The organism is Cupriavidus sp. GW821-FHT02F09, from assembly GCF_059421605.1.
The window spans coordinates 1-55,558 of the sequence record NZ_JBWKVH010000011.1; the positions used below are offsets into that span (position 1 = coordinate 1).

General features: G+C 66.3%; 53 protein-coding genes and 1 pseudogene (1 of these 54 cut by a window edge). 28 read left to right on the plus strand and 26 right to left on the minus strand.

Translation table 11 applies throughout. The features are described from left to right. From AC07XB_RS14660 to AC07XB_RS14675, 4 genes and pseudogenes are all read left to right on the plus strand, one after another. Window positions 1–180 (plus strand): annotated as a pseudogene (locus AC07XB_RS14660) (hydrolase); the annotation flags it as partial. A 266-nt stretch (window positions 181–446) separates the two neighbouring features. Further along, window positions 447–2,687, plus strand: a complete 2,241-nt coding sequence (gene katG, locus AC07XB_RS14665) for a catalase/peroxidase HPI (protein WP_492826852.1) — start codon at window positions 447–449, stop codon at window positions 2,685–2,687. Window positions 2,688–3,049: 362 nt separating this feature from the next. Beyond that, window positions 3,050–4,150, plus strand: a complete 1,101-nt coding sequence (locus tag AC07XB_RS14670) for a porin (protein ID WP_492826854.1) — start codon at window positions 3,050–3,052, stop codon at window positions 4,148–4,150. Window positions 4,151–4,235: 85 nt separating this feature from the next. Continuing rightward, window positions 4,236–4,742 carry a GlcG/HbpS family heme-binding protein gene (locus AC07XB_RS14675; protein ID WP_492826856.1) on the plus strand — a complete coding sequence of 169 codons (507 nt, stop codon included), beginning with the start codon at window positions 4,236–4,238 and terminating at the stop codon, window positions 4,740–4,742. Window positions 4,743–4,815: 73 nt separating this feature from the next. Here AC07XB_RS14675 and AC07XB_RS14680 read toward each other — a convergent pair whose 3' ends face one another. Next, entirely contained in the window at window positions 4,816–5,604 is a 789-nt protein-coding gene (locus AC07XB_RS14680; RefSeq protein ID WP_492826858.1) for an alpha/beta fold hydrolase, read from the minus strand. Window positions 5,605–5,873: 269 nt separating this feature from the next. On the opposite strand from AC07XB_RS14680, the gene AC07XB_RS14685 reads away from it, so the two are divergent. Genes AC07XB_RS14685 through AC07XB_RS14695 form a run of 3 tightly spaced genes read left to right on the plus strand, consistent with a single transcriptional unit; the run spans window position 5,874 to window position 8,805 of the window. Next, on the plus strand, window positions 5,874–6,920 hold the full coding sequence (locus AC07XB_RS14685; RefSeq protein ID WP_492372266.1) for a Bug family tripartite tricarboxylate transporter substrate binding protein: 1,047 nt from the start codon (window positions 5,874–5,876) through the stop codon (window positions 6,918–6,920). A 32-nt stretch (window positions 6,921–6,952) separates the two neighbouring features. Then, window positions 6,953–7,603, plus strand: a complete 651-nt coding sequence (locus AC07XB_RS14690) for a c-type cytochrome (RefSeq protein WP_492372265.1) — start codon at window positions 6,953–6,955, stop codon at window positions 7,601–7,603. A gap of 11 nt (window positions 7,604–7,614) precedes the next feature. Beyond that, entirely contained in the window at window positions 7,615–8,805 is a 1,191-nt protein-coding gene (locus AC07XB_RS14695; RefSeq protein WP_493688073.1) for an acetamidase/formamidase family protein, read from the plus strand. Window positions 8,806–8,862: 57 nt separating this feature from the next. On the opposite strand, the gene AC07XB_RS14700 is transcribed toward AC07XB_RS14695, so the two are convergent. From AC07XB_RS14700 to AC07XB_RS14715, 4 genes are all read right to left on the minus strand, one after another. Then, window positions 8,863–9,726 carry a helix-turn-helix transcriptional regulator gene (locus AC07XB_RS14700; RefSeq protein ID WP_492372263.1) on the minus strand — a complete coding sequence of 288 codons (864 nt, stop codon included), beginning with the start codon at window positions 9,724–9,726 and terminating at the stop codon, window positions 8,863–8,865. A 422-nt stretch (window positions 9,727–10,148) separates the two neighbouring features. Further along, entirely contained in the window at window positions 10,149–11,195 is a 1,047-nt protein-coding gene (locus tag AC07XB_RS14705) for an Ldh family oxidoreductase (protein ID WP_492826862.1), read from the minus strand. Further along, entirely contained in the window at window positions 11,192–12,085 is an 894-nt protein-coding gene (locus tag AC07XB_RS14710; protein ID WP_492826864.1) for an alpha/beta hydrolase, read from the minus strand. Before AC07XB_RS14710 ends, AC07XB_RS14705 begins: the two co-directional genes overlap by 4 nt. A gap of 120 nt (window positions 12,086–12,205) precedes the next feature. Next, window positions 12,206–12,601: a DUF6331 family protein gene (locus tag AC07XB_RS14715; RefSeq protein ID WP_492372261.1), complete on the minus strand. Its 396-nt coding sequence runs from the start codon at window positions 12,599–12,601 to the stop codon at window positions 12,206–12,208. 280 nt (window positions 12,602–12,881) lie between these two features. Between AC07XB_RS14715 and AC07XB_RS14720 the strand changes: the two genes are divergently transcribed. Then, complete coding sequence (locus AC07XB_RS14720; protein WP_492372260.1) at window positions 12,882–13,277, plus strand: DUF1801 domain-containing protein; 396 nt, start codon at window positions 12,882–12,884, stop codon at window positions 13,275–13,277. 91 nt (window positions 13,278–13,368) lie between these two features. On the opposite strand, the gene AC07XB_RS14725 is transcribed toward AC07XB_RS14720, so the two are convergent. Beyond that, window positions 13,369–13,746 carry a hypothetical protein gene (locus tag AC07XB_RS14725; RefSeq protein ID WP_492826866.1) on the minus strand — a complete coding sequence of 126 codons (378 nt, stop codon included), beginning with the start codon at window positions 13,744–13,746 and terminating at the stop codon, window positions 13,369–13,371. 347 nt (window positions 13,747–14,093) lie between these two features. Between AC07XB_RS14725 and AC07XB_RS14730 the strand changes: the two genes are divergently transcribed. Together AC07XB_RS14730 and AC07XB_RS14735 are read left to right on the plus strand one after the other, a co-directional pair. Then, complete coding sequence (locus tag AC07XB_RS14730) at window positions 14,094–14,525, plus strand: CopG family transcriptional regulator (protein ID WP_492372258.1); 432 nt, start codon at window positions 14,094–14,096, stop codon at window positions 14,523–14,525. A 52-nt stretch (window positions 14,526–14,577) separates the two neighbouring features. Continuing rightward, window positions 14,578–15,687 carry an extracellular catalytic domain type 1 short-chain-length polyhydroxyalkanoate depolymerase gene (locus AC07XB_RS14735; RefSeq protein WP_492827028.1) on the plus strand — a complete coding sequence of 370 codons (1,110 nt, stop codon included), beginning with the start codon at window positions 14,578–14,580 and terminating at the stop codon, window positions 15,685–15,687. Window positions 15,688–15,728: 41 nt separating this feature from the next. Here the strand turns inward: AC07XB_RS14735 and AC07XB_RS14740 are convergent, their stop codons facing one another. Continuing rightward, window positions 15,729–16,616, minus strand: a complete 888-nt coding sequence (locus AC07XB_RS14740) for a LysR family transcriptional regulator (RefSeq protein WP_183033095.1) — start codon at window positions 16,614–16,616, stop codon at window positions 15,729–15,731. A gap of 230 nt (window positions 16,617–16,846) precedes the next feature. Here AC07XB_RS14740 and AC07XB_RS14745 point away from each other — a divergent pair, with 230 nt between their 5' ends. The 3 genes from AC07XB_RS14745 to AC07XB_RS14755 all read left to right on the plus strand — a co-directional run bounded on the left by AC07XB_RS14745 (window position 16,847) and on the right by AC07XB_RS14755 (window position 19,733). After that, window positions 16,847–17,848, plus strand: coding sequence for an ornithine cyclodeaminase family protein (locus AC07XB_RS14745; RefSeq protein WP_492372257.1), 1,002 nt, complete (start codon window positions 16,847–16,849; stop codon window positions 17,846–17,848). After that, window positions 17,845–18,678, plus strand: coding sequence for a phosphate/phosphite/phosphonate ABC transporter substrate-binding protein (locus tag AC07XB_RS14750; protein WP_492372256.1), 834 nt, complete (start codon window positions 17,845–17,847; stop codon window positions 18,676–18,678). Before AC07XB_RS14745 ends, AC07XB_RS14750 begins: the two co-directional genes overlap by 4 nt. Window positions 18,679–18,776: 98 nt before the next feature. Further along, window positions 18,777–19,733 carry a Bug family tripartite tricarboxylate transporter substrate binding protein gene (locus tag AC07XB_RS14755; protein ID WP_492826869.1) on the plus strand — a complete coding sequence of 319 codons (957 nt, stop codon included), beginning with the start codon at window positions 18,777–18,779 and terminating at the stop codon, window positions 19,731–19,733. 105 nt (window positions 19,734–19,838) lie between these two features. Here AC07XB_RS14755 and AC07XB_RS14760 read toward each other — a convergent pair whose 3' ends face one another. After that, window positions 19,839–20,381 (minus strand): ureidoglycolate lyase, encoded by a 543-nt coding sequence (locus AC07XB_RS14760; protein ID WP_492826871.1) that lies wholly within the window; start codon window positions 20,379–20,381, stop codon window positions 19,839–19,841. Window positions 20,382–20,639: 258 nt separating this feature from the next. Between AC07XB_RS14760 and AC07XB_RS14765 the strand changes: the two genes are divergently transcribed. From AC07XB_RS14765 to AC07XB_RS14785, 5 genes are all read left to right on the plus strand, one after another. After that, on the plus strand, window positions 20,640–21,962 hold the full coding sequence (locus AC07XB_RS14765; protein WP_492372283.1) for an MFS transporter: 1,323 nt from the start codon (window positions 20,640–20,642) through the stop codon (window positions 21,960–21,962). A 131-nt stretch (window positions 21,963–22,093) separates the two neighbouring features. Further along, the gene (locus tag AC07XB_RS14770) at window positions 22,094–22,822 is read left to right on the plus strand and encodes a FadR/GntR family transcriptional regulator (RefSeq protein ID WP_174428415.1); all 729 of its coding nucleotides are present in this window, start codon (window positions 22,094–22,096) and stop codon (window positions 22,820–22,822) included. Between the two features lie 121 nt (window positions 22,823–22,943). Next, window positions 22,944–24,161 carry a methyl-accepting chemotaxis protein gene (locus AC07XB_RS14775; RefSeq protein ID WP_492826873.1) on the plus strand — a complete coding sequence of 406 codons (1,218 nt, stop codon included), beginning with the start codon at window positions 22,944–22,946 and terminating at the stop codon, window positions 24,159–24,161. A gap of 337 nt (window positions 24,162–24,498) precedes the next feature. Continuing rightward, a complete protein-coding gene (locus AC07XB_RS14780; RefSeq protein ID WP_492372252.1) occupies window positions 24,499–24,873 on the plus strand; it encodes an RcnB family protein in 375 nt (124 codons plus the stop codon). Window positions 24,874–25,233: 360 nt separating this feature from the next. Next, on the plus strand, window positions 25,234–25,554 hold the full coding sequence (locus tag AC07XB_RS14785) for a high-potential iron-sulfur protein (protein WP_492372251.1): 321 nt from the start codon (window positions 25,234–25,236) through the stop codon (window positions 25,552–25,554). A 105-nt stretch (window positions 25,555–25,659) separates the two neighbouring features. Here AC07XB_RS14785 and AC07XB_RS14790 read toward each other — a convergent pair whose 3' ends face one another. Together AC07XB_RS14790 and AC07XB_RS14795 are read right to left on the minus strand one after the other, a co-directional pair. Beyond that, entirely contained in the window at window positions 25,660–27,117 is a 1,458-nt protein-coding gene (locus AC07XB_RS14790) for a M81 family metallopeptidase (protein ID WP_492372250.1), read from the minus strand. 11 nt (window positions 27,118–27,128) lie between these two features. Then, a complete protein-coding gene (locus tag AC07XB_RS14795) occupies window positions 27,129–28,109 on the minus strand; it encodes a tripartite tricarboxylate transporter substrate binding protein (RefSeq protein WP_183033087.1) in 981 nt (326 codons plus the stop codon). 163 nt (window positions 28,110–28,272) lie between these two features. On the opposite strand from AC07XB_RS14795, the gene AC07XB_RS14800 reads away from it, so the two are divergent. Next, on the plus strand, window positions 28,273–29,190 hold the full coding sequence (locus AC07XB_RS14800; RefSeq protein ID WP_492372248.1) for a LysR family transcriptional regulator: 918 nt from the start codon (window positions 28,273–28,275) through the stop codon (window positions 29,188–29,190). 34 nt (window positions 29,191–29,224) lie between these two features. Here the strand turns inward: AC07XB_RS14800 and AC07XB_RS14805 are convergent, their stop codons facing one another. The 3 genes from AC07XB_RS14805 to AC07XB_RS14815 all read right to left on the minus strand — a co-directional run bounded on the left by AC07XB_RS14805 (window position 29,225) and on the right by AC07XB_RS14815 (window position 31,272). Then, window positions 29,225–29,713 carry a hypothetical protein gene (locus AC07XB_RS14805; RefSeq protein WP_492372247.1) on the minus strand — a complete coding sequence of 163 codons (489 nt, stop codon included), beginning with the start codon at window positions 29,711–29,713 and terminating at the stop codon, window positions 29,225–29,227. 49 nt (window positions 29,714–29,762) lie between these two features. Then, window positions 29,763–30,233, minus strand: a complete 471-nt coding sequence (locus AC07XB_RS14810) for a MarR family transcriptional regulator (RefSeq protein WP_492811215.1) — start codon at window positions 30,231–30,233, stop codon at window positions 29,763–29,765. A gap of 277 nt (window positions 30,234–30,510) precedes the next feature. Continuing rightward, entirely contained in the window at window positions 30,511–31,272 is a 762-nt protein-coding gene (locus AC07XB_RS14815) for a metallophosphoesterase (protein WP_492372245.1), read from the minus strand. Window positions 31,273–31,385: 113 nt separating this feature from the next. Between AC07XB_RS14815 and AC07XB_RS14820 the strand changes: the two genes are divergently transcribed. The 3 genes from AC07XB_RS14820 to AC07XB_RS14830 all read left to right on the plus strand — a co-directional run bounded on the left by AC07XB_RS14820 (window position 31,386) and on the right by AC07XB_RS14830 (window position 34,328). Continuing rightward, window positions 31,386–32,246, plus strand: a complete 861-nt coding sequence (locus AC07XB_RS14820; RefSeq protein ID WP_493688074.1) for a DUF6597 domain-containing transcriptional factor — start codon at window positions 31,386–31,388, stop codon at window positions 32,244–32,246. Between the two features lie 76 nt (window positions 32,247–32,322). Next, window positions 32,323–32,676, plus strand: coding sequence for a VOC family protein (locus AC07XB_RS14825; protein WP_492372244.1), 354 nt, complete (start codon window positions 32,323–32,325; stop codon window positions 32,674–32,676). A gap of 287 nt (window positions 32,677–32,963) precedes the next feature. Then, window positions 32,964–34,328, plus strand: a complete 1,365-nt coding sequence (locus AC07XB_RS14830) for an MFS transporter (RefSeq protein WP_492826876.1) — start codon at window positions 32,964–32,966, stop codon at window positions 34,326–34,328. Between the two features lie 62 nt (window positions 34,329–34,390). On the opposite strand, the gene AC07XB_RS14835 is transcribed toward AC07XB_RS14830, so the two are convergent. Continuing rightward, window positions 34,391–35,368 carry an aldo/keto reductase gene (locus AC07XB_RS14835; protein WP_492811221.1) on the minus strand — a complete coding sequence of 326 codons (978 nt, stop codon included), beginning with the start codon at window positions 35,366–35,368 and terminating at the stop codon, window positions 34,391–34,393. 98 nt (window positions 35,369–35,466) lie between these two features. Continuing rightward, complete coding sequence (locus AC07XB_RS14840; protein ID WP_492826878.1) at window positions 35,467–36,225, minus strand: SDR family oxidoreductase; 759 nt, start codon at window positions 36,223–36,225, stop codon at window positions 35,467–35,469. A gap of 137 nt (window positions 36,226–36,362) precedes the next feature. Here AC07XB_RS14840 and AC07XB_RS14845 point away from each other — a divergent pair, with 137 nt between their 5' ends. Then, window positions 36,363–37,130: an IclR family transcriptional regulator gene (locus tag AC07XB_RS14845; RefSeq protein ID WP_150986080.1), complete on the plus strand. Its 768-nt coding sequence runs from the start codon at window positions 36,363–36,365 to the stop codon at window positions 37,128–37,130. Window positions 37,131–37,166: 36 nt separating this feature from the next. Here AC07XB_RS14845 and AC07XB_RS14850 read toward each other — a convergent pair whose 3' ends face one another. The 6 genes from AC07XB_RS14850 to AC07XB_RS14875 form a co-directional block, all read right to left on the minus strand. Beyond that, window positions 37,167–38,651: a M20/M25/M40 family metallo-hydrolase gene (locus AC07XB_RS14850; RefSeq protein ID WP_492811223.1), complete on the minus strand. Its 1,485-nt coding sequence runs from the start codon at window positions 38,649–38,651 to the stop codon at window positions 37,167–37,169. Further along, window positions 38,648–39,706 (minus strand): S-methyl thiohydantoin desulfurase domain-containing protein, encoded by a 1,059-nt coding sequence (locus AC07XB_RS14855; protein ID WP_492811225.1) that lies wholly within the window; start codon window positions 39,704–39,706, stop codon window positions 38,648–38,650. Before AC07XB_RS14855 ends, AC07XB_RS14850 begins: the two co-directional genes overlap by 4 nt. A 63-nt stretch (window positions 39,707–39,769) precedes the next feature. Next, window positions 39,770–41,404, minus strand: coding sequence for an OPT/YSL family transporter (locus tag AC07XB_RS14860; protein WP_492811227.1), 1,635 nt, complete (start codon window positions 41,402–41,404; stop codon window positions 39,770–39,772). A 37-nt stretch (window positions 41,405–41,441) separates the two neighbouring features. Beyond that, the gene (locus AC07XB_RS14865; RefSeq protein ID WP_492811229.1) at window positions 41,442–42,533 is read right to left on the minus strand and encodes a porin; all 1,092 of its coding nucleotides are present in this window, start codon (window positions 42,531–42,533) and stop codon (window positions 41,442–41,444) included. Window positions 42,534–42,896: 363 nt separating this feature from the next. Beyond that, a complete protein-coding gene (locus AC07XB_RS14870; RefSeq protein ID WP_492372236.1) occupies window positions 42,897–43,751 on the minus strand; it encodes a dienelactone hydrolase family protein in 855 nt (284 codons plus the stop codon). Window positions 43,752–43,777: 26 nt separating this feature from the next. Then, window positions 43,778–44,236, minus strand: coding sequence for a tautomerase family protein (locus AC07XB_RS14875; RefSeq protein WP_492372235.1), 459 nt, complete (start codon window positions 44,234–44,236; stop codon window positions 43,778–43,780). Window positions 44,237–44,330: 94 nt separating this feature from the next. On the opposite strand from AC07XB_RS14875, the gene AC07XB_RS14880 reads away from it, so the two are divergent. Beyond that, window positions 44,331–45,320, plus strand: coding sequence for a GlxA family transcriptional regulator (locus AC07XB_RS14880; RefSeq protein WP_492372234.1), 990 nt, complete (start codon window positions 44,331–44,333; stop codon window positions 45,318–45,320). 23 nt (window positions 45,321–45,343) lie between these two features. On the opposite strand, the gene AC07XB_RS14885 is transcribed toward AC07XB_RS14880, so the two are convergent. Continuing rightward, window positions 45,344–45,790 (minus strand): DUF4279 domain-containing protein, encoded by a 447-nt coding sequence (locus AC07XB_RS14885; protein WP_492372233.1) that lies wholly within the window; start codon window positions 45,788–45,790, stop codon window positions 45,344–45,346. A 177-nt stretch (window positions 45,791–45,967) separates the two neighbouring features. Here AC07XB_RS14885 and AC07XB_RS14890 point away from each other — a divergent pair, with 177 nt between their 5' ends. Next, on the plus strand, window positions 45,968–47,263 hold the full coding sequence (locus tag AC07XB_RS14890; RefSeq protein ID WP_492826881.1) for an MFS transporter: 1,296 nt from the start codon (window positions 45,968–45,970) through the stop codon (window positions 47,261–47,263). A 9-nt stretch (window positions 47,264–47,272) separates the two neighbouring features. Here the strand turns inward: AC07XB_RS14890 and AC07XB_RS14895 are convergent, their stop codons facing one another. From AC07XB_RS14895 to AC07XB_RS14910, 4 genes are all read right to left on the minus strand, one after another. Further along, window positions 47,273–48,727 carry an efflux transporter outer membrane subunit gene (locus tag AC07XB_RS14895; RefSeq protein ID WP_492372231.1) on the minus strand — a complete coding sequence of 485 codons (1,455 nt, stop codon included), beginning with the start codon at window positions 48,725–48,727 and terminating at the stop codon, window positions 47,273–47,275. Continuing rightward, on the minus strand, window positions 48,720–50,720 hold the full coding sequence (locus tag AC07XB_RS14900) for a MacB family efflux pump subunit (protein ID WP_492372230.1): 2,001 nt from the start codon (window positions 50,718–50,720) through the stop codon (window positions 48,720–48,722). The genes AC07XB_RS14895 and AC07XB_RS14900 overlap by 8 nt, the downstream gene beginning before the upstream one ends. Then, complete coding sequence (macA, locus tag AC07XB_RS14905) at window positions 50,717–51,850, minus strand: macrolide transporter subunit MacA (protein ID WP_492372229.1); 1,134 nt, start codon at window positions 51,848–51,850, stop codon at window positions 50,717–50,719. Before macA ends, AC07XB_RS14900 begins: the two co-directional genes overlap by 4 nt. Before the next feature lie 274 nt (window positions 51,851–52,124). Then, window positions 52,125–53,057 carry a HAMP domain-containing protein gene (locus AC07XB_RS14910; RefSeq protein ID WP_492826884.1) on the minus strand — a complete coding sequence of 311 codons (933 nt, stop codon included), beginning with the start codon at window positions 53,055–53,057 and terminating at the stop codon, window positions 52,125–52,127. Between the two features lie 268 nt (window positions 53,058–53,325). Here AC07XB_RS14910 and AC07XB_RS14915 point away from each other — a divergent pair, with 268 nt between their 5' ends. The 3 genes from AC07XB_RS14915 to AC07XB_RS14925 all read left to right on the plus strand — a co-directional run. After that, a complete protein-coding gene (locus AC07XB_RS14915; RefSeq protein WP_492372227.1) occupies window positions 53,326–54,087 on the plus strand; it encodes a MipA/OmpV family protein in 762 nt (253 codons plus the stop codon). 72 nt (window positions 54,088–54,159) lie between these two features. Further along, window positions 54,160–54,900: a polysaccharide deacetylase family protein gene (locus tag AC07XB_RS14920; RefSeq protein ID WP_492372226.1), complete on the plus strand. Its 741-nt coding sequence runs from the start codon at window positions 54,160–54,162 to the stop codon at window positions 54,898–54,900. Then, on the plus strand, window positions 54,897–55,558 hold the 5' portion of the coding sequence (locus tag AC07XB_RS14925) for a glycosyltransferase family 4 protein (protein WP_492372225.1). 544 nt of this gene lie beyond the right edge of the window; only the first 662 of its 1,206 coding nucleotides appear in the window; it begins with the start codon at window positions 54,897–54,899; its stop codon lies beyond the right edge, outside the window. Before AC07XB_RS14920 ends, AC07XB_RS14925 begins: the two co-directional genes overlap by 4 nt.

The window sequence follows — 55,558 nt, forward strand, 5'->3', positions numbered from 1 at the left end:
CTGCTCGAATGGCAGCGCGACTGGGCGCACCGCGACAGCTATGACGCCGTGATGCAGCTGGTCAAGGAACACTCGGGTGCCTACGGCATGGGCGTGGACTACGCCTACACCATGGTGCACAAGGCCGCGCAGCGCACCGCCACGCCGCACGCGTCGATCGCCCCGGTTCCGGCCCGCTGAACCGCGCTGCCGTGTCGGCCCGTCAGGCTGCATCACGCCCATGATGCGCCGGCCAGGCGAGATGCCCCACTGGGCCAGGCGCTCGTCCTTGGCCCACTGGCTTCGGTCCCACACAGTGAGTGCATCGTCGATGCGCGCCCTGCCTATCCTTTAGTTTGATTGACAGCTTCTCGCCGTCGCAACGATCATCGGCTCGCACCGCATCCACCGGGCACACAAGTGCCCGGTGGCCATGGCCGCTGACTGATTCTGATAGGAGAGAGCGCATGTCCAATGAAGCAACGTGTCCGTTCAATCATGCCGCCGGCGGCGGTACGACAAATCGTGACTGGTGGCCGAAGCAGTTGCGGTTGGACTTGCTTGGCCAGCATTCCGACAAGTCCAGCCCAATGGATGGGAGCTTCAGATATGCCGAGGCTTTCAAGCGTCTCGACCTCGCAGCGGTAAAAAGGGACCTTGCTGCTCTGATGACCGACTCGCAGGATTGGTGGCCGGCGGACTTTGGCCACTATGGTCCACTCTTCATCCGCATGGCTTGGCATAGTGCGGGCACCTACCGTGTCGACGACGGCCGGGGAGGCGCCGGACGCGGTCAGCAGCGTTTCGCACCGCTCAATAGCTGGCCCGATAACGTCAGCCTGGACAAGGCACGTCGCCTGCTCTGGCCGATCAAGCAGAAGTACGGGAACAAGATTTCCTGGGCCGACCTGCTGATCCTCACCGGAAATGTCGCACTTGAGACCATGGGATTCAATACCTTCGGCTTCGCCGGAGGTCGTGAAGATACTTGGGAACCGGATAATGACGTCTACTGGGGCAACGAGAAAACCTGGCTGGGCGGCGATATCCGTTACGGCAAGGGCGCGGCCGGCAACGATGGGGATCCGCGTGGCGCAGGGGCCGGCCGCCCGGAAGACGGACGAAACCTGGAAAATCCACTGGCCGCGGTGCAGATGGGCCTTATTTACGTGAATCCGGAAGGCCCCGACGGCAATCCGGATCCAATTGCGGCAGCGCGCGATATCCGCGAGACCTTTCGCCGCATGGCCATGGACGACGAGGAAACCGTCGCGCTGATCGCCGGTGGCCATACTTTTGGCAAGACGCACGGCGCTGGACCGGCCGGCAACGTTGGCCCGGAGCCGGAGATTGCTGATCTGGAGCAGCAGGGGCTGGGCTGGAAGAGCAGTTTTGGCACCGGCATGGGGGCCGATGCCATTACCAGCGGTCTGGAAGTGACCTGGACCGCGACGCCGACGAAATGGGGCATGGGATTTTTCGAGAACCTGTTCCGCTACGATTGGGCGTTGACCAAGAGCCCGGCCGGCGCGCATCAATGGGTGGCAAAGGATGCCGGTGAGACGATCCCGCACGCGCATGATCCGTCGAAGAAGCTGCGGCCTACGATGCTGACCACTGACCTTTCGCTGCGCTTCGACCCGGCTTACGAGAAGATCTCGCGGCGCTTCCTGGAGAATCCCGACCAGTTTGCCGACGCCTTCGCCCGCGCCTGGTTCAAGCTGACCCATCGCGACATGGGGCCGCGCGCCCGTTACCTTGGCCCGGAAGTGCCTGCGCAAGCCTTGATCTGGCAAGACCCGATCCCCGTCGTCGACCATCCGTTGGTCAACGACCAGGATATCGTTTCGCTCAAGCAGACGATTCGCGCGTCGGGGTTGTCTGTAGCGGAGTTGGTGTCGACGGCCTGGGCATCGGCATCGACCTTCCGTGGCTCGGACAAGCGCGGCGGTGCCAATGGTGCGCGCATCCGCTTGGCACCGCAGGTTGAATGGCACGTCAACCAGCCTCAGCAATTGGCGAGGGTGCTGACGGTCCTGGATGGCATCCAGTCCGAGTTCAACCGCGCACAGTCTGGCGGCAAGAAGATCTCACTGGCGGATTTGATTGTGCTGGCCGGCGGAGCTGGTATCGAGCAGGCAGCAGAAAGGGCAGGCCATCGGGTGACCGTGCCGTTCTCGCCAGGTCGCATGGACGCGTCGCAGGAACAGACCGACGTGCAATCTTTCGAGGTGCTTGAGCCGGTTGCAGATGGCTTTCGCAATTGCCTCAAGGGAGAATACAGCGTTCCCGCGGAGGCGTTGCTGATCGACAAGGCCCAACTGCTGACGCTGACCGCACCGGAGATGACCGTTCTGATTGGCGGGCTTCGTGTGCTGAACGTTCATGCCGGAACAGAGGCTCACGGCGTTCTCACCGACCGACCGCAGACGTTGACCAATGACTTCTTTCGTAACTTGCTCGACATGCGTACTGAATGGAAGCCACTTTCGGCTTCCCGGGGAGTATTCGAGGGATACGACCGCAAGACCGGTGAACTGAAATGGACTGGCACGCGTGTCGATCTGATCTTCGGTTCGCACGCACAGCTCCGCGCGCTCTCTGAAGTCTACGCAAGCGAGGACGCCCAAGAGAAATTCATCCGAGACTTCGTCACGGCATGGGTCAAGGTGATGAATCTCGATCGGTTCGACCTGGCCTGCGCATAAGCCAACCATCACCGTCGGCTGCTTGTCGACGGATCCATCTTGGATGCCATTTCAAAAAGATGCTGGCGTCGTTGCGCGGCCTTGGCCGATCCACATGTATTGTCTGCAGCCGCGCGCCTAGCCAGAACCGCTTCGCTTCATTTTGAAGCAGCCTCTTACTGCGACAAAGCCCTCCATCGCCTTGCCGAATCCGCCAGTGCTTCTCGCGGACTTCCAGGCCTGCCCCCCCCGCACCTTGCTCGCGAGCCTGCGCTCCTGAACCACCCGGCCACGCATTCCGGACACCTTTCCAAGTGGCGGGATGATTGGGTTAGCGCCCTCCCGGCGCGAACCCATACCCTTGCTGCGCCGGTGCAAAGACCGTGCAAGAACCATATCGTCAAACAGGACGGAACAGCGAGGAGAAACGCATGAAAAGAATGGGAACACTCTTGGTAGTGGCGGTGGCAACGATGCCGGGCATAGCGGCGGCACAATCGGGGGTGACCATCTATGGCGTAGCCGATCTCTACACCGAGTATGTCAGGTCTGGGGCAGTTCATGTCGCGCGGGTCGAAGACGGCGGGCTGTATCAATCGAGGTGGGGTTTGCGGGGCAAGGAGGAACTGGCGCCGGGACTTTCCACGGTATTCACACTAGAGACTGGGCTTGCACTGGACAGTGGCACCGCCCAGCAGGGGGGACGCCTGTTCGGCCGCCAGGCCTGGGTCGGCCTGAGCAGCAACGACTGGGGCGCGCTGACGTTTGGCCGGCAGAACACGCCGATCTACTACATCGAGGGGCAGGCATCGGCCTTTGGCTTCTCCCCGTATGGCCCGCTCGGTCGCCTGCAGAACGGCGGCCCCGCGGGCAGCAGCCTGACCGCGCGCGCGGACAATTCCATTCGGTACGAGAGTCCCGAACTTGCCGGGCTGCAGGGCAGTGCGATCTATTCATTCGGCGCCGAGCGGACCAGCGCGCCACGCGATGCCGACCGGCTGGCGGGCTTGGCGCTGACTTATGCACGCGGACCGCTCTGGCTGGGCCTTGCCTACGAACGTACCTACAGCATCAACGCGGTAACGGATGCCGACCGCGACGAGCGCGCGATCGGCGCCACGTATGAATTCCCGTGGGTGAAGTTGTTCGCCAATGTCCGCCAAGCCACACGATGGGTGCCAGGCCAGGCGACGCTGAAGGACCGCGGTTTCCATGTCGGCACGACCATTCCCGTGGGCGGCGCCGGACTGGTGCTGGTGGCATATGGCATGCAGCAATCGGTCGGCACGCCGAATCGTGGCCAGCAGATGTCGATTGGCTATCAGTACTCGATGTCCAAGCGTACAACGCTCTATGCCAACGCCAGTAAGATCTGGAACACGAACGGGGCCAACTACACATTTTCAAACATCCCCAATGAGGTCACAGCAAGCAGCGTGTCCGACCCACGCGGGGTCATGATAGGCATGCGCCATCTCTTCTGATGTGCGCACGCCGGCGTACGCCACCCGGTCGCCGTCGTCGGCCAGAGGCCGACGCGTCGCGATCTCGTCATGCCTAGGAGAATCCATGAAGCGCTCTACCCTCGCAGTGGCCTTCGGGCTGCATCTGTTCTGCGCGTCGATCGCATCTGCGGCCGTCGTACAGGTGCAGACCCTTGGCGCGGACACCGCGGTGCGGCTTACCGATGCCGCCAAACGGTTTGCCGAGGACCGAAGACTTGCCGTTAGCATCGTCGTGGTCGACGTTTCCGGCCACTTTCTCAGCGGCGTGAGAATGGATGGCGCCCCGTTTGCGACTTTTGATGTCGCACGCGGCAAGGCCATCGCTTCGGCGGCCACGGGAGGCGTCTCCGGCGCCGAACTCGTGAAGCGCTATCAGGCCAATCCCATCGTCTTCGGCCAGATGAGTTCGCTGGTGTATGGCGGGCCCGTCTTTCCGTCGCAGGGTTCACTGGGCATCTACGTCGGTGGCCGGCTGGTCGGGGCCGTCGGCGTTAGCGGCGGGCCATCGGACATGGACGAGGAGATCGGGCGCCGCGGCGTGGTCGCGATCGGTGCGGCCGAGGCGCCCTGAGTAGCGTATGCGCTATGGTGGTGCCTGCTGGTGTACGACACCGGCAGGCACTCCGCATCGGCCATTCAGGACGTCAGCGTTCGCTGCGGGCCTGGACGTCCGTCAGGAAGCGCTCGATCCGCGTGATGAGGTCCACCGGTGTCTCGTCCATCGGATAGTGTCCCGCGTTGCGGATCACGTCGATGGCCAGATCGAGGAATACTCTGCCATACGTCTGCTCCATGACGTCAGCTGTCAGCGACGGGTCGTGCTCACCAACCAGCAGCAGTGTGGGAACACGGATGCCCGCAATCTCGGCAGAGAAATCAGTGTCGGCCCATGCCCGGAAGTAGGCGGCGAACGCGTTGGCATCGGCATGCAGCGTCGAGGCTTGAACCAGTTTTTCTACCCAGTGCCGGCTCAGGCGTTCGCCCGTGGAATTGTCCACGACAGCAATTCTTGCCGCGAGATCGTCGGCGGCACGTTCGAACAGCGTGCGTGCCGGCTCGTCGAACAGCACGCGCGTCGGCGGCACAGGCGTGACGCCGACCATGGCCTTGACGCGTGCAGGGGCCAGCATGGCGACAGCCTGCATGGCCTTTCCTCCCATAGAGTGTCCGATCAGCGAGAAACATTGCCATCCCAGTTCGTCACCGAGCGCCAGCACGTCGGCGGCGATCTCCTGCATGTCGAATCTGCCCTCGACCTCTCGCCGGGCACCATAGCCTCGATAGTCGATGAAGGCGTAGGTGAAGCGGTCACCGTCGAGCACGTCCACAAGGGGCCCCCATCCACGCGCATGGCCAAACCAGCCGTGCAAGGCGATGACATGGTGTGGGCCGTTGCCGATGGTGACCACGGTGCCGTTTTGCTGGTAATGCATTGATTTCCTCCGGTCGTCGATGTCCCGCCCGATATTGCATGACGAACCGCGGCGTGAGGGCGGCCCCTGTCAAGTTCTTGGACAATCCGGTAAGCAGACGCCGCGCGGCATCGGGCGATCGCTTGCCGGCGTGCCTATGCCGCAGAACGGAGGACGTATTGGTAAACGGCTCCCCAAATGGGCAAGCGTCTTGTTTCCAGATCCGTAGAGTGTGAGCCTGGGCTGGCCCTATCGCCCACGCCTCGCGATTCACCAGGAGACAAGAGTCAATGCAAAGCCGGAAGCTTCCATCATTCCTCAGCGCCCCTCAGCGGGTGGCCACATTTGCCGCCATCACTGCGGCCATCACCGCCGCACTGGCCGTGGCACTCGCAGGCCTGCGGCCCGCCGCCGCCAACGCAGCGCAAGCGGACACAAATACACAGGCCAACTGGAAGCCTTCGAAGCCTATCGTCTTTATCGTGCCGTTCCCGCCGGCAGGCATCAACGACGTACTGGCCAGGGCCGTGGCGCAACGCTTGTCGAAAGCGCTGGGACAACCAGTCGTGGTGGAGAACCGACCGGGCGCCAGCGGCAACATCGGCGCGGAAGCGCTCGTGCGCGCGGCGCCGGACGGCCATACGATCGGCATCCTGAACAGCATCCACGCGGTCAACGCCGCCTTCTACCGCAAGCTGCCCTACGACGTGACGCGCGACGTGGTGCCTGTGGCGCCACTGGGCGAGTCGCCGCTTGTGCTGGTTACGAATCCGCACACACCATACAAGTCCGTCACCGAACTGATTGCCTACGCCAAGGCGAATCCCGGCAAGGTCAACTACGGTGGCCCGACCAGCTATCCGCTCGAAATGATCAAGACGATGGCTGGTGTCGACATCACCAATATCCCTTACAAGGGCAGCGGCCCAACCATCAACGATATGATCGCCGGACACATCGACCTGGCGACGGGCCCGCTGCTGGAGTACATGCCCCATGTGAACGCCGGCAAACTGAGGCTGCTGGCCGTCGGTACCGCGAGCCGGCTCCAGGGCCTGCCCAACGTGCCCACGGTGGCTGAGAGCATTCCCGGGTACGACATTACCGTCTGGTATGGCTTGTTCGCCCCCAAGGGCACGCCGGCGCCGGTGACCGAGCGGCTGCGCAGCGAGGTCCGCGCCATCATGAACGATGCCGACATCCGCGCCAGGCTGGCCGGCCAGAGCATTGACACCGCCTTCAGCCAGACCGGCGTGATCGGCCTGACCAGCCGTCTGACCAGCGAAACGCGGCGCGCGCACCAGATCGTCACCAAAACCGGCGGCTACCTGAACTAGATCGGGCATTGTCTTGTTGTGAGGATTCCAACGTGAAACATCCCATGGAGCGCCGCCGGCTGTCTGCCCGCTTGCTCGCGTTGTGCACGCTGGCCGTGCCTGCGCTGGCGCAGCCCGCATCAGAGGCAGGCGAATCGCGGCCCGCGCGGCTGATCGTTGAGCAAGTCTGCGCGGCATGCCACGGCAACACAGGCCAGAGCGCGCAGAAGGAATACCCCAGCCTGGCGGGTCAGAACGAAGACTACCTGTTCAAGCAACTGCGGCAGTTCAAGGCCGGCGCCAGCGAGCCGGCACTGCGCCAGGACGCCACGATGGCTGCCGTGGTGCAAAGCATGAGTGAAATGGAGATGCGCGAAGTGGCTCGCTACTTTAGCCGCCAGGCACCCGCGCGCGGACAGGCCGCCCTGCCGCACTTGGTCGGGGCGGGCATGATCATCTACTGGAAGGGCAATCCGTCCAATCACCTGCCGGCCTGCGTGACATGCCATCGGCCAAATGGGGAAGGCATCGCGCCCGACTTTCCGCGCATTGCCGGCCAGCAGCCGGAATACGTGGCCAGGCAGCTCCAAGCGTGGAAATCCGGCACACGTGGCGGTCCGGGCAAGCTGATGAGCCTGCTTGTGCCGTTGATGACGGACGAAGAGATCCTCGCCGTTGCGCAGTACGTCGCGCAACTGCGCTGATGTGCTGCATCTTGCCGTCCAGCGCAGTGGTGCCGCGGACGGCACAATCGAAAGGAACCAAAACGATGATGATCGACAGGAGACATTGGCTGAAGGCTGCAGGTGCCCTCGGCCTGGGAGCCGCTTCGCTGCAGGCAGCGGCGCAGGTGACGTTGGGGCGGAACGCACCGGTTGCCGAAACGGGTGCGGTTCCACTCCCCGCAATCAAACCGGGCAAGATCCACCGGATCGAGTCGGCCACGCAGACCGTGCACGTCGGCATTCTCGACCCCAAGGCAACACCGGCCGCCAGCATCGAGTCCGGCGATCTCGTGATGTATCCCAATACCTGGGTGAACTGGGCCAACGGCGCCGCGTACGGCATGAGCTTCGAGGATCGCGAACCGGTGCGCAAGCGATTTCCGCAAGGGCCGTACTCGAACGTCGGGCCCGTGGAACTACGCGGGGCGATGCCCGGCGACGTGGTGGAGTGCCGGATGGTCAAGTTGCGTCCGATCGGCTGGGGATGGAACTCCGCACCCAAAGGTGTCGGTGCACTGCCCAACGACTTTCCAAAGCCGTACCTGCGCTATTTCAAATTTGACGAGAGCCGGCAGTACACCGAGTTCGCGCCGGGCATCCACATCAAGCTGGCGCCGTTCCAGGGCGTGATGGCGGTGCAGCCCGCCGGCGACGAACCGGTCAGCGCCATCCTCAGCGGTCGGTATGGCGGCAATCTCGTGTTGCGCGAGCTGGTTGAGGGTACGTCACTGTTCCTGCCGGTCCAGCGGCCGGGCGCGATGATCTGGACAGGCGATTCGCACGCCGCCCAAGGCGACGGCGTGGTCAATCAGACCGCCATTGAAACCGCGATGGAGGACATGCAGATCCAGTATTTCCTGCACAAGCAGCGGCCCTTGTCCCTGCCGATGGCAGAGACGCCCGGCCACTGGATCATTCTCGGCTTCGGCAACAATCTCGACGAGGCGCTGGTCGCCTGCCTGCGGCAGATGCTCAACTGGGTGAGCGCTGCGACCGGCATGGATCCTCAGGACGTGTACTCGCTCGCTAGCATTACCGCGGGATTCCGCATCACCCAGTACTCCAACCAGACGGCCAGCAACTACACGTCGATCCCGGCCAAGACCGTGCACGGCATGCTGCCCAAGGCAGTATTCGACGCGGCGATCCAGGACAAGTTGTCGCGCTCGCTGCGCGGTTGACACAGTTGACACAGTCGACACAGTTGACACAGTTGACGCCGGGCGGCGTTGGGCGTCTCAGTCGCCTTGCGCATCGCCCGGCATGCCGATGCGGCGAAACTCCGACGGGCTAAGCCCCAAGTGTTGGACGAAAAAGCGCGTGAAGTGTCCTTGCGCGCTGAATCCGAGCTGGTCTGCTACGTCCCCGATGCTGGCATGCCGTTGAGCCAGCAGTCGGGTGGCGATGCCGATTCGGATCCAGTCAAGGTATTGCTGCGGCGAAATGCCCATGCAGGCCTTGAACTGGTGGAAGAGCCGGCTGCGGGACATGCCCACCGCGCTGGCGACCGTCTCCACGTTGGGATTTTCCCCCGCATGGTTGCGTATGTACTCGGTCGCGCGCTTGATCCGGTAGTCCAGCGGTCTGGTGTTTGCCAGCACTTCGGTCATGGACCGCCGCTGAAGATGGCAGGCCGATACCCTGCGTGCCAGTTCCGCGACGGCGGCCTCGCAATCTACCGAGCCAATCGCCGAATCGTCAGCCAGGTCCCGGGCCAGGCGGGTACCCAACTCTGTCAATGATGCGACGGTATCCGCATCCATGCGCGCCAGCGTTTTGCTGAAGCGCAGGCCGCTGGCAGGATTGTCGACGCCGAGCGTGCGTCCGAGCCATTCCGGCTCCAGCAGCAAGGCGAGTAGCAGCGAGGGCGAGCCCTCCTTAGCGCTCTTCGCATGCGTCGACCAGGGATTGATCAGCAGCGCGCATCCGTCGGTCAGTGTCTGCGCGTGGCCGTCGATCTTGAATGTCGCATCCGTGCCGCCGAACTTGAAGATCAGATGGAACTCCGCATGGGCATGCGCGACGAGCGGCCCCGATATGCGATGAAGGGTGGCACGGCCGAAGCTGCCGTGAATGATGCGTAGCTGGCGGTCCTTTGCCATTCAGGGTGTCTCCTCATCAATGCCTTGGGGGATCGTGCGTGCTTACGCGCGGCGGGCGGTGGAGCAAGGCTTCGCCTTGCGCGAGCCCGGTGCTCGACCAGCACACGCCGACAAGCCATTCGATCATCCTGGTTATGCAAACGTTTGCAGTGGTTGGAATTATGTCATCTGTCAGGCAGTCGTCAAGGGGGGAGCAGTCTCTATCGATTTGGCCAAACGTGAAACAAGGGCTACACGGAGACGAAGGGAAGGGGGCCGTTGACGATCCAAGCGTCGAATACGCCCCGTGCATCGCTGGCTCCGACACGTCGGCAAGGCTCGACTAGTCAGCCTTTCTCGTTTGTACGCGTCAAGGCGCCGCGGGCCCGGTGGCCGGCAGGCCCGTATCCGTGTGCACGTTTGAATGTGACTTCCCGGTCATGCTACGCCCAGGGAGCGCGAATGCCCGCCTGGCTGGCAAGTTTTTCCAGCGCGGCAGCAGTTACACCCGCCAAGGCAATTCCGCTCACGCCCCGCTCCCGGGATTCGGCGTAGCCGCGTTCTCCCGGCAGCCGTGGAGGGCCTTCGAAAGACGCCGGCAGATTGTGGATGGCCTCCGTGAGCTCGCTCAACTGCGCTTGAAACATGGAGGGGTCCAGCACCTGAGCGATATCGATGACGAGCATCCACGCGTTCTGCGTGTGCCGATGAACCGCAGGGGAAGCAAGCAGCGCGGGTGCCAGGATCGGATGGTTGGTCAGCAGGCTGCAGGCGATCTCGGCCATCAGCGCGAGGCCCGAGCCTTTCGGGCCGCCCAATGGCAGCGGCGTTGTCGCCTGATGGGCGTCCGTGGTGGGGTTACCCATGGCATCGATGGCCCAGCCCGGCTCGAGCGGCCGGCCGGCTGCCCGAGCCTGCATCAGTTTGCCGAAGGCAACCGCACCCGAAGCCATGTCGAACACGATCGGCTCGACGAGGCCAGGGCAGGCCATGGACAGCGGAGCCGTTGAGACGCCAGCCACCGAGGCGCCATGGTAGGCCATCAACGGTCCCGACGCGGCCATCGCCATGGCAAACATGCCCGCACTGGCCACATGAGCGGTGTGAAAGCCGAGCGCGCCGGTATGCGTTGTCTCCCGCAAGAGCACCAGGCTCGCCCCGGCCTGGCGCGCAGCGGCAATGGCTTGCCCGGCGGCAATGCGCATGCCCAGCGCACCGGCGCAGCGATCCCCTTCGACAACGGTTAGCGCTGGCAGGCTGAGCACCGGGCGCGGTTGTGCCCGGCCATTCATGTCGCCCGAGGCCAGCCACGCAATGTACTGCGGGATGCGCGCTACCCCATGTCCGGGAGAACCACGCAGGTCAGCCCACACCAGGCTCTGCGCCACCAGTGAGGCGCCAGGTTCGTGCAGCCCTGCCGAGGCAAGTAGCGCCTGCGCGAAGGTTTGCAGCCGGGCTGCACTGATCATGGTCGGGGGGCGCGCCGTCATGCGGCCCCCGATGGCACCTGGTGGACCGGGAAGAACTTGTACAGCCAGTCCGTGACCAGGTTCAGGACAGCCCGGTTGTCGTCGGAGAAGATGAAATGATCGATTTCCGAGAACAGGTGCAGTTCGACCGGCATCCTGGCGTTGCGGAACAGCGCGATCGACTGGTCCGTAGGGGTGACCGAATCGTCCGCCGGATGCAGCAGCAGGAGCGGGCGCGGGGCAATGTCTCCGACCACTGCGTTCGGCCGAAAGCCCAGCATGCTTTCGACCACCTCGAACGGGAACGCCATGAAGCTTCCCGCAGGCAGATTGCTGCGCATCGCGGCGGGGATCGGCACGATGTCAAAGCGCGAGACCTGCATCGACTGGCCCATGGCCAATCGGGCACGGCCTTCTTCCACCATTGCCTCGAAGCGCTGCCATTCGCCCGGCCCGGCATGTTGCTGACGCAGCTTTACCTCCCCGTCGCCCCATCCGGCCGATGAGATGCAGGCCACGATGCGAGGGTCAACGCCGGCCGCATAGACCGCCACGGCCGCGCCGAAGCTGTGGCCCATCACAGCAATTTTCGCTGGCTCCACCTCGGAAAGGCTCTGCAAGTAGCTGACCGCATTGCGCGTGTCGCGCACCTGGTCCTCGCACAGTACCTTGCCGCGCTCGCCTTCGCTGTTACCGCAGCCCCGCATGTCGAAGCGCAGGACCACATAGCCCAGCGAAGAAAACAGGCGCGTCGCCAGCTGCACCATACCGTCATCCTTGTTGCTGCCGAACCCATGCAGCACGGCGATGGCTGGACGTCGCTCGCCGCTGGCAAGGTTGGGGGGGAGATGCAGGGCTCCGGCCAGGCGGAGCTCGTCGGAGTCAAATGTTACATCCGTGTGCACGCTCATTTCTCCAGGTTTGGTGACACACGATGTTCTACGAAATCCGCGGTTCCATGACTGCCCAAGAATCCACTGACTTACCCGATCGTCCGCTGACTTTGATGACGGGCGCGATTTGCGTGTCCGTCAGTACGGCTCACGATCGCGCGCGCCGGACGCAAGGCAGGCAGCGATGTGGTCGATCAGTTGAAGCAAGACCTGCCTGTCGAAGTAGTTGTTCATCCTGTGGCTGAGGAACACGTCGCCGCCAGCGCCGGCGACGCGTTCTCTTACCTGTGCAATCCGTTCGGCAAGATCGGGGAGCCCGGCTTGCATCGCCGCCCGGGCAATGGCATCAGGCCAGAAACCATAGGCGTCAATGCCGCAACAGTCCGCGACGCATTCCGTTTCGAGCCAGTCAAGCAAGGGCAGGATAGGCACGAGCCACTCGTCGATGCCCACCGCGTCGTGGTGCTTCCCTTGCAGGTCGATGAACGGGATCCATTTGTCTTCGCCGATGCTGATGTCGCCTTGATTTGCCATTTCCTTCGCGCATGTCTGAGAGGGTAGAGTCGGCAAAGTGTAGCCGACCGCAGCGCGCCAGTATCGGCTGACAAAACCATGTCATCTGGCGACGGCCGGCAGCAATCTGAAGCGTGTCACCATGTCGCCACGACGCCGTATGGTCGATAGCGATCATGCAGCATGAACCAACGGGGTATGCTAGATTCAATGCCGCCTATTCAGGCGCGGTGCGGCTCAGGGAACGGCGAGCCGGCTATGCAAGCAAGCTAGTAAAACAGCCGAATCAGGTGCAATCCCTATGAAAAAGAGCGCAACGCCCCAGGGCGAATCCCCTTCCCGGCTGATCGATGCCAGGATCCAGGAACTGGACGATTGGCGGGGCAAGACGCTCGCCCATGTCCGCGCTCTCATCAAACAGGCTGACCCTGAGGTGGTCGAGGAGTGGAAGTGGAGAGGCGTTCCGGTCTGGTCTCACGATGGACTGATCTGCACCGGCGAGACCTACAAGAGCGTTGTGAAGCTGACTTTCGCCAAGGGCGCTTCGCTCGAGGACCCTTCAGGACTTTTCAACGCCAGCCTGGAAGGCAACACCCGGCGCGCTATCGATTTGCATGAGGGTGACGAAATGGATGAGGATGCCTTCAAGACGCTCATACGCGCCGCTGCAGCCCTGAACAGGTCATCGGCCCGATAGCCGAATCCGGCGCCTCATGTGTTGGCGCCTATCCTGGCCGGCCACGCAACAACCATGGCCAGCTACAACGGCCAACTACCACGCCCAGCAACTACGGCCGCTTGTCGCCTGCCGGGCTGGTAGGGCGCTGCGCAGGCAGCTTGCCGAGGATGCAATCCACCGCGCGCGTATCCGATTTGCCTTGCCCGAGCGCGCCGATGACCGAGTCGCGATACTGCACCGGCGTGATGCGCCGGTAGTAAAGCCGGGAGGTCTGGTCGAGCCAGTACACGTAGTCGCTGTTGTTCTGGCCACCGTCGGTGCGCAGCCAATCGCTGATGTTGTTGTTTCCGATCATCATGTTCGGGCAGCCTCGTTGCACGCTGTCGAGGTAGGCGTCGAAGCCTTTTGCCTCGTAGTTGCGCACCGAGTCTGGCGCGCAGGCGCATAGCACCAGGGCAGCGCAGGCGCAGGCAAGCCAGGATGCCATCCGGCGATGCCGTGGGCTGCGGCGCGTTGTCATTGCGGGGGCTGGCATATCGCTCCTATGTCCTCTCGATCACTTGATCCCTGGTTCCCTGCTGCTCTGGTTCGGTGTGCGTGAAGCCACGCCCAAGGATAGAGCGGATCCCCCGGCACCTTGCCGCATGGCGAAAAATTTCATGGGTCGCCGGTAAAGGCTTGAATGCCAGGGTGGGCAATGTTGCCGGATACCGTAGGCCGCACTTTTATGTGCGATTGCAGCAAAAATTGGCAATCGTCCTTGAATACTGGATCGTTCCATCCTATAACCATCCCATTGGATGGTATTTGGATGGTGCCGGATGGTTAACAACGATGGATGAGCAACAAAGGGCACTTGTGGCGCAACCCCGCCCTAAAGGCGGCGAAACCGAGAAGATCACGATCAATCTCGGTCCGGTCGATCTCGGCCAGATCGACCTGCTGGTCGAGGAAGGCTTTTACTCAAACCGTACCGACCTGATCCGCACCGCGATCCGCAACCAGCTTGCGATCCACGCGCAGGCCGTCAGCGAGACCGTGACGCGGCGCGCGCTGGTGCTTGGCCTGCAGCATTTCTCCCGCCAGGACCTGGAGGCGGCGCAAGCCGCGCACCAGCGCCTGGATATCCATGTGCTGGGACTGGCCAGCATCGCATCCGATGTCACGCCCGAGCTTGCCCTGGCCACGATCGAGTCGATCGTGGTGCTGGGCGCTTTCCATGCCTCCGCCGCCGTCAAGGCCGCGCTGGCCGGCCGTATCCGCTAAGCCGCCAGGCAACGGAACGCCCAACGCCAAAGGCACATAGAAGGACACCATGATGAAGATGAACGAAGAATTCCTGGCTTCCATGCAGGAAGCCATGGCGCTGCTGCGCACCGCGGGGCCGCTGGAAGCCACCGAGGTCATTGCGCGCGCGTTGCGCGGCAACAGCGCAGCGCCTAATGCCGGCTTCCAGCCTGCGCAAGTTGTCGAGGCGCTGCTGCCGCGCCAGGCGCAGGAGAACGCAGTGCATGCGCGTGAAGGCCGCGCACACCCCGCGGATGCGCGGCAACCCGCAGCGCAACCCGACGTGCGGGACACCGGCCACTTCACCACCCGGCGCCATGCCGGACACGCCGGCCAGCGCGCCTACAAGCTCTACGTGCCCGCCGGCTTCGAGGGCAAGCGCCTGCCGCTGGTGGTGATGCTGCACGGCTGCACGCAGGACGCCGACGATTTTGCCGCGGGTACCCGCATGAATGCGCTGGCAAGGCAGCACGGTTTCCTGGTTGCTTACCCCATCCAGCCCGCGACGGCGAACCCGTCCAAATGCTGGAACTGGTTCAAGCCGGGCGACCAGCAGCGCGAGCTGGGCGAGCCGTCGCTGATCGCGGGTATCACGCGGGAAGTCATGGCCAGCCATCCGGTCGATCCCGATCGCGTGTACGTGGCCGGCTTGTCCGCCGGCGGCGCCATGGCCGCCGTGATGGTGCACGCTTATCCCGACCTGTATGCCGCGGCGGGGATTCACTCCGGCTTGCCGTATGCCAGCGCGCATGACTTGCCGTCGGCGCTGGCCGCGATGAAGGGCGGCAAGCTGGCGGGCAAGCACATGGCGAACGCGCAGGCCGCGCCGTTGCGGCCCCTGATCGTCTTCCAGGCAGACGCTGATACGACGGTGCATGTGTCCAACGCCGACCGGCTGCTGGGAGCATTCCAGCCTGGCGGTGAGCAGGACAGCCAGCGCCGGAGCAAGCAGAACGGGCGCGCTTTCACGCGCCGCCAGTTGAAGTCGCGCGATGGCGTTGATGCGGAGTATTGGCTGCTGCATGGCGCGCCGCACGCGTGGGCGGGTGGCAGTACGCATGGCTCGTACACCGATGCGAGCGGGCCCGATGCCAGCGCGGAGATGGTGCGGTTTTTCCTGGCGCATCCGCTGAAGAGGTAAGCGGTGGCGCGGGTGCGTCGGCCTGATTGCCCCTGCACGCCTCAAGCCTTCATCCGCGCCACCAGTTCCTGCGCAAACTCCAGCGACAGCCGCGACAGCGGCTCGGACTGGACATTGAAGATCTGGACCGAGGCATTGACCTTGGTCCGGATCGGAATCGCCACGATATTGGGCCACGCCTGCCCGAACACCGTCATGGCATCGACCAGCGCGATGCCGGCCCCGGCCTGCGCCAGCGCGCGCGCCACGTGCGCCTGCTCCACTTCTATGCGCATATCGAGGTCGTCGAAGCCGCTGCCAAACATTTCCCGCACCAGCAAGCCGAACGGCACATCCGCGCCGTAGCCGATCAATGGCTCCCCGGCAAGCTCGGCCGGGCGCACGTAGCTGCGCCCGCTCAAAGGGTGCCCCGCGGGCACCAGCGCCACCATCGGGTTCTTCACCAGCAGCCGGGATTCCAGGTTGGGATGCGCCAGCGGCATGTTGGACACGGCCAGCTCGGCCTGGCCGGAGAGCAGGGCGCGCAGCATGTTGCCCGGGATCTGCGTGCGCACGACGATGCGCACCGCCGGATGCGCGGCGCGAAACGAGGCGATGGCGCGGGGCAGCACCGTCTGCCCGAGATTCGGGCTGCATGAAATGCGCAGGCTGCCCGTGCGGTTGGTTGCGAGGTCTTCCGCGATCTCGTTCACGCGCTCTATCCCCTCATACACCACATTGACCTCGCCCAGCAGCCGCCTGGCTTCCGGCGTTGGATGCAGGCGGCCCTTCACGCGGCGGAACAGTTCCAGCCCCAGGCGCTGCTCGGTGTGCGACATCAGCCGGCTGATGGCGGGCTGCGACACATACAGGAGTTTGGACGCGCCGCTGATCGAGCCCGTGAGCATCACGGCACGGAACACTTCGATCTGCCGGAGGTTCATTTTCATGATTTCAACCTATTAACCTGATGTTAAGTTGCGCGGATATATAAGCATATGACAGTAAGGGTGCGGCTGCCTACACTGGGTCCTGGCAGCGCGCTTGCACACGTGCACCAAGGCGGCGCCAGGTGCCATCGGCGCCGGCACCGCGATAGGGATGCATGGCCCATCGCGGGGCATCTTGATGCATGCCGGTGCATCGCCCCAACGTCCACTGCGGGAGACAAGGAGAGAACATGAGCGACATCCATCTGACTTACATCAACGGCCGAGACATTGCGAAGCTCGCGATGACCGACAAGGAAATCCTCGACGCGGTCGAGCAGGGCCTGCTGGCGCAAGGCAACAAGCAGACGGTGATCGAGCCGCGCGTGCACCTGATTCCAGACCCGGCATTCAATGGCCATTTCAACGTGCTGCGGGGCTATGTGGCGCCCCTGGGGCTGGCCGGCGTGAAGATCGTCGGTGACTACGTCGACAACTACAAGCTGGGCCTGCCATCGGAGATGGCCATGCTCAACCTGTTCGACCCCCGCACCGGCATGCCGGTGGCGATGATCGACGCGACCTTCATCACCGATGCGCGCACCGGCGCGGTGACCGCGCTTGGCGCTCGCCACCTGGCACGACGCAACAGCAAGGTGCTTGGCCATATCGGCGCGCGCGGCACGTCGTACTGGAATGTGCGCCTGCTCGACAGCCTCTTCGACTTCGACGAGATCCGGGTGCATTCGCGCCGCCCGGAAAGCCGCGACGCGTTCGCCGCGCGGCTGGAGAAGGATCTTGGCAAGAAGGTCATCGTCACGCAGGACTGGGAGTCGTGCGTGCGGGGCGCGGACATCGTGGTCGAGGCGTCGCGGCTGGACAAGCCCACGCCGCTGCTCAAGACCGAGTGGATCAAGCCGGGCGCGTTTGTGGTGCCGTACGGGACCATGAGCGCGGTGGAGCTGTCGCTGACCGACATCATGAGCAAGCTGGTGGTGGACGACTGGGCGCAGTGCAAGGGCGGCATGTTCGGCTCGCTGCGCGCGCATGTGGAGGCGGGCAGGTTGTCCGAGCAGACGCTGCACGCGGAACTTGGCGATATCGTCGCGGGCCGCAAGCCGGGCCGCCAGAGCGATGACGAGACCAACCTGTTCTGGCACCGAGGCCTGTCGCTGAGCGATATCGCGCTTGGCCACGCCATCATGAAGAAGGCCGAGCGCATGGGCATTGGCCAGCAGCTCGTCTACGCATGATCGCCAACGCGCGCATGTATGCGGTGGCCGCGCCGGTGGCCCAGGCGTGGCGTGCGTTGTTTGCCTACGTGGGCGAGCGCGCCGGCGTGGCGTGGACGTACGTCGAGCATGCCGCGCCGGCGCCGGTCAGCGCGCTGTGGGCGCGGCCGGACTGCGGCTGCGTCTTCATGTGCGGGTTCCCGTTCGTCAGCACGGGCAGCCGGCATCGCCTGCTGGCGGCGCCGGTGCCATCGCTGCCGCGCTATGGGGACCGGCCGGAATACTTCACCGAGTTCATCGTGCGCGACGATGCGGCGTTCGCCACCCTGGAGCCGGCCTTTGGTGGCCGGCTGGCTTGCATGTTGCCGGAATCGAACTCCGGCTTCAATGCGCCGCGGCACTACCTGATGGCAAAGGCTGCCGCTGGCGCTGCCACGCTGTTCCGGCCAACGGCGGCACCAACCCCCACGCCGCGCCAGGTGATCGACGCAGTGATCGGCGGCGATGCCGAGGTTGGCGTGGTCGACAGCTATGTGCTGGACCTGCTGCGCATGCATGTCCCTGAGCTGATGGCGAAGGTGCGCAGCGTGGCGGTGACGCCGGCGTCTCCGATCCCGCCGCTGGTGGCCGCGCCGCAGGCCGGCGACGCCGCCGTGGCGCGCGTGCGCGCCGTGCTGCTGGACCTGCATCGCGACCCGGCCTGCGCGGGCTGGCTCGCGCAATTGCGGCTGGCGCGCTTTGCTTGCGTCACCGCGCAGGACTATGACGTGCTGGCGCGCTACGCCAGCGAAGCCGACCACGCGGGCTTTGCGCTGACCGGCACCCTTGACGCCTGGGAGCAGCGTCCATGACCGCCACGGCAGCGAGCGCGGCTTGCGCGCGGCCTGACCGTGCCCGGGAGCCCGTTTTTGTGATTTCCTGATAGTCCGACTGACGTGGAGAATTGTCGATGAAGCGTTTCCTGATGACATTGCTGGCTGCCGGGTTGCCGATGCTGGCCAGCGCCCAGGCCTATCCGTCCAAGCCGGTGCGGCTGATCGTGCCGTTCCCGGCGGGCGGGCCCGCCGACGTGCTCGGCAGGGTCGTGGGCGAGGGGCTGTCCAAGGCGTGGGGCCAAAGCGTGCTGGTGGAGAACAAGGCGGGCGCGGCCGGCACCATTGGCGTGGAGCAGGCGGCCAAGGCCGCGCCGGATGGCTATACGCTGGCAGTGGTGCCGGTGGGCAATATCGCCGTCAATCCTTCACTGTTCCGCAGCCTGCCGTACAAGGCGCAAGACCTGGTGCCGGTGACGATGCTGGCGACGGCGCAGAACGTGCTGGTGGTCGGTGCCAACGTCCCTGCCGCTTCCCTCGCGGATCTCCTCAAGCTGGCGGCGCAAAAGCCGGGCGAGCTGACCTTTGCCTCGCCCGGGGCCGGCAGCCAGGCGCACCTGGCGGGCGAGTTGCTGCAGCTGGACGCCAAGGTCAAGCTCAACCACATTCCCTACAAGGGCGTGAGCCCGGCCATGACCGACCTGGTTGGGGGCCAGGTGACCATGATGTTCGCGCAGGTCTCGTCGGCGTTGCCGTACGTCAAGGCGGGCAAGCTCCACGCGCTCGGCGTGGCCAGCCAGAAACGCCTGGCGGTGATGCCCGACGTGCCCACCATTGCCGAGCAGGGCTTCCCCAGGTTCGAGGCGGTATCCTGGTATGCGCTGATGGCGCCGGCAGGCACGCCCAGGGAGGTGATCGCCCGCATCAATCACCAGGCGCTTGAAGTCCTGGCGAACCCGGCGCTCAAGGAGAAGCTGGCCACGCTCGGCATGGAGCCCAGCGGCGGCACGCCGCAGGAACTGGCCACCACGATTGAGCAGGACAGCGCGCGCTGGGCCGGCGTGATTCGCAAGCGCCAGATCACGGTGGACTGAGGGCATTGCGAAGCCGCCAGTCTGATCCGCTGCGCCCATAGCAGGCAGCAGGGGGGATCAAGCCGGTGCAGTCCTGGACCCCGCTCGCAACAGGCGACGACGCCTTTACCCCGCCACCAGGTAGTTGCCGCGCAGCTCGGTGACGTCGCAGTTGTGGCCCTCGCCGCCGCGGTCCACCACCAGGAAGCGCGCCGTGCCTTGCGTGACGATCAGCGAGTGATGCCAGGCGCCGCGCTTGTAGTTCACGCCTTGCCTGCCGTTGGTGACGAACACGCGGATGGCCGATTCGTCGATCTGGTCGCCAACGGGCGCCACGACCACCAGGAAGGCGGCCTCGTCCAGGGGCACGAAGGCCTGGCTGCCCAGCGGATGCCGCTCCATGGCGCGGATGCCGAGCGGCAGCGCATAAGGCTGCGCGTCGAAGAAGCTGATCAGCGCCCGGCCGCCCTGCGTGCCGACGTCAACGCTGGCAAGGTCGTCGTAGCGCAGCGTCATGCCGCCATTGATCACCATCGGCGCGCGCCCCTCGCTTTCGATGACATCGCCAAACGGGGCGAATGCGGCTACGGTCAGTGGCTCCACCCGCAGGCGCTCCGGCGCTTGGGATGGCAGTGGGGGCTGGATCGCCTTCTCGTCGGGAGCAGACACGTTTTTCCTTTTTCCTCTTGTCATGGGTAAGAAGTGGCCGGGGAAGGCGCTTGGCCAACCTCCGTGGATCAACTGGTAATACCAGTAGATCCAGTATCCGATTGTCAACGACTGGCGTCAAGACGCTTTTATCACAGGGTTTACGCTGCTTTTCCAGAGAAACGCTGGGACGTATCCTTCGCCATCTCCAAGAAAACAGACTGGTAATACCAGTTGAGATAACAAGCCGAGCCACCTGAGGAGGAAACCGCTGTGTCCCTGACCACCGCCCCATCGCTAGCCCCCGAGCCCGCCGCCGCCCGCGCGGCGGCGGCGCAGGAAAACGCCGTCTACCGCAAGGTTGCGTGGCGCCTGCTGCCGTTCCTGATGCTCTGTTATGTCGTGGCCTACCTGGACCGCGTCAACGTGGGGTTTGCCAAGCTGCATATGCTTGGCGACCTGCAGTTCAGCGAGTCCGCCTACGGGCTGGGCGCAGGCCTGTTCTTCATCGGGTACTTCTTCTTTGAAGTGCCGAGCAATGTGCTGATGCACCGCATCGGCGCCAAGGCGACCATCTCGCGCATCATGATCATGTGGAGCGTGATTTCGGCGGCGATGGTGTTCGTGCAGACCACCACGCAGTTCTACGTGCTGCGCTTCCTGCTCGGCGCGGCCGAGGCTGGCTTTTACCCCGGCATGATCCTGTACCTGACCTACTGGTTCCCGTCGCACCGCCGCGCGCGCATGGTGGCGCTGTTCATGTGCGCGATCCCGGTGTCGGGCATCTTTGGCGGCCCGCTCTCCGGCTTCATCATGGAGTCCATGCAGGGCGTGGCGGGGCTGCGCGGCTGGCAATGGATGTTCCTGATCGAAGCGCTGCCTTCGCTGCTGGTCGGCGTGGCCGTGCTGGCCTACCTGGACAACAACATCCGCTCGGCGCGCTGGCTCACGCAGGGCGAGAAGGACCTGCTGGAGCGCAACATCGCCAACGAGAACGCCACCAAAGGCGGGCACATGACCATGCGGCAGCTGTTCTCGGACCGCCGCATCATCAAGATGGCCTGCATCTGCTTTTGCACGGTGATGGGCCAGTACGGGCTGACGTTCTGGCTGCCGTCCCTGATCCGGCAGGCCGGCGTGAGCGGCGCGCTGAATATCGGCCTGCTGACGGCCATCCCGTTCTCCGTCGCGGTGTGTTCGATGATCCTGGTCAGCCGCAGCTCCGACCGCATGCGCGAGCGCCGCTGGCACCTGATCGTGCCGTTTTGCTGCGGCGCAGCCGGCCTGGCGCTGAGCGCGATCTTCAGCGACAACGTGGTGCTCTCGCTCGCCGCACTGGCGCTCGCCGCGGGCGGCAGCCTGGCCACCTCGCCGTTGTTCTGGAGCCTGCCGACCGCGCTGCTGTCCGGCGCGGGTGCCGCTGCCGGCATCGCCATGATCAACTCGTTTGCCAACCTGGCGGGCTTTGTCAGCCCTTACATGATCGGCCTGATCAAGGACGCGACGCAGAGCACCAACCTGGCCATGTTCGTGCTGGCTGGCGTGCTGCTTTGCGGCGCGGCGCTGACCTATACGGTACCGGCGCGGCTGGTGAACAAGTAAGTCAGGCAGGTATGCGATGGCGCTGCCCGGGGCGTGCTCCGGGCGGGTCGTCGAGTACAATTTGCCGTCAATCCGGCGGCAAGCGCCGGCCTCCATCTTTCACGATCCCGCGCAGGACTTCATCGCACCCAATGGTCACAGCTACCGCCATCTCCGCCAACGCCGCGAACCTGATCCGCGAGTGGATCGAGGGCGGCAAGTATCCGGCCGGATCGCTGTTGCCCTCGCAGCGCGACCTGTCGGAGCAGCTCGGCATCAGCCGCACCTCGCTGCGTGAGGCGTTGTCCACGCTGCAGGGGCTCGGGCTGGTGGTCTCGCGCCCCGGCAAGGGCGTGTACGTGGCCGCCGACGCTGGCGACGGCGCACCACCGCCATGGCGTTTCTCCAAATCGCATTCGCTGACCGATATCTACCAGTTGCGCTTCGCGCTGGAGGGCTTCACCGTGGGGCTGGCCGCGGCGGCGCTGCTGCCGGAAGACATCGACGCCCTGCGCGAGAACACCGAGGCCATGCGGGTGTGCATCGACGCGTCCGACTTCACGCAGGCCGCCCGGCTGGACTTTGATTTTCATATGCGCATCATCGCGATTGCCGGCAACCGCGCCATCGCCGATATCCTGCGCAACAGCACTGACGTCATGCAGGAAAGCCAGCGCTTGCCGTTCTACCAGCGCGGCAGCCGCCATGCCACCTACACCGAGCATTGCGCCATCATCGACGCCTTGGCCGCGGGCGATGCCAGCCTGGCCCAGCGCGCCATGTCGGATCACATCGTCCGGGCGGCCCAGCGCGCCGGCGTGCATTTCCCCGCGGGCAGCCGCGCGGGCGACGGGGCGGCGCCGGGCCATCTCCCCGGCTGAGCGGGCCTTGCGGACGGAGCCGATAAAGGCATCCAGGATTTCTCCTAAAGTTTCTGCGCGCATCGCCGTTATCCAGGCGACGACGCAGGCGGAGTCCACATAAAAAAGGGGAGATGCAGCAATGATGTCATTTGCCAACCTGACCATCCGTACGCGCCTTGGCGTGGGATTCGCGGTGGTTTTGCTCTTGATGGCCGCGGCAATCGCGGCCGGGCTGGACCGCCTGCCTGGTGCGAGCGGCGGCGGCGCGCAGCAGGCCATCGACGGCGCGCGTACCTTGATGTTTACCCTATGGCTTGTCGCGCTTCTGGTTGGCGCCGCCTTCACCTACGGCATTGCGCGCAGTATCGCCGAGCCGCTAGGCGAGGCTGTCTATATCGCCGAGACCGTGGCCTCCGGCGACCTCAGCAAGGAATTCGAAACCGAGCGCAAGGGCGAGTTCGGCCGCTTGCTGGCCGGCATGGGCGAGATGGAGGACATGCTCACGGACCTGGTGACCCGCATCAAGGAATCGACCGATTCCATTTCCGACGCCTCCAAGCAGATCGCCGCCGGCAATGCCGACCTCTCGCAGCGCACGGAGGAGCAGGCCTCGGCGCTGCAGGAAACCGCATCGAGCATGGGCGAGCTGACCGCCATGGTCAGGCAGAATACCGAGCGCGCGCACGCGGCCAATGAACTGGCGGCGAATGCCTCGCATATTGCGCAGCGCGGCGGCACCGTGGTGGGCGAGGTGGTGGAAACCATGCAGGCGATCAGCGCCAGCTCCAAGAAGGTCGTCGACATCATCGACGTGATCGAGGGCATTGCGTTCCAGACCAATATCCTGGCGCTCAATGCCGCCGTGGAAGCGGCGCGCGCGGGCGAGCAAGGGCGCGGCTTTGCCGTGGTGGCCGGCGAGGTGCGCACGCTGGCGCAGCGCAGCGCCGCGGCCGCCAAGGAAATCCGCGGTCTCATCGGCGATTCGGTTGAGCAGGTGCGCAACGGCTCCGCGCGGGTGGAGCATGCCGGCCAGACCATGCGCGAGATCGTGACGGCGTCCAGCCAGGTCACCACCATCCTGGGCGAGATTTCGGTGGCATCGGCGCAGCAGAGCGGCGGCATCGAGCAGGTCAATCAAGCCGTGATGCAAATGGATGCGGTCACGCAGCAGAACGCCGCGCTGGTGGAGCAAGCCGCCGCCGCCGCGTCTGCCCTGGCGGAACAGGCGCACCAGTTGCAGAACGCGGTGGGCGAGTTCAAGCTGGAAGCCACCCCCGACGACGACGCCCCTGGGCACACCGCTTTGCCGGCACGCTGCAGGGCGCGCACGCCTGATCGCCGGCGGCAGGCCTTGTGATGCGGGCGCGGCTTGCGTGCCGCGTCCTGGTCAAATCGGCTTGTATTTCTTACACGGATGGTGGGCATTTACCGCCATCGTGTTCTTGCCTGTCTCCCTCCGCACTTCATTTTTCCTCCGCGCAAGCATGATGAGCGCCCGATGCGGCGCTTCTCGGCGGCATCCTGCGCCGCAGCCACTATTCTTCAATCGGGCATCGAAGTTGCGAGCCAGTCCATGGCGACAAGCCATTCGCGTGGACTGTTCGTGCTTTTGGCCTTGTTGACGATGTCCTGCCAGGGCCAGCGCGGCCACCGCGGCCAGCGTGGCTACAGCGGCTAATAAAAAGGAGTGCCTGATGACGAAAACCGTGAGAAGCAAACTGCTGTTGGGCGTGATGCTCGCCGGCGGGTTCCTGGTTTCGGCCCAAAGTTCTGCGCAGCCGGACCGCGACTCTGACCGTGGCTACCAATACCGGGGCCAGCCGCAGCCGCACCGGGATGACCGTGGGCGGCCGGGTGACGACCGTGACAACGCGCGTAGCGGGCCGGGCCAGTGGCATAAGGGAGACAGGCTCCCCGCGGAGTACCGTGATCGCCAATATGTGGTGGATGACTGGCGTTCGCACGAACTGCCGAAGCCATCGAAGGGCCACCACTGGGTTGGCATTGGCGCGGATTACTACATGGTCGCGCCAAATGGGGCGATTGTGGATGTGGGCGGACGGCGCTAGAACGTTCTTCCCTGCCTGATCCGGCCTCATACGATCCTGCGGCCGGATTCCGGGTGCGCGCAGGGCATGGATCGATCGCATTCCATGACTACGCGCAACGTCGACGTAATCGGCGTCGTCTAAACTCAATCGGGATACAAGCCTGGAGCCGGCCACGATGGCGGCTCCGGGTGCCGGCTGCGCGCACTTTGAATCGACGTGTCTGACACTTGGTTTTTTGCTGGGGCGTAGCCTGCGTCCGGGCTGGTATCTGGCGCGCGCCGTCATGGGCGCGCCGATGGTTGACGGACGGGGGCTTGCGTGGTTGCACAAGGCGCGGCCCTGTCCGGTTTGTCCCCCACAGAAAAAAGAGGATTAAAGATGTCAACTCGTCGTCATTTCTTGAAAGGCATTCCGATCATCGCGGCGGCCGGCGCGCTGGGTGTCTCCCTGCCAGCCCGGGCGCAGGGAAGCGGCCCGATGGTGGATGAAAAGGACCCGCAGGCGGTCGGCCTTGGCTACAAGGCGGATTCGTCCAAGGTGGACAAGGCCAAGTACCCGAAGCATGACACCAGCCAGCATTGCGGCAACTGCCAGCTCTTCCAGGGCAAGGCGGCGGACGCAAGCGGCGGCTGCCCGCTGTTCGCCGGCAAGCAGGTCGCGACCAAGGGCTGGTGCAGTGCGTGGGTGAAGAAAGCGTGAAGAAAGCGTGAAGAAAGCTTGATGCAGGTTGATGCAGGTTGATGGAGGCTTGATGCCGTGAAGGCGGCGCTCGCGCGTCTGGGCGCGTGCGCCGCCTTTTTTCGTTCAGGCATCGATCGGCCACTTGGGCCGGCGAATGTGCCGATAGGGCAGGGAGCGCAAATTGAGCGAGACCGAGCCTGGCGCGTCCGCGTAGATGACATGGCGCGCGATCCGCGAGAACGCGGTGTGGAAGTGCTGCGCGGATTTGACGATGATTAGCGTCTTTTCGGACAGCCGGCAGCCGAGCTGCGTGAAGACATCGGTGTCCAGCGCCTGCGCGCGCCGCGTGATCAGCACGATCTCGATGCCATCCGCCTCCACCAGCGCCGCGTTGCCCACCGCCGCCGGCGCGCCCGACAGCCCCGTCATGATCATGTCAGGAACCAGCGCCTTCACGGTGCAAGCCAGGTCGATGGGCTCGCCGGACATCGGGCTGACCTTGCCGCCGATGCGCAGCGCCAGCCGCGCGCCCACACCGGCACTAAAGGCAATGCGCACAGCGATGGGATCCCACAAGGGGCCCACCGCCACGTTGCCGATGCCACGCGCGCGCAGGCGATGCAGCAGGAACGTGGCATCGCCCGCCGCCCCGCCGCCGGGGTTGTCGGCCGCATCCGCGATCACCACGGGCGCGCCGCCCGGCGCCTTGGCCAATGCCAGCGCCTGGTCGATGGCCGCATCCGGGCCAGGGTAAGCGGGCGTCAGGGTCTCGCGCATGCGGATCAGCTCGTCGGCCAGGCGCCGCGCGAGCCGGTGCGCGGCTGCGCCATCGCCATTCGCGTACACCAGCAGCTTGGTGCCCATGTCTGGCACGTCGCCCCACGGGAAGCCATGTGCCACGGAGACCGAGAGGATGCCGTCGTGTCCCTCCAGTGCGATCAGCCGGTCGACGTAGCTGCGTGCCGGCTCCTGGTTGGTCCGGATGGTGACGACCATCGCGCAGTCGGCCACCGCCGCCACGGGGGCGATGTGGCCCGCCACCTGCGCCGCGCATAGGTCCACCAGCTCCAGCGCTCGCTCGCGGATATCGGTGTGCGGATATTCCTTGTAGGCCACCAGGATGTCGGCATGCGCCACCATGTCATCCGACAGGTGGCAGTGCGGGTCCAGCTCGGCGCCGATCACCACGCCGGGGCCAACCAGCGCGCGCACGCGGGTGAGCAGGTCGCCCTCGCAGTCCGCGTAGCCATCGGCCACCATGGCGCCGTGCAGGCCCAGCACCACCATGTCGACGGGCAGCGCCCGCCGCAGGTCGCCGAGCAGTTCATCGCGCAGCGCCTCATAGGCGTGACGCGTGGTGACGCCGCCGGGCTGCGCGCCCGCGGCCATGCCCTCGATCACCACCCAGCCGCGCGCGCGGCCGCGTTCGCGCGCGGCCCACAGCGGGCCGCTGAACATGGTCATCTCCGGCGGGTGCGTGCCTGCGGGAAAGTAGCCGCGGTCGACGAACGCATCGAGCGCGGTCGGCAGCGGGGCGAAGGTGTTGGTCTCGGTGGCCAGCGAGCCGGTAAAAACGCGCATGATCTGCCGGCCTAGTCCGCGGTGGCGCCAGAGGCCTTGACCACCGCGCCCCATTTGGTGATTTCCGAGCCGACAAACTGGCGCAGCGCCTCGGGCGTGCCGCCGCCCGGCGTCGCCACCATCGCGGCGAGCTTCTCGCGGGTTTCCTTCTCGGCCATGATCGCGTTGACTTCCTTGTTCAGCGTATCGACGATGCTGCCCGGGGTGCCAGCGGGCAGGAAGAGCGCATACCACGACACCACTTCATAGCCCTTCAACCCGCCCGCATCCACGGTGGGGATCTCCGGCGCGAAGGGCTGCGGGCTGGCGCTGGTCACGGCCAGCGCGCGCAGCTTGCCGCTCTTGATCAGGGGCATGACCGATGGCGCCGTATCGAACATCACCTGCACCTGGCCCGCCATCAGGTCGGTCAGCGCCGGCGCGCTGCCCTTGTACTGCACGTGCTCCATCTGGATGCCCGCCATCATCTTGAACAACTCGGCCGACAGGCGCGTGGACGAGCCCGCGCCGGACGACGCGAAGAAGATGCCCTTGGGATGCGCTTTGGCATAGCTGATGAACTCCGCCACCGTCGTGGCCGGCACCGACGGGTTCACCGCCATGATGTTCGGGAAGCGCGTGAGCAGCACCACCGGCGCGAAGTCCTTCTGGAAGTCGAAGGGCAGCTTCTTGTACAGCGAGACATTGATGGTGCTGGCATTGGAGCCTAGCAGGATGGTGTAGCCATCATTGGGCGAGCGCGCCACGCCGGCCGCCGCGATATTGCTGGCCGCGCCAGGACGGTTCTCGACCACGAAGCTCTGCCCGAGCCGTTCCGAAAGCCGGTTGGCCACCAGCCGCGCCACGGCATCGGAGGAGCCGCCGGGCGCGTAACCGACCACGATCTTCACGGGTTTGACCGGGTACGCGGGGTCTTGCGGCGCCGCGCCCGCGGCCTGGTGACAGAGCACGCCCAAGGTTGCGGCTGCCAGGATTGAAGCGAAGGGTTTCATGCTTTGTTTGCTCGAAGGGGATCGTGGTCGCGGATTTGCCGCCCGCACATTATTCGCAATTCCAGTCGTCCGAATCAATGTAAGCTTGCCGGGAAATTGTTGCCTATTTGGCAACGATTGGCGGAGTTTGAGCCAGTCAGGAAACGTGAAACAGGAACGGAACATGGAAGGCGGACTGAGCGCGCGGCGCCTGCAGTATTTCTTCGAAGCGGTCAACACAGGGTCGGTGCGCGGCGCGGCCGAGCGACTGGGCGTGGAGCCGTCGATCGTCAGCCGGCAGATCCAGCTGCTGGAGACCGAGCTAGGCGTGGCGCTGCTGGAGCGCAAAGGCCGGGGCATCGTGCCCACGGAGGTGGCCGCCATCGTGATGGACCATTGCCGCGACCGCCAGGCCAGCGAACAAGCGCTGATGGCCCGGCTCGATGAAGTGAACGGCCTGCAGCGCGGGGATATCCAGCTGGTGGCCAGCGAGGGCTTTGTGGATATCCTGATGAGCGGGGTGGTGGATGCGTTCTGCCGGCAATATCCCGGCATCCGCGTCTCGCTCAAGGTGGCGGGCGCCTCCGACGCCGTGCGCGCGGTGGCGCACGACGACGCGCATATCGGCGTCTTGTTCGGCGCGCCCGCGGATCCCGCCGTTCGCGTGGTCACGGCGCGCACGCATCCGCTGTGCGTGATCGCCTGGCCGGACCATCCGCTTGCGCGGCAGCGCAAACGGCCCGCCCTGAAGGACGTGGCGCGTTATCCGGTGGCGCTGATGGCGCCGGGATTCGGTTTGCGCCAGCTGATCCAGATGGCCGAGCTGTCCGAGAACATTGTTCTCACGCCCAGCTTCGTCGCCAACTCCATCCTCACGCTCAAGCGCTATGTCGAGTGCCGCCTTGGCCTGACCTTCACCTCCTCGAATTCCGTGGTGACGGAAGTCGCCAGGGGCGAGCTGGTGGCGCTGCGCACCACCAACCCCATCTTCGAGGCCGCGCAGTCGCGCCTGATCGTCAGGGCCAACCGGCCGCTGACCAGCGCGGCACGCGGCATGCTTGAGCGCATCGAAGCGTCGCCGTTGTTTGGTGGCGGGCAATGAGGGCCGGCGGGCTGCTCGCAGGCGTGGCCGTGGCTTAGCTCGGCATGGATGCCTGGGACAGGCTCGCCGTGGCTGGCGCCGCGGCGAGCCGTGCCGCGCGGCAAAGCGCGGTGGCTGTCGCAAGGCCCTGGGTCACGACGGCCATTGGCCGGTACAGCGCCGTGGCCAACACCGAAGCCATGCGCTCTTGCGTCAACGGGCCAAATGCGGCAAGGCACCTCTGCAGCGGCGGGGACGTCTCGGCGGCGATCAGGAATGCCAGGATTTCCGTGCCGGCTTCGCCCAGGCCGGCGGCCTGCGCCAAGGCCGTGGCGCGGGGCCAGGCCGGATACGCGGTGATGTAGGCGGGGTCGGCAGCGTAGCGGACGGCTTGCGCAATACCGGGGTCTTGCGCCGCCAATTGCACCCGCCGAGGATCTTGCGCCAGCTCCGCGCGCCGCAGCAGCCGTCTTATCCAATGGCAGACCACGGCGGGAGGCGGCATGTCATTCGTCATATCGGCGCTGGGTGCGGCAGGGAGCATCGGGGTTCCGGTTTGTTGTTTGTTGGTTTGTTTGTCTGTTTATCTATTTTCAGTGCGCCAGTTCCACCCGGCGTTCCGCCTGGCGCCCAAGCCGCACGCTGTGGTCGTGCAACGTGGCCTTCATGCGCCTGAGCGAGGCCGTCAGCGCGTGGCGTTCCTCGGTGCTGAAGGGGGCCACGGAGACGGAGTGGAGCGCCTTCAACCCTTTCCAGACGCGGTCCACCTTGGGCTCGGCGCGCGCGGGGATCAACGGCTGGCCGGCGGGATCGTATGCGATCCAGCCGTCGGCGTGCAAGGCGTCCAGCAGGCTTTCCGAGTGCGCCGCGGATATCAGCATCAGGCCCAGGTAAGGCTCATGGCGAACGAACTCTTCCTGGCGGATAGCGCGCAGCAAGATCCATTTCGGATAGTCGAGTCCAGCATCGCACAGAGTCTGGTCCAGCACGCGCTGCCATTCGCGCACGCTGTCCATCAAAGCAAGAAGTACGGATTCCGTCGGTTCGAGAGCCTTAGGCTGCATTGCTTTATCTCCTGTCTTTCGGGCTTGCCAGACCAGGGGCCGGCGCGTGGCCGGCCCGGGCGGCGCAGGGGATGCGGCGGGCGTCGCCTGCCTTGATTTCCTGCGGAGCAGACATTAGCAGACAACTTCTGCCATGGCGAAGTGCCCCTGCGGGCCGAAAGGTCTGGCAGTGCATTACGCAGCGCAAACCAAGGGAAAATCCCAAGTGGCTTGTCCGGTGCGCATCACGCCGGCGTTCGCGCCGCGAACTTCGGTGCGGTTGCTGGCCGGCGTTGCTTTACAGCTCGATGACAAGGCCCGGATTGAAACCCGGGTTTTCGAGCTTGCCATCCCGTGCGTAGCCGCGCGGGTTGCACACCACGCGGGTGGCGCCCAGGCGATAGTCGAAGCTGTCATGGGTATGCCCATGCACCCAGAGCGCAGGCTGCCATGCCGCGATTTCCTGGCGCAGGTCGGAGACGAAGCTGGCGTTGAGGTGCGAGCCGGCGAACTTGGGGCTGATGCTCAGCGGCGACGGCGCGAAGTGCGTGATGACGACGGTCTGGCCGTCGTGGGGCGCCTGGAACCGCTGCGCCAGCCAGGCCACCGAATCCCTGAACAGCGCCTGCGACGTGGCGGGCGTGAAGCGCTCCTCGAAATCCGGCGCAACGCGGATGCGGGAGAAGTCGCGCATCAGTGACTGGGCGTCGCGCAGGCCATCTTCGCGCTGCTGCGGGGAGGAGAACAAGCGGTAGTCCGACCACAGCGTGCAGCCGAGAAAGCGCACGCCACGGTAATGCCATTCCGAGCGCTCCAGCACCTGTACCTGCGTGCCGGCCGCGCCGGCGCGCAGGGCGTCCATGGTGGTGGCCAGGTCGCTGCCGTAGAACTCGTGGTTGCCAGCCACGTACAGGGTGGGCAGGGTGGCGGCCGCGGCCCATGCCATGGCTTCCCGGGGGCGCCAGATGTCGCCAGCCAGTATCATCACGTCGACATCGGGATTCGGAAAGTCCATCGGATAGACCGAAAGATGCAGGTCCGAAACCAGGCCAATTTTCATGCGTCTCTCCTTGGGGGGCTGGCGATGCCAATTCCGGCGCCATGCCTGGATTGCAATCCATCGCCATTAATCGCCATGAATCGCCATCAACGTCTGCGGGGACCCACAGAGTAATGCAACAGCCGGATTCGCGACATTCACCGGACATTCCCGCGCTGGCAGGCACGGTCGGGCACTACTGCGAAGCCCGGCCCCGGCCTGAACTCCAGCCGCACTTCCAGTGCGTGTGGACCAGTGCCTTGCCAACTGACCACGCCGGTGCGATCGCCGTCGTGCCGGACGGCTGCGTGGATGTGCTCTGGCGCGCCGGCCGGCTGCTGGTGGTCGGGCCTGACATCACCGCGGCCCGGCCGGACCTGACGCCCGGCGTGGTGGTGCTGGGCGCGCGCTTTCAACCGGGCGCGGCGCTGCCCTGGCTGGGCCTGCCCATGTCGGAGATCGTCGGGAGCCAGGTCGAGCTGGCTGATCTGTGGGGCGCGCGTGGGCGGGAATTTGCCGGGAGGATGGAGGAGGCCGCGGCTGCAGGGCGCGAGGTGGAAGTATTCCAGAGCCAACTGGCGCGGACGGCGTTGAGCGTCGACGCCCCGAGCCGCGAGGCGGCAGCCATCTTCGCGCTGGTGCAGGCCAACGCCGGCATGGCGGGCGAGACGATTCCCCTGCTCCTGCGCCGGCTGGGCCTTGGCGAGCGCACGCTGCGGCGCCGCAGCGTCGAGCATTTCGGCTACGGCGCGAAGACGCTGGAGCGGATCCTGCGGTTCCAGCGTGCGCTGTCGCTGGCGCTGGCATCGACGCAGCGGGCAGGCGGCAGGGCAGGCAACCGGGCAGGCAGGGCGGACAGGTCCGACTTTGGGCTGGCCGCGCTCGCGGCGGATGCGGGCTACGCCGACCAGGCCCACCTGAGCCGGGAGATCCAGTCGCTGTGCGGCATGACGGCGTCGGCCCTGCTGCGCCAGTTGTGCGCGCCAAAGGCTTGATTGGCCGTTTTGTTCAAGCTTTGCCGCGGCATCCGGGTGAAAATGGTGTTCCTTATCCATCACCAGGGAGTTCGCCATGGGCACCAGAGGCCAGGACCGGCAGATCGACAACATCGAGTTCAACGTCAGCGACATCGCGCGCAGCAAGGCGTTCTATGGCGCAGCCTTTGGCTGGACCTTTACCGACTACGGCCCCGCCTACTGCGAGTTCAGCGATGGCCGGCTGACCGGCGGCTTCACCACCGGCGAAGAGGTCCGCCCCGGCGGGCCGCTCGTGATCCTGTACGCGGATGATCTGGCACAGGCGCAGCAGGGCGTGGAGGCGGCCGGCGGCACCGTGGTCCGGGCGGTCTTCTCGTTCCCGGGCGGGCGGCGTTTCCACTTCCGCGACCCGGACGGCTACGAGCTGGCGGTGTGGTCGGCGGCATAGCGCAGGCGCGTCGCCTGGCGCTGCCTTAGCGGTCTTTTCGGCGGTCAACTCGGCCATTTGCCTATCTGCCGGCGACGCCGTCGCCTGCAGATATTCGCGTTATCCCGTATTGTGTCGGCTTGCCATGCCCTCTCTCGCATCGGGAGGGTGAGCCATGGTGCATGTATCAAACAATCGGGCAGGGCGCCGGCGCATCGCGCGCGGCTTCCCGGGCGCGGCGGTAACTGGCAAAGACAGTGTCGAACACAGCAGAATCCAATCTCCCCTCTCGCGCGGCGGATGCGCCCATGACGTCGCTGGAGCGCCGCGGCATGGCCGCCATCCTGGTGGCGGTCTCACTCGCTACGCTCGATACGGCAATCGCCAACACCGCACTTCCCAACATCGCGGCCTCGCTGCATGCCACCCCGGCGGCATCCGTCTGGGTCATCAACGCCTACCAGCTCGCCATGGTGGCCACGCTGCTGCCGTTCGCGGCGCTGGGCGGCATCGTCGGGCACCGGCGCGTGTATCTCGGCGGCTTGATGCTGTTCATCGCCGCGTCGGTGGTCTGCGCGCTTTCCTGGTCGCTGCCCACGCTGGTGGCAGCCCGGTTGCTGCAGGGCGTGGGCGCCAGCGCCATCATGAGCGTGAACGCGGCGCTGATCAGCGCGATCTTTCCGCCGCATCGGCTCGGGCGTGGCGTCGGGCTCAACGCGCTGGTGGTTGGCGTGTCGTTTGCGGTGGGGCCCACGGTGGCCTCGATCATCCTGTCGCTGGGGCCGTGGCCGTGGCTGTTTGCCGTGAACCTGCCGATCGGCTTGCTGGCGCTCTACATCGCCTGGCCCGCGCTGCCCCAGACGGTGCGCGGCGCGCACCGCTTTGACCGCGTCGCCGCGGGGCTCAACGTGGTGATGTTCGCCTCGCTGATCTTTGCGCTGGGCGAGGGCGCGCAACGCGCGCCGCTGGGGCAGTCGCTGGCGGCGCTGGCCTTGTTCCTGGTGGCGTTCGTGCTGCTGCTGCGCCGCGAGCGTGGACATCCCGCGCCGATGCTGCCCATCGATTTGCTCAAGCGGCCCATGTTCGCGCTGTCGACCATGACCGCGATCTGCTCGTTCGCCGCGCAGGGGCTGGCCTTCGTGTCGCTGCCGTTCTACTTCGAGAGCGTGCTGGGGCGCAGCCCGATCGAGACGGGCTTCCTGATGACGCCGTGGTCGGCGGTGGTGGCGCTGATGGCGCCGCTGGCCGGGCGGCTGTCCGACCGCTATGCGCCGGGTTTGCTTGGCGGCGTGGGGCTGGCGGTGATGTGCATGGGCATGGCGTCGCTGGCGCTGCTGCCGGCGCATCCCAGCGCGCTGGATATTGGCATTCGCATGGCGATTTGCGGCGCGGGCTTCGGCTTCTTCCAGTCGCCCAACCTCAAGGCGCTGATGTCGAGCGCGCCGCGCGAGCGCGCTGGCGGCGCCAGCGGCGTGATTGCCACCGCGCGCCTGCTCGGCCAGGCAACCGGTGCGGCGCTGGTCGCGCTCAGCTTCGGCATTGCGGGCCGCCACGGCCCCACCCTGGCGCTGGCGATCGGCGCGGGCTTCGCGGGCGTGGCCAGCATCGCCAGCGGGCTGCGTCTGATCACGCGTGAGCCGGGCGCGGCCGCGCTGCGGCCCTCGGGCGAGTGACCGGCCGCCGGTAGTTCACCGGCGCCGTCATCGCCGTTGCTTCCGTCTTTGCCGTTGCTGCCTCAGAAGCCCACGGGCGCGTGCGGCACGTAGGGCGCCTCCAGCGCGGCGATCTCCTCGGCGGTGAGACCGAGCGAGAGCGCTGCCACGGCGTCCTCGATATGGTGCGGCTTGGACGCGCCGATGATCGGCGAGGTGATCTCCCGCTTCTGCGACAACCACGCCAGCGCCACCTGGGCAGCCGGCACGCCGCGCGCCTGCGCAATGGCGTGCACCTGCTCCACCACCTTGCGGTCCGACGCCTCGGTATCGCGGTACAGCGTCTTGCCAAACGTGTCGCTCTCCTCGCGGGCGCTGCCGGCAAGCCACGGCCGGGTCAGGCGGCCGCGCGCCAGCGGGCTCCACGGCATCACCGCGATGCCCTCGGCGGCGCATAGCGGCAGCATCTCGCGCTCCTCTTCGCGGTTCAGCAGGTTCACATGGTCCTGCATGCTGGCGAACTGCGTCCAGCCGCGCAGGCGCGAGGTGTAGATGGCCTTGGAGAACTGCCAGGCATACATCGAGGACGCGCCGATATAGCGCGCCTTGCCCGCCTTGACCACATCGTGCAGCGCTTCGAGGGTTTCCTCGATGGGCGTATGCGGATCCCAGCGGTGGATCTGGTACAGGTCGACGTAGTCGGTGCCCAGGCGGCGCAGGCTGTTGTCGATCTCGGCCAGGATGGCGCGGCGCGACAGGCCGGCCCCGTTCGGGCCGGGGCGCATGCGGCCGTGGACCTTGGTGGCGATCACCACGTCGTCGCGGCTGGCGAAGTCTTTCAACGCGCGGCCGACGATTTCCTCGGAGGTGCCGTCGGAATACACGTTGGCGGTATCGAAGAAGTTGATGCCAGCCTCGATCGCCTGCCGGATCAGGGGGCGGCTGGCTGGCTCGCCAAGCGTCCAGGGGTGGTTGCCGCGCTCGGGCACGCCGTAGGTCATGCAGCCCAGGCACAGCCGGGAGACTTTCAGTCCCGTCGCGCCAAACCTTACATAGTCCATCTTGCCTCTCCTTGAATGCGTCGCCGCCATCGATGCCGGGCGGTGGGCCCGCGGCGGACTCCGGCATGGTATGCCAACTCCAGCGAGGACGACGGCGCTCAAGGCAGCACGTAGCCACCATCGACGAACAAGGTGGATCCCGTCATATAACCGTTGCCGAACAGGAACAGCACGGCATCCGCTACTTCATCCACGTTGCCAACCCGGCCAAGCGCGGTGCTGCGGCTGTAGCTCTCGAACGCGTGCGAGCGCAGCTCGGCAGGCCGGCGCTGCCACAGGTCGCTGTCGATGGTGCCTGGTGACACGCTGTTGACCCGCACCGGCGCCAGGTCGAGCGCGAGCGAACGCCCAAGGCCCTCGATGGCGGCATTGCAAGCCGCATAGGCCGAGGCGCCCTTGATCGGGCGCGCCCCGGCGGCGCCGGACATCAGCACGATGGCGCCATCCGGCGCGATCTTGGGCGCGGCTTCGTGCACGGCGTGGTACTGGCCCCAGAACTTGCTGCGAAAGGGGCTTTCCACCGCATCGTGGTCATCGCTGTGGATAGACGCGACCTGGTAGGTGGCGCCGGGTGCGAACAGGTAATCGAGGCGGGTAATCCTGGCGAAGAACGCTGCGACCGATTCGCGCTCCGCCATGTCGACCACATGGCCGCAGGCGCCGCCGCCGGCAGCTTCGATGCGGGCGAGTTCCGCATCCAGCGCGTCTTGCGAGCGGCCGCCGAGGATCACCGCGCCGCCGGCCGCGACGACGCGGCTGGCCACGGCGCGGCCGATGCCGGAGGTGCCGCCGATGATGACGGCGGTCCGGCCGGACAGCGGCTGGGTTGGATGGGTTTGGGTGGTCTGTGCGTGCATCGATGCGTGCCTTGTCTTGAGCGTTGTCGTGAGCGTTGCCGCGGGCTTTGTCGCGGTTGTTAAGGGGAATCCCAAATTGACGCTATGGGTCTTGGACTATATTCTGGAACCTCAATCCATAAAACGAACCATTCCTCATGAGCACACTCGTTAATGCCGCCGATGTCCTCAAGCTCATCGCCAAGCTCCGCAGCGACATCACGGTGACCGACGTGGTGACTCATCTCGGGCTGGCCAAGAGCTCCGCCTCGCGCACGCTCAGCATGATGGCCGAGTACGGCTTCCTGGAGCGCGACAGCGTCTCGCGCGCCTACCGGCCGGGCGCGGTGGTGATGGAGGCCTCTTACCACTTCCGCGCCTCGCATACCGCGCTCACGCTGCTGCAAGGCGTGCTCGACAAGCTGGTCGGCGAGACCGGCTACACCGGCTATATCAACGTGCTGGACGGTGCCGATTCGGTCGTCATCCAGATGCGCACCGGCGCGGGCTCGCTGCAGGTCTACACGCCGCCGGGGTCGCGCGCGCCGGCTTATGCTTCGTCCATCGGCCGGGCAATCCTGTCGCGCCTGACCGATGAAGAGGTCACGGCGCTGGTGCAGGACGGCTTCGAGGTGCGGCGCGGCAACATCCCGCGCACGCGCAAGGACCTGCTGGCGCGGCTGAAGGAAGCGCGGGAAACCGGCTGGGCGCTGTCGCGCGGCGAGTTCGTGCAGAACGTGGCGGGGATTTCCGCCGCGCTGCGCGATCCGACCACGCGGCAAATCTATGGCCTTGGCATCGCCATGCCGGTGCAGGACCTCACCGATGCCATGGTCCAGCGCTTTGGCGCGCGCATCGTCGAGGCCACCAGCGACGCCGGCCGGCAGATCGGCGACCCGTACTGGCTCGCCTTTGCGCCGCGCTGACGCCGCTGTCTCTGCCGCTGCCCCTGCTGTGGCCCCTTAATGCCCGGCATCCTCCTGCCACGATCCGATCACGCTGGCGATCGATGCCGTCAGGCGCTTGGCGTACGGCACGTGCAGGAACTCGTTCGGGCCGTGCGCGTTGGCGTTGGGGCCGAGCACCCCGCACACCATGAACTGCGCGCGGGGGAAGGCCTTTTCCAGCATGCCCATCAGCGGAATCGTGCCGCCTTGCCCCAGATAGCCGCAAGACGCGCCGAAGTACTGCTGCGAGGCCGCCTCCAGCCGTGAGGCCAGCCACGGCGCCGTGGCCGGTGCGTTCCAGCCGTCGGCCACGCTCTTGTCCGGCACGAAGGCCACGCGCGCGTTGTATGGCGCGTGGCTTTCCAGCAAGCGCTTGAGCTCCTGCGCGGCGGCCGCGCTGTCGACCAGCGGCGGCAGCCGCAGCGACAGCTTGAACGCCGTGCGCGGGCGCAGCACATTGCCCGCGGTAGCCAGCGGCGGCAGGCCTTCGGCGCCCACTACCGACAACGCCGGGCGCCAGGCGCGCCGGATCAGCGCGGTGGCGGGATCGGTGGTGGATGGCAGCACGCTGGCGCCGTCCGCGCCGCAGGCCCACGCAAAGCGCTTCCACACCAGGTCGCCAAGCTGGCGCGCCGCATGCTCAGCCTGCGCCTGGCGCTGTGGCGGCACCTCGCAATGGAAGCTGGCGGGCAGGATCTCGCCCGAGCCGCTGTCCTCCAGCCGGTCCAGCACATGGCGCAGCACGCGGAAGCTGGACGGCACGATGCCGCTGGCATCGCCGGAATGCACGCCTTCGTCCAGCACCTGCACTTCCAGCCGTCCGCTGACATAGCCGCGCAGCGACGTGACCATCCAGAGCTGGTCGTAGTTGCCCGCGCCCGAGTCCAGGCAAACCACCAGGCCGATGCGCCCCAGGCGGTGCGCCAGCGCATCCAGGTAGGCGGGCAGGTCATAGCTGCCGGATTCCTCGCAGGTCTCGATGATGCCGACGCAGCGCGGATGGCTGGCGCCGCCCGCTCTCACGGCCATCACGGCGGCCAGGGCGGCATAAAGCGCGTAGCCGTCGTCGGCGCCGCCGCGGCCGTAGAGCTTGCCGTTCTCGTACTTTGGCTCCCACGGCCCGAGGTCGCGGCGCCAGCCGTCGAACTCAGGTTGCTTGTCGAGGTGGCCATAGAAGAGGATCGTGTCGGCGCCCGCGTCCGCGGTGGCCGGGATCTCGAAGAACAGCAGCGGCGTGCGCCCCGGCAACCGGATCACCTCGACCGTCATGCCCGCGATCTTCTGTGCCTCGGCCCACGCGGCGGCCGAGCACACGACGCGATCCAGCAGGCCCCGCGCTTGCCAGCCGGCGTCGAAGGCGGGGCTCTTGGCCGGCACGCGGATGTAGTCGTGCAGCGCGGGCAGGATTTCGCCGTCCCACTTCGCATCGATAAAGGCGCCGATGGCGCGCAGGCCCGCCGCCGGGGCGGCGGCGTCCTGGCGCGGCGCGGCTGCCGTCATGCCGCCGGCTCCAGCGGCGCGAACGCCGTGCCCAGGGAGGCCTCCAGCGGCTGATACAGCTCGCGCATGTTCATGGTGCGCGACAGCAGCAGGCGCTCGCCGGGGGCCACCAGCACGCGCAGCCGCATGCCCTGGCGCACGCGCGCCGAGACCACCGGCTGGCCGTCGTCATCGAAGGTCATGATCAGGTTGGGGAAGGCACTCTGGCGCTCGCCGTGCTGTTCCAGCGTCATGTACTCGTTGATAAAGCGCAGCTCGGTGCGCGCGGTGTCGTCGAACACCAGGTGCCCCACATCCAGCCCCTCGCGCTGCTCGCAGCGGTACTCGGCCACGATGCCGTCTGCCACGATGCGCCCGCCCAGCGCCGCCGCCGCCCCATCGACGCCGCCGGACAAGAACGCGCGGCCCACTTCAATGGCATGGCTGATCGCACCAGGCGCGCCGTGCGCGGCGGCGTAGCCCACCGTCACCGGGTTGCGTGCCACCGCCACCACGCCGCCCGCCTCCACGGACGCGCGGCGCACCAGTGCCGAGGTCAGCTCCAGCCGGCCGGAAACCACACCTTCCAGGTAGCGTGCCTGGGCGCCGCCGGCGAAGGCCTGCACGGAGACGTAATCCGCCTCGGTGTGCAGCCCGAGCGCGCCCATCACGCTCGACGGGTGGGCGCGCCCGTTGCAGGCCAGGTCCATCACGGGGATGCCGGTGATGGCGGCATGGAACCAGCCATTCACCGTGGTCTCGGCGCCGTTCTCGTTCGAGTTCAGCGCCACCAGCGGGCGCCCGCCGGCATGTTCGCGAATCAGCTCCAGCGTGCGCAGCAAGTGCGCGGGGCGCACGCAGGGCAGCGGCGCGGCGGGCGCGCCGACAATGGCCACGGTGGTGGTGATCGCCTGCGGATCGAACTCGTCCACGCTCCACAGTTCCGGCACGCCGGCGGCAAGCGCCAGCCGGGCAACGCGCAGGCCCTCTTCGATCAGGCCGCCACCGCCACCGCCCAGGATGGCGCCGCCGAGCACCGCGGCTTCCACGTCGTCTACCGTCAATTGTCTTTTCACTACAGGCTCCTTTGATGGATGGATGTTTACTTCGTGTTGTGCCGGCTTCCGGCTTCCTGCCGCTTACTTTTTCAGCGGCAGGCTCTTGGTCAGGCCGCCGAAGAAGCTGAAGAGCGCGTCGCCGGCGATCACGCCGCCGGCAAAGACTTCAAGGCGCTCCTTTGCGGCCTGCCCTTGCCAACGCAGCATGGCGGCGCGCACCACCAGGCCAGCCGCCACCATCCAGCCTGCGGCCGGATTGGTGATGAGCAGCCCCGTGGCCAGCAGCACGCCAAGCTGCTGGCGCGCGCCGCCAATCAGTTGCAGCGCCATGCCGGGCAGGGCCCACAGCAGCAGGTTGCGCGCGGTGTCCGCCGAGATGCCGGCCTTGATGGCGGCGGCATAGGCGTTGTTGATGGGGGCGAACTGATGGTTGGCGAACAAGCCCCGGTAGGACGCCAGCACCACCACGATGGCGACCAGGAAGCCCACCATCGCCGCGATCAGCTGCTCGCGCCGGCCTTCGCGCTCATAGGCGGCATCCGCGCCTTCGCCACGCAGGATGTAGCCCGCCTTGAGGTCGTAGCCCATGTCGGCAAAGGCGGGGCCCGTGGCGGCGGAAAAGCCCGCCAGCACCACCAGCGCCTGCGGCGGAAACCCGATCCAGATGCCGATCAGCAAGGAGATCAGCGCCACCGCGAACGCGGGAAACCAGCCCGAATGCATGGCCGCGATGCCAACGATCAGCTCATGGACAAAGGCGGAGAACGCACCGTAGAGGATGAAGCCGAGCAGCAGCGGCAAGGGCATGCCTGCCTGCAGGCCGGTGGCCAGGGCCAGGCCCGCCATGATGGCCAGATAGCCGAAGCCGCCGAGCCGGAACGAAGCGCGCATGCGCCGGGCGTCGGCGCGGGCATCCACCGTGGCGCCCGCGCCCTGGCTCGCGGCCTGTGCGCGCTGCGCGGCCTTGCCGAACATGGCCCGCGCCACCTGCGCCAGCGCCACCAGCCCGGCGCCGATCATCATGCCGTGCGGCACGTAGTGCGAGCCGATCTCGGTGCCGAACAGCGGCATCGAGTAACCGCGCAGCAGCAGACCCACGGCAAACGCCGTCATCGCGCCAAAGCTGCCGATAAAGGCCACGCCAAAGGCCGACATCGGCAGCTTGAGCAAGCCACCGGCCACGCCGGTGACCAGCCCGCCGGCCAGCAGCCAGGCTTGCTTGCCGCCGCTGTCGCCAGCCTTGATGGCCTCGGCTGCCGCGACGCCAAGCGGCCAGGCGCCGGACGCAGGAAAGGCGGGGGTATCGAACATGCGGTAGAGCAGGTAGGCGTCCAGCAGCATGGCCACGGACACGCCGGCCAGCATCGGCAGGATCAGCTCGGGCATGCCCATCACGTAGGGAATGCCGATCGGCAGGATGAGGCTGTTGGCCGCGCCGAAGGTGGCCGACGAGATGCTTGTCTGCGCCAGGTTCTGCACGTGGACCGAGCGGAAGCCGGACAGCACGGCAAGCGGGATGCGGGCCAGCGTCATGGCCACCAGCGCGCCGATCAGCGAGGTGTTGGGCGTGATGCCGAGGGTGGTCAGCAACTGGATGCCCACTACCGCACCGAACGCGCTGATGGCGATCATGAGCAGCAGGTTGGCGGGCGCCAGCGCGCGCGGGTGGCGCGCCGGCGGTGCGGCGCTCTCTAGCGGGATCGCAGCGTCATGCATGAGGCAGTCTCCGGGTGTGTGGGTTGGCGGGGCGGGTTCAGAAGGCGTGGCGCAGCCCGACCTGGATCGTGCGCGCGTTGGCGCCCGGGTAGGCCAGCGGCAAGCCCGGGCTGGTGTTGCCGCCAATCACATTGCCCGCGCCGTTGTGGTTGTTCAGCCAGGCCGTGGAGGTGTAGACGCTGGTGCGCCTGGACAGCGAGTAGACAAAGCCGAAGCCGAACAGCGAGGCATCCAGTTGCGCGGGGCTGTGGTCGTTCAGGAAGCTGTAGCCCGCCAGGAAGCGGCCAGCCTTGCCGACCGGCACCGCTACGCTCAACGTGTACAAGTCCTGGTCGATACGGCCGAAATACACGTCATCCGCGATGCGCTGGCGCTGGTAGCCGCCGTACAGGGCGAACAGGCCGAAGTCGTAGTTGCCGCCCGCCATGTAGGTGGTGATGCTGCCGTTGGTCACGACATTGGGCAGCACCACCACGGGCTTCACCACTTCGCCCAGCGCCGCCGCGGAGGCGAACTTGCGCACGCCATAGGCTGCGACGAGGCGCATCGGGCCGCTGGCATAGTGCACGTTGACGCCATACGAGTCATCGCCCGCGCGCGGCGCGGTGCTGCGTTCGCCAAGCGCCAGCATGGCCGCCATCGTCAGCCCGCCAAACGAGGGGCTGGTGTACTTGATGGCGTTGTCGATGCGCTCGCCACCGGGGTAGAGGCCAAGGTTGGGGAACTGCGGGGCCATGCCGTTTTCGAAAGCATCCATCTGGAACGCCACCGACACCAGCGGGCTGTATTGCCGGCCCAGCGTCAGGGCGCCTGCGCGCCCGCTCAGGCCGACATAGGCTTGCCGCCCGAACAGGCGGCCGCTCTGTCCAGCCACCCCGGTATCGCTGTTCAGGCCGTTTTCCAGCACGAATACCGCCTGCAAGCCGTCGCCGAGGTCTTCCGTGCCGCGCAGGCCGAAGCGGGATCCGGCGTATTGGCCGGACTGCATGCGGGCCGTGGTGGGGCCGCCAGCGCTTGAAAGATCCAGGCCCGTGTCCATCAGGCCGAACAGGGTGACGCTACTTGCCGTGGCCACGGCGGGGGCGCACAGCAGGGTACAGGGCAGCCATGCCCAGGTCTTCCGATGCATCGATTCTCCTCCAGCGTTTTTTCTCTTTTTTATCGAGTTCCATTTTATGGAACCAAGATCCATAAAATGGATGTGCGTATGGTAATGCATGGAGTCTGGTTGTCAAGGAGGGGTTGCAGCCAGGCCGTTCGAGCCCGTTCGAGCCCGTTTGAGCTGGCGAGTGCAGGCAGCCGCTGGCGCGGCGGTAAGGCTTTGGAGGGAGTGCGCTCGGAGAAGAGCGATGCTTGCGGGGGAGGGCAGGTTGCACGGCTTGCAGCGCTGACCCCGACATTGCCGTGCCGTTCGGGCAATGCGCTTGCGGCAGCGAGAGCCTAGCGCCGATTTCCGGGCAACCGTTGAAACGTGTCGATGCGCTGTCGCGGGTTAAGGGGTTGCCGGATTGAGGTTGGTGCTTCGGCGCGCCTCGCCAAGGCGCCGCACAAAGAACGACAGGATTTCGTCGCGCGCGGCCACTGTCGGCTCGCCAGCTTCGTCGATCAGGTGGACGGTGACGACGCTGTGCGGGCAAGGCACGTGCTGGGCAAAGAAGGCAGGGACATCGGGGTTGGCGGCGCTGTCCGGCAGCGCGCGTCCCACGAATCGGTCGCCAAGGGCCTCGGCATACGCAGTGAAGCGTTCCGCCCTGCAAAACCGATCGCCTTCAAATCGATACGCCAGCACCGTGAGATCCTCCCGCTCGAGCCGCTCGCGCACCACGGCGAGCTCCCGGGGCGCCATTTCGATGCCACCCGGATCATCCAACGGCAGCGAGGGCTGGCAGATCACCGGCGCCAGCATCGCCGGCTCAAGCATCATCGACAGCGCGAAGTTGCCGGTGAAACACATGCCGATGGCACCGACGCCGGGGCCGCCGCATTCCTGGTGCGCCAGCCTCGCCAGCGCCCTTAGCCACTGTGTCACCGGGCTCGCCTGATTGGCAGCGAATGCGCGAAACTCTGCGCTAACGCAGGCGCGCCGAAAGACCGCCGCACCTGCCTCGGCGTCCGGCACTGCCCCGTCGCGGCCGAAGAGCGACGGCATATAGACCGTCAAGCCCGCATCGCGTACCCACCGGGCAAAGCGTGCGACGTGCGGGCTGATGCCCGGCATCTCCGTCATGACGATCACGGCAGGCCCCGAGCCTGCCACGTGGACCACTTTGGCCACGCCGTCGAGCGTGATCGTGCGGTGCGTGAAATCGTCAAGGGGATCTTCCTCCATCATGCTGCGGTTCGCCATGGCGTCGTCTCCTGTGCGCTGGATAGTCAGGCCGCGTCGGCCAGATGCTGCAGGTGCGCGTAGCCGGCCACCAGCGCGAAGCGGGGCAACTGCCAGACATCGCCATTGACCCCCCAGGTGCCGTCGGCCACATCGTGGAGCCTCACCGAGGTGGCCAGGCGCCGCTGGTCGCCGGCTGGCCGAGCCTGCTGGAAGGCGTCGTGCATCAACCGCACGTACAACGCCCTGGCCGGCGCGTCCAGCACGCCTGCGGGCACATAGACCGTCGCGATGCAGGGCAGCACCTGCGATGACATGTCGACGCCGCCGCACGTCCACAAGCCGGCCTCCGCTTCTTCGATCACGACCCAGATCGCGAAGCGCTTGCGCGGGTCGTCGGGCATGCGCTCAGCCATGGCGGCGGCGTCGCTGATGCGGCGGGCGAGATCTGCGCGGGCAGGGCCGGCAAACGCGCCTTTGGGAATGTTGACGAGGATATTGGGCATCGAAGCGTGGTTGTCGTTGGGGTAGGTGCATTAGACGCTTCGGTCGGGTAGACTTTGAGTGTCAATTTAGACATCTTTAGGGCGTTTTCGGCCAATGAGGGATTTCACCGTTCTGGCGCTGTCCGGCGCCTACTCAACCAGCGTGGCTACGACGCTGGATATCCTGCGCGCGGCTTCGTTGCTTGCGCCGCGCATGCATCTGCCCCGGCCGACCTGGCGCGTTGTATCGACGTCCGGGCGTTCCGTGCCGTTGAGCGGCGGCATGCATATCGAAGCCGCGGCCTTGCCAACGCGGCCGCGTGCGCAGGCCAGGCATGCGACGACCTGGATCGTGCCGGGGCTGGGCATCGACGATGCCAACGCCATCGCCAGCCGGCTGGCGCAGGAGGATGCGCGGCTGGCGGCCCGGGCTGTTGCCACGCATGCCGCCGCTGGCGGCCATGTCGCGGCATCCTGCTCCGCGGTGTTCTTGCTACAGGCCGCGGGCCTGCTGGCGCAGCGCCGGGTCACGACATCCTGGTGGCTGGCAGCCGAGTTGCAGCGCCTGGAGCCGCGTTGCATCGTCGATGCCGACCGCATGGTCTGCGCGGATGAGTCCGTGAGCACCGCCGGCGCGGCATTTGCACAGGCCGATCTGATGCTTCACCTGTTGCGCAGCCGGTTTGGCGTTGCGCTTGCCGACGCGGTGAGCCGGGTCCTGCTGATCGACGGCCGGCAAGCACAAGCGCGCTTCGTGGTGCCGGCCATGTTGTCCAACGGCAATGCGCTGGTCGGCCGGCTGGTGGCACGGATCGAATCCGCGTTGCCGCAGCCACCCAGCATCCAGGTGTTGGCGGACGAGTTCGCCATGTCCCAGAGAACGCTGTCGCGGCGCGTGCGCGAGGCCACGGGCAAGAGTACCTTGGCGCTGGTGCAGAGCGTGCGGCTCAACCGCGCCCGCATGCTGATCGAATCGAGCCGGATGTCCGTCGAGCAGGTTGCCGAGCAAGTGGGCTATGAGGATGCCACGGCGCTCAGGCGCCTGATGCGCAAGAGGGCGGGCGTCACCCCAAGCCAGTATCGAACGGCGGGTGAAGCGGCTTGATGCGGGTCGTCATCGGCGACCATTCAATGGCGCAGGTGATATGGCGCATCCTCGTTGCCGTCTTCGGGGCCTGGGGGCGCGGCAGGCGCCCAGGTGTCGATGGAAAGCCCAGCATCGATCGCAGCCAATTGCCGGAGTGTCTGCGGTGATACGTAGACGCCGACGTTTTCGATATCCCCCTCGCAGAACAGAAAGCACAAGATATAGCCATCGCTGCCGAGCGCCGCGCGGATGTGCTGATACATCGGGGAGATCTTCTCTATCAGCGACATGATGTGCTCATCCGCTGAACATCCCTCGATCTCATCGCGGGATGTCACTTTCAGGACCGAGTGAGGAACGACGCCCAGTGCTTGGCGTTCCCCTTTCCGAGAGTAGTCGTAGGTGCTGAGCCCTATGGTGTCGGCAAGCGCCTCGGGATCGAATTGATCGCCATAGAAACAAAGGCTCGCATACATTCTGGTTAGCATTTTTCCCGTTCCGTGCGTGCAATGTCTGGCTGGCTGTCCGATTGTTGCTCCCGCGCCGAATGCAATTCGTGCGTCATTCGTTTTCTATCTTCCCCCCTTTCTCCCTTCCCGGCCAGCCGGCCAGCCACGAGAGTAGAATCTCGCAAAATTTTTCGCTTGTGGCGCACGGGAATCGACATGACACAGGGCAACGCCAATGCCAACGCCGCCGCGGTGACCGGGCTGGAGCCGGCCGCGGCAGCAAATCCACCGCACGGCCGGCAAGGCCTCACGGAACGGGAGCAGGGCGCCTACGCTCGCAAGGCCGTGATCGCCTCGGCGGTCGGCTACGCGCTGGACGGCTTCGACCTGCTTATCCTCGGCTTTATCTTGAGCGCGGTGTCTGCCGGCCTCGGGCTGACCAGCACCCAGGCGGGCTCGCTGGTCACCTGGACGCTGGTGGGCGCGGTGGCCGGCGGCATCTTCTTCGGCATCCTGAGCGATTACGTGGGCCGGGTGAAGGTGCTGACCTGGACCATCCTGCTGTTTGCCGTCTTCACCGGCCTGTGCGCGCTCGCGCAGGGCTACTGGGACCTGCTGGCCTACCGGACCATTGCCGGCTTTGGCCTTGGCGGCGAGTTCGGCATCGGCATGGCGCTGGCCACCGAGGCCTGCCGGCCCGGCCAGCGTGCCCGCGTTTCCTCCTATGTGGGCCTTGGCTGGCAGGCGGGCGTGCTTGCCGCGGCGCTGCTGACGCCGGTACTGCTGCCTTATATCGGCTGGCGCGGCATGTTTGCCATCGGCGTGCTGCCGGCGGTGGCGTCGTTCGTGGTGCGCCGCTTTATCGGCGAGCCGGAAGTGTTTGTTGCCAGCAGCAAGGTGGCGCGCAAGGGCAACCCGCTCAAGATGCTGGTGGCGGATGCCGCGACCGCGCGTGCCAGCCTGGGCGTGGTGGTGCTGTGCTCGGTGCAGAACTTCGGCTATTACGGCCTGATGATCTGGATGCCGACCTACCTGGCCAAGCAGTTCAATTACTCGCTGACCAAGTCCGCGCTGTGGACTTCGGTGACCATCATCGGCATGGCCATCGGGATCTGGGTGTTCGGCCAGCTCGCGGACCGCATCGGCCGCCGGCCCACCTTCCTGATCTACCAGGCCGGGGCGGTGGTGATGGTCTTTGTCTACTCCCAGCTATCGACGCCCTACGCGCTGCTGTTCGGCGGCGCGGTGATGGGCCTGTTCGTCAACGGCATGATCGGCGGCTACGGCGCGCTGATCTCGGAGCTGTATCCCACGCAGGCCCGCGCCACCGCGCAGAACGTGCTGTTCAATATCGGCCGTGGCGTGGGCGGCTTTGGCCCGCTGGTGGTCGGCGCGCTGGCCGCCAGCTATTCGTTCGGCACCGCCATTGCCATGCTGGCGTCGATCTATGTGCTGGATATCCTGGCCACGCTGTTCCTGATTCCGGAGCGCAAGGGCGCCGCGCTGGAGTAGCCCGGACCCTTAAGCCCCGCTCTCCACCGGCGGCCCCCCCAACGCCTTGTACAAGCTCGTGATGTTCACCAGCCGGTCAAAGCGGTTGCGCGCCGCCGCCGCCGCTGCCTGGCGCAACGTCTCCTTCGCATCGAGCCAGGGCTGCAGCGCGGTGGCGCCGGCGCGGTAGCGCGCCGCGCTAAGCCGCTCCGCCCGGCTCGCGGACTCCAGCGATTCCGCCAGCCGATCCGCGCGCACGCCCAGCCCTGTATGGTCGGACAGCGCGTTTTCCACTTCGGCAAAGGCCGTGTACAGCGACTGCCGGTATTGCACCACCGTTTCCTGGTACTCGTTCTGCGACACCTGTATTGTCAGCTGCGTGGTGTTCCATTGCAGGAAGGGCAGGCTCAGTCCGGCGCCGAGCAGCGCGGTGGGATCGCGCAGCAGCGAAGCCAGCGCCGCGCTGCCGGTGCCGACGATGCCGGTCAGCGTCAGCTTGGGGTAGAAGCTGGCGCGGGTTGCGTCGGCGTTTGCCAGGGCGGCGCGCAGGCGCCATTCGGCCTGCCGCACGTCGGGCCGACGTCCGATAACCGCGGCGGGAATGCCGGCGGCGATGCGCGGCAGCGCTTCGACGGGCAAGGCCTGCGGCTCGGCCACGCCCTGCCCGGGCGGACGGTTGAACAGGATGGCCAGGGCCTGGCGGTTTTCGCTGCGCTGCTGGTCCAGCACGGTACGCTCGGCCAGCAGGGCGGCCAGTTGCTGCTCGGCTTGCGCCAGGTCCAGGCCGGACACTGCGCCGGCGCGGTAGCGCGCGCCCACCAGGCCAAGCGTGCGCCGTGCGTCCGCGAGGCTTTGGCCGGAGATGTCGATCAGTTCGTTCAACAGCCCGGCGCGCCAGTACAGCGTGGCCGTGGTGGCCGCCAGGGCGATGGTTGCGGCTTCGAGGTCGGCCGCGCTCGCGCGCGCTTCCCAGTCCGCCGCGCCGCGCAGGCTGGCCAGCCGCCCCCACAGGTCGATCTCATAGTTCACTGTCGCATTGATCCCCCCTTCGTCGCGCCGCCCGGGGCCGTCCAGGCTCCATTGGCGCGTGCCCCTGGCCTGCGCGCTCAGTTCGGGCGCGCGGTTGGTGGCGGCCAGCCCCGCGCGCAGCCGGGCGCGCTCAAAGCGCAGCGCGGCAATGGCGAGATCGTTGTTGGTTGCCAGTGCGGACGCGACCAGCGCGCTCAGCTGTGGATCGCCAAAGGCCTCCCACCAGGCGTGCGGCTCCAGCGCCGTGCCCGGCTGCCCGGCCGTGTCCTGCCGGGGCGCATGTTGCCAGTGCTGCGGCACGTCCAGCGCGGGATCCACCTCCGGCGTGCGCAGTCCGCTGCAAGCACTCAGGGCAACGGCGATCACCGGCAGCGCGGCGAGCAGGCGCACTGGCAACGCGCGCGGAGAATGTGGCGGCCGTGGTGGCCGTAGAGAATGCGGACTGCGCTTATTCATGGCCAAGCGCCTCGATCGGTTGCAGGCGTGCGGCGTTGCGCGCCGGCACATAGCCGAACACCACGCCGGTCAGTGTCGAACACAGGAAGGCGCCGGCAACCGCGCCGGCGGAGAACACCATCTGCCATTGCGGGATCAGCAGCGCCAGCGCCAGCCCGATCAGGTAGGCCACGGCGGTGCCGATCACCCCGCCCAGCAGGCATACCAGCACGGCCTCGGTCAGGAACTGCATCAGCACGTCGCGCTGGCGGGCCCCCACGGCCATGCGGATGCCGATCTCGCGGGTGCGCTCGGTCACCGAGACCAGCATGATGTTCATCACGCCGATGCCGCCGACCAGCAGCGAGATCACGGCGACCGCCGACAAGAACAGCGTGAGCGCCTGCCCGGTGCGTTCCATGGTCTTGACGATGCTGTCCATGTTGTAGGTAAAAAAGTCCTTCTTGCCGTGGCGCAGCGTCAGCAGGCGCTCGATGGCTTGCTGGGCCGCCGCGCTGGGCTGGCCATCGCGGATGCGCACGGACAGCTCGTCGAAATGCGACTGGCCAAAGATGCGGCTGCCCGCGGTGGTGTAGGGCAGCCAGATATTGAGGCTGCTGCCGTTGTCGTCGAACATGGTTTTCTTCTCGCGCGCCACGCCGATCACCACGCAAGGCAGGTTGCCCACCAGGATGATCTGGCCCAGCGCGCTCAAGGCATTGCCGAACAGCTTGCGGCGGGTTTTTTCGTCGATCACGGCCACTTGCGCGTGCCTGCGCAGCTCGTCCGGCAGGAAGGCCGCGCCTTGCGTCAGGCCCAGGCCACGCACGCGGAAGAAGCTGGCGCCCACGCCATGCACAGTGGCGTTGACGTCGACGCTGCGGTACCTCAGGCGCTGGACCTTGCTGGTGATCGCAGTGGCGCTGTCCACATACGGCAGCGCGTGCAGGGCCTCGATATCGGCGGCCACCAGGGTGCGGATGCCGGCGGCGCGGTCGTCGCCAAAATCCTTGCCGGGGAAGATCTCGAGCGTGTTGGCGCCGATGGCGCGGATATCCGCCATCACGTAGCGCTTGGCGCCTTCGCCGATGGCCACGATCGACACCACGGAGGCGATGCCGATGATGATGCCCAGCATGGTCAGCGCGGTGCGCATGCGATGCGCCATCAATGCGCCCCAGGCCATGGAAAAGGCCTCGGTGAAGCCCTGCCAGGCGCGCGCACGCCGCAGCGGAGCCTCGGCGTTGCCGCCGGCCCCCGGGGCTTGCGTGGCCGGCCTGGCTTGCACGAGGCTGCTGCCCGGCTCATCCTCGGCCCGCGGCGGCCGGTTCGCGCGGTCGGCCACGATACGGCCGTCGGCGATCTCGATGATGCGCTCGGCGTTGCGCGCCAGTCCCATGTCGTGGGTGACGATGATCACGGTGTGGCCGAGCGCATGCAGCTCGCGCAGGATGGCCAGGACTTCCTTGCCGCTATGGCTGTCCAGCGCGCCCGTGGGTTCGTCCGCCAGGATCACCTGGCCGCCGTTGATCAGCGCGCGGGCAATGCTCACGCGTTGCTGCTGGCCGCCGGAGAGCTGGGAAGGGCGGTGTCCGGCGCGCTCGCCCAGGCCCAGCCGCTCCAGTAGCTGCAGGGCGCGGGCACGGCGCGCGGCGCGGTCGGTGGCGGCGTAGATGGCCGGCACCTCCACGTTGTCCGCGGCGGAAAGCTGGGCCATCAGGTGGTAGCGCTGGAAGATAAAGCCGAAGCGCTCGCGGCGCAGGCGGGCCAGCGCGTCATCGTCCAGGGCCGTCACGTCCTGGCCCGCCACCAGGTAGCGGCCAGCGTTGGCCTGGTCCAGGCAGCCCAGGATGTTCATCAGCGTGGACTTGCCGGAGCCGGACGCGCCGACGATGGCGACCATCTCGCCCGCGCAGATGGCCAGGCTGACCTGGCGCAGCACGGGGATGTCCTGGTCGCCGGCGCGGAACGTGCGCTCCACATGCTGCAACAGCAAGAGCGGGGCATGCGTCATGGCCTGGCCTCCGCGTTGACGGCGCCGGCATCGCCGGTGATGACGCGGTCGCCTTGCGCCAGGCCGCTCAGCACTTGCGCATGCGCGTTGTTGCTCAGGCCTGTGCGCACCTTCACCGTCTCCACGCGCTGGTCCGGGTGCAGCACGCGGACTTCCACGCTGCCGTCCTGGCCGCGCGGCCCCAGCGCGGCCAAGGGCACCAGCAGCGTGTTCCTGGCCTCGCCCAGCATGATGGCCACCTGTGCCGTCATATCGATGCGCAGCTTGTGGCCCGGATTGGGCACGTCGAACAACGCATTGAAGAACACGGCGTTGTTGATCTTCTCCGGCGACGGCTGAATGGCCTGCAGCGACGCGTGGTAGCGGCGGTCCGGCTCGCCCATGATGGTGAAGTAGACCGCCTGCCGGTCGGCGATGCGGATCACATCGGCCTCCGACACCTGCGCCTTGACGGTCATGGCATCGAGGTTGGCCAGCTTGAGGATGGTCGGTACCTGGTAGGACGCCACCACGGTCTGGCCTTCCAGCGTGGTGAGCGCCACTACCTCGCCGTCCATCGGCGCGACGATGCGGGTGTAGCCAAGGTCGATGCGGGCGGACTCGGCCTTGATGCTGAGCTGCGCGATATCGGCGTCCAGAGCGATCAGCTCGGCCTCCAGCGAGCGCAGGTCGGCTTCGGCGATTTCAAGGTCCTGGCGCGAGGCCGCCTCCTGCGACTGCAGCTCGCGCTGGCGTTGCCAGTTCAGGCGGGCCTGGCGCAGGCGCGAGCGCTTGGCGTCACGCTGGGCCTTGCCGCTGGCCACGGCGGCATTCGCCTGGCGCAGCGCATTCTCCAGCAGCACCGGGTCGATCTGGGCCAGCAACTGACCCTGCTTGACCTTGTCGCCGAGCTTCACCTTCAGCGATTTGAGCTGGCCATTGACCTGCGCGCCGACTTCGACCTGGCGGATGGGCTGCAATACGCCATTGGCCAGCACGGTGACTTCGAGGTCGCCGCGGGTGACGGTGGCGGTGATGTACTCGGGGTGCTTGCCGGGTGTCAGGCGCCAGGCCGCCAACGCAATGATGGCGGACAGGGTGAGCATGGCGATGATCAGGCCGTGCCTGCGGCGGTTCGGGGGATGGGCCATTGGCGTTGCGGGGATCTACGGAAAAAGGATCAAGGTCAGGCAATCTGCGGCGGATGTCTTGGGGAATAGGCGCAGAGGCCTATTTTTGAAATCAAAGGCAGTGGCGATGCATGAGGGGATTGTGAACGGACAGGCCTGCCGTGTCTGTGGGCAATCTATCCCCGCTTGTATGAAAGTGTGGCGAGATGTGCGGCTTTGTCGTCGCGCCTGTGTTGGCGGGGGCGCGCGGTGCGGCTGGGCGAGGGCGGGCCTTGCCAGCGTGGGATTTGCCCGATTAGTCTCGCCGTGCCGGACATGGAGGCACAGGCACTGGCGCGAGGTACCGGGCGGGCAGCGTGATGGCAAGGCGCGTGCAGCCCGCCACGCCGCTGTCCAGCGAGGCCTGGCCGCCGTGGGCCAGCGCATCCAGCTCGCGCACGTCCAGCCGCAGGGCCTCGAGGCGCTGCGCGCGCTGCAGCGGATCGGGCCGGGCATCGGCGGACTGCAGCAGGGCGATGCCGAATTCCAGCCGCGTGATCGGCGTCTTGAGCTCATGCGAGATGCCGTGGATCATGTCGCGCTGCTGCATGACGGAGGCCTCGATACGCGACGCCATGTCGTTGAACTGGCGCGTCAACGGATAGAGGTTGGCGCGCCTGGACAAGCGCGCACGGGCGGCAAGGTTGCCGCGGCCGAACTGCCTGGCCGCCTCGCGCAGGGCATTGAGTTCGCGCCAGTGATAAAAAAGCCAGCCAATCACGGCGAGCAGCGTGGCGGATGCGATCAGCGTGTAGGCGATCAACTCGATCCTGGCCTGGCTCGCGTTCCTTTGGCTGATATGCAGGACCTGGCCGTTGCGCAAGGGCAGGTAGGCATCGTCGCCATCATCGCCAAACACGATCTTGTCGTCGCGCAGGTCGCGCAGGTCGCGCAGGTCGCGCAGGTCGCGCAGGCGGCGTTCGCCCAGATGGGCCACGGCATGCATGCCGACCACGGCGAAGCCCTCTCTCGCGTTGCGCCGCAACGTCTGCAGCGCGGCCTCGCGCGCTGGGCCCGGGTGGCGCGCCAGGTAGCCGGTGAGCAGGAAGGCATAGCTTCCAACCTCTTTGCGCTCGCTCTCGCTGAGTTGCTGGTGGTACGCGGGGATGAGTACATGGTCGATCGCGGCAAAGGCAGCGAACACGCCCAGGTTGAGCAAGAGAAAAAGCTTGAAGAGGGATCGGAACATCTTGGCTTGTCTCCTTCGCGCTTTGGCGGCGGGCGAAAGGATCTCGTCGGGTGGATCGCATTGGTCTTGCCCGGCCAATGCGAAGCGATTCTAGAGGCTAACGCTTCGCCCTGAAGCGGCTCGTATCAACTCGAGACAATTACGCACAATTACGCACAGTTTCGCGTCACTTTCCAACAGACACCGATAGGCCCTGTCCCTAGACTCTGGGGCTTGATCCAAGGGGGCTTAGGTGAATTGCATGTTGAGAAGAAAGTTGGAGAGATCGATGTGGGCCGGCGCATTTCTGGCCAGCGGCCTTGGCTGTGCCAGCGCGTATGCCGACAATATTTACACGGTCGGACTGGGCCTGGGCGTCGCGCCGCGCTATGAGGGCAGCAACGAGTACCGGCTGATCGGCGGCCCGCTGTTCAGCGCGGAGTTCGGCAATGGCTTTTTCATCAGTCCCCTGCGCGGCGGCGCGGGCTACGGCCACACGTTCTCCAACGGCATGTTTGCGTCGTTTGGCCTCGACTACGACCTGGGCCGCACCGACAGCAAGCGCTTCGACCTGCCGGGCTCCGATCACCTGAAAGGCATGGGGCGGATCCCGGGTTCCCTGGTTGGGGCGTTGCAGGTCGGCATGCCGGTGTACGGCGGCGCCGTACTCAGCGTGACGCTCGACGCGCCGATGACCAAGCGCGACCGTGGCCTGAGCGGCCATATCGACCTGTCCGTGCCGGTGTACAAGGCCGGCAAGCACCTCGTCAGCGTCAGCCCCAGCCTGCATTTCGGCTCGCGCAAGTACACCCAGACCTTCTACGGCGTGACCGACGCGCAAGCCGCGAACAGCCAGTTCCGCCCCTACACCACCAAGGCGGGATTCGACCGCGCCAGCGTGGCCGTGTCCTGGGAATACGAGATCTCGCCCTCCTGGTCGGTAAACAGCACGGTGGCCGTGACCCGCTTGCTGGGTGACAGCGCCAACAGCCCGATCGTGCAGTCGAAACAGTCGTTCGTTGGCCTGACGGCGCTCAAGTACCGCTTCTAGCCACACCGGCTGCACCGGCCGCACCGGCTGCGCAACTCCGTTCTGCTTTGCTCCTGTTCGCCGAGGGAAGACATGACACCGCGAATCCCCATCCTGATGTACCACCAGATCGATGCGCCGCCGCCGCGTGGCACACCGATGCGCAGCCTTGTGGTGGCCGTGCGCGATTTCTCCTGGCAGATGCGCCTGCTCCGGCTGATGGGCTATCGCGGCCTGGCCTTGCGCGACCTGCTGCCTTACCTGCGCGGCGATAAGGCCGGCAAGGTGGTGGGCATCACGCTGGACGACGGCTACCGGAACAACCTGGACCATGCGCTGCCAGTGCTGCAGCGTTGCGGGTTCAGCGCAACCTGCTATGCGGTCAGCAGCCTGCTCGGCAGGACCAATGCCTGGGACACGGCCATTGGCGTGCCGGAGACGCCCCTGATGACCATGCAGGAACTGCGCACCTGGACCCGTGCGGGCATGGAAGTCGGCGCGCATACGCGCACCCATGTGGACCTGACCAGGATGGATGGCGATGCCGCGCGCGACCAGATCGCGGGCAGCAAGCTCGCGCTGCAAGATGCGCTGGGGGCACCGGTGCGGCACTTCTGCTATCCCTATGGTGCATTCAATCAACCTGTCGCCGACCTGGTGCGGGAAGCCGGCTACCACAGTGCGGTGACCACGCAGCGCGGCCGCGCCGCGATCGGCGGCAACCTGTTCGGCCTGCCGCGCGTGCCGGTCGCGCGGACCTCGCATGCCGGACATTTTTTGCTGAAGCTGGCGACTACCTATGAAGATCGCCGCGGCATGGAGGTGGTGTCATGATGCACGCTGACCGAGGCGCCGCGCTGTCCGCCGGCCAGTTGCGGGTGCTGGTGCTGAACTCCCGGATGGATGGCGGCGGCATCGATTCGCACACGCTGTCGCTGTGCCGGGCCCTGCGGCTGCAGGATTGCGTGGTGAGCTTGGCCGCGCCGGCGCGCGCACGCTGGATTGACGCGGCGCAAGCCATGCCCGGCATCCAGGTGCTTGCGCTGGATGCCGGGCGCGTGGTCTGGCCGCTGGTGCTGTCACGCTATATCCGCGAGCAGCGCATCGATGTCATCCACGCGCATCACGGGCGCGATTACTGGGTGGCGATCGCGGCCTGGATGCTGTCTGGCCGAACTGCATCGGTGGTGGTGACGCGTCACCTGATGACCCAGCTCAAGGAGCGCACGCGCCGCTACCTGGCGGCGTTCTCCAACGTGATCGCGGTGTCCGATGCGGTGCAGGAGTCGCTGCGCCGGGTTGATCCGGAGCGTGCCTTGCGGCTGCGGCGGATCTACTGCGGGATTGACACCGAGCGCTTTCGCCGCATTGCCTTGCGCGGCTATCGCGTGCGCGAGACCCTTGGGCTGCCGCAGGACGCGTGGGTCTACGCGATGATCGGCGGGGCGCAACGGCCCCACGGCAAGGGGCAGTTCTACTTCGTCAATGCCGC

Coding starts and splice junctions, on each gene's coding strand:
- katG (WP_492826852.1), top strand. CDS start 447: ATGTCCAATGAAGCAACGTGTCCGTTCAATCATGCCGCCGGCGGCGGT.
- AC07XB_RS14675 (WP_492826856.1), top strand. CDS start 4,236: ATGAAGCGCTCTACCCTCGCAGTGGCCTTCGGGCTGCATCTGTTCTGC.
- AC07XB_RS14680 (WP_492826858.1), bottom strand. CDS start 5,604: ATGCATTACCAGCAAAACGGCACCGTGGTCACCATCGGCAACGGCCCA.
- AC07XB_RS14685 (WP_492372266.1), top strand. CDS start 5,874: ATGCAAAGCCGGAAGCTTCCATCATTCCTCAGCGCCCCTCAGCGGGTG.
- AC07XB_RS14700 (WP_492372263.1), bottom strand. CDS start 9,726: ATGGCAAAGGACCGCCAGCTACGCATCATTCACGGCAGCTTCGGCCGT.
- AC07XB_RS14705 (WP_492826862.1), bottom strand. CDS start 11,195: ATGACGGCGCGCCCCCCGACCATGATCAGTGCAGCCCGGCTGCAAACC.
- AC07XB_RS14710 (WP_492826864.1), bottom strand. CDS start 12,085: ATGAGCGTGCACACGGATGTAACATTTGACTCCGACGAGCTCCGCCTG.
- AC07XB_RS14715 (WP_492372261.1), bottom strand. CDS start 12,601: ATGGCAAATCAAGGCGACATCAGCATCGGCGAAGACAAATGGATCCCG.
- AC07XB_RS14720 (WP_492372260.1), top strand. CDS start 12,882: ATGAAAAAGAGCGCAACGCCCCAGGGCGAATCCCCTTCCCGGCTGATC.
- AC07XB_RS14725 (WP_492826866.1), bottom strand. CDS start 13,746: ATGGCATCCTGGCTTGCCTGCGCCTGCGCTGCCCTGGTGCTATGCGCC.
- AC07XB_RS14730 (WP_492372258.1), top strand. CDS start 14,094: ATGGATGAGCAACAAAGGGCACTTGTGGCGCAACCCCGCCCTAAAGGC.
- AC07XB_RS14735 (WP_492827028.1), top strand. CDS start 14,578: ATGAAGATGAACGAAGAATTCCTGGCTTCCATGCAGGAAGCCATGGCG.
- AC07XB_RS14740 (WP_183033095.1), bottom strand. CDS start 16,616: ATGAAAATGAACCTCCGGCAGATCGAAGTGTTCCGTGCCGTGATGCTC.
- AC07XB_RS14745 (WP_492372257.1), top strand. CDS start 16,847: ATGAGCGACATCCATCTGACTTACATCAACGGCCGAGACATTGCGAAG.
- AC07XB_RS14750 (WP_492372256.1), top strand. CDS start 17,845: ATGATCGCCAACGCGCGCATGTATGCGGTGGCCGCGCCGGTGGCCCAG.
- AC07XB_RS14755 (WP_492826869.1), top strand. CDS start 18,777: ATGAAGCGTTTCCTGATGACATTGCTGGCTGCCGGGTTGCCGATGCTG.
- AC07XB_RS14770 (WP_174428415.1), top strand. CDS start 22,094: ATGGTCACAGCTACCGCCATCTCCGCCAACGCCGCGAACCTGATCCGC.
- AC07XB_RS14775 (WP_492826873.1), top strand. CDS start 22,944: ATGATGTCATTTGCCAACCTGACCATCCGTACGCGCCTTGGCGTGGGA.
- AC07XB_RS14780 (WP_492372252.1), top strand. CDS start 24,499: ATGACGAAAACCGTGAGAAGCAAACTGCTGTTGGGCGTGATGCTCGCC.
- AC07XB_RS14785 (WP_492372251.1), top strand. CDS start 25,234: ATGTCAACTCGTCGTCATTTCTTGAAAGGCATTCCGATCATCGCGGCG.
- AC07XB_RS14790 (WP_492372250.1), bottom strand. CDS start 27,117: ATGCGCGTTTTTACCGGCTCGCTGGCCACCGAGACCAACACCTTCGCC.
- AC07XB_RS14795 (WP_183033087.1), bottom strand. CDS start 28,109: ATGAAACCCTTCGCTTCAATCCTGGCAGCCGCAACCTTGGGCGTGCTC.
- AC07XB_RS14800 (WP_492372248.1), top strand. CDS start 28,273: ATGGAAGGCGGACTGAGCGCGCGGCGCCTGCAGTATTTCTTCGAAGCG.
- AC07XB_RS14805 (WP_492372247.1), bottom strand. CDS start 29,713: ATGCTCCCTGCCGCACCCAGCGCCGATATGACGAATGACATGCCGCCT.
- AC07XB_RS14810 (WP_492811215.1), bottom strand. CDS start 30,233: ATGCAGCCTAAGGCTCTCGAACCGACGGAATCCGTACTTCTTGCTTTG.
- AC07XB_RS14815 (WP_492372245.1), bottom strand. CDS start 31,272: ATGAAAATTGGCCTGGTTTCGGACCTGCATCTTTCGGTCTATCCGATG.
- AC07XB_RS14820 (WP_493688074.1), top strand. CDS start 31,386: ATGCAACAGCCGGATTCGCGACATTCACCGGACATTCCCGCGCTGGCA.
- AC07XB_RS14825 (WP_492372244.1), top strand. CDS start 32,323: ATGGGCACCAGAGGCCAGGACCGGCAGATCGACAACATCGAGTTCAAC.
- AC07XB_RS14830 (WP_492826876.1), top strand. CDS start 32,964: ATGACGTCGCTGGAGCGCCGCGGCATGGCCGCCATCCTGGTGGCGGTC.
- AC07XB_RS14835 (WP_492811221.1), bottom strand. CDS start 35,368: ATGGACTATGTAAGGTTTGGCGCGACGGGACTGAAAGTCTCCCGGCTG.
- AC07XB_RS14840 (WP_492826878.1), bottom strand. CDS start 36,225: ATGCACGCACAGACCACCCAAACCCATCCAACCCAGCCGCTGTCCGGC.
- AC07XB_RS14845 (WP_150986080.1), top strand. CDS start 36,363: ATGAGCACACTCGTTAATGCCGCCGATGTCCTCAAGCTCATCGCCAAG.
- AC07XB_RS14850 (WP_492811223.1), bottom strand. CDS start 38,651: ATGACGGCAGCCGCGCCGCGCCAGGACGCCGCCGCCCCGGCGGCGGGC.
- AC07XB_RS14860 (WP_492811227.1), bottom strand. CDS start 41,404: ATGCATGACGCTGCGATCCCGCTAGAGAGCGCCGCACCGCCGGCGCGC.
- AC07XB_RS14865 (WP_492811229.1), bottom strand. CDS start 42,533: ATGCATCGGAAGACCTGGGCATGGCTGCCCTGTACCCTGCTGTGCGCC.
- AC07XB_RS14870 (WP_492372236.1), bottom strand. CDS start 43,751: ATGGCGAACCGCAGCATGATGGAGGAAGATCCCCTTGACGATTTCACG.
- AC07XB_RS14875 (WP_492372235.1), bottom strand. CDS start 44,236: ATGCCCAATATCCTCGTCAACATTCCCAAAGGCGCGTTTGCCGGCCCT.
- AC07XB_RS14880 (WP_492372234.1), top strand. CDS start 44,331: ATGAGGGATTTCACCGTTCTGGCGCTGTCCGGCGCCTACTCAACCAGC.
- AC07XB_RS14885 (WP_492372233.1), bottom strand. CDS start 45,790: ATGCTAACCAGAATGTATGCGAGCCTTTGTTTCTATGGCGATCAATTC.
- AC07XB_RS14890 (WP_492826881.1), top strand. CDS start 45,968: ATGACACAGGGCAACGCCAATGCCAACGCCGCCGCGGTGACCGGGCTG.
- AC07XB_RS14895 (WP_492372231.1), bottom strand. CDS start 48,727: ATGAATAAGCGCAGTCCGCATTCTCTACGGCCACCACGGCCGCCACAT.
- AC07XB_RS14900 (WP_492372230.1), bottom strand. CDS start 50,720: ATGACGCATGCCCCGCTCTTGCTGTTGCAGCATGTGGAGCGCACGTTC.
- macA (WP_492372229.1), bottom strand. CDS start 51,850: ATGGCCCATCCCCCGAACCGCCGCAGGCACGGCCTGATCATCGCCATG.
- AC07XB_RS14910 (WP_492826884.1), bottom strand. CDS start 53,057: ATGTTCCGATCCCTCTTCAAGCTTTTTCTCTTGCTCAACCTGGGCGTG.
- AC07XB_RS14915 (WP_492372227.1), top strand. CDS start 53,326: ATGTGGGCCGGCGCATTTCTGGCCAGCGGCCTTGGCTGTGCCAGCGCG.
- AC07XB_RS14920 (WP_492372226.1), top strand. CDS start 54,160: ATGACACCGCGAATCCCCATCCTGATGTACCACCAGATCGATGCGCCG.